Source organism: Kocuria arenosa, assembly GCF_042879215.1.
In the GTDB taxonomy this organism is placed as follows: domain Bacteria; phylum Actinomycetota; class Actinomycetes; order Actinomycetales; family Micrococcaceae; genus Kocuria; species Kocuria arenosa.
Window position 1 is genome coordinate 340833 of sequence record NZ_JBHZTA010000002.1, and the last position, 52375, is coordinate 393207.

Annotated in this window: 64 protein-coding genes and 1 pseudogene (2 of these 65 only partly in view); 22 read left to right on the plus strand and 43 right to left on the minus strand. The window is 72.6% G+C overall.

The window, feature by feature from the left end; translation table 11 throughout:
• From ACFYE3_RS04975 to ACFYE3_RS05040, 14 genes are all read right to left on the minus strand, one after another.
• Nucleotides 1–2151: the 5' portion of a DEAD/DEAH box helicase gene (locus ACFYE3_RS04975; protein WP_387606627.1), read on the minus strand. The gene continues 687 nt to the left of window position 1, outside the view; 2151 of the gene's 2838 nt are visible here — the first part of the coding sequence; the start codon lies at nt 2149–2151; its stop codon lies off the left edge, out of view.
• A 73-nt stretch (nt 2152–2224) separates the two neighbouring features.
• Nucleotides 2225–3118: a twin-arginine translocase subunit TatC gene (tatC, locus tag ACFYE3_RS04980; RefSeq protein WP_387606629.1), complete on the minus strand. Its 894-nt coding sequence runs from the start codon at nt 3116–3118 to the stop codon at nt 2225–2227.
• Between the two features lie 136 nt (nt 3119–3254).
• Nucleotides 3255–3554, minus strand: coding sequence for a Sec-independent protein translocase subunit TatA (gene tatA / locus ACFYE3_RS04985; RefSeq protein ID WP_387606630.1), 300 nt, complete (start codon nt 3552–3554; stop codon nt 3255–3257).
• Nucleotides 3544–3915, minus strand: a complete 372-nt coding sequence (locus ACFYE3_RS04990) for a hypothetical protein (RefSeq protein ID WP_387606632.1) — start codon at nt 3913–3915, stop codon at nt 3544–3546. The genes tatA and ACFYE3_RS04990 overlap by 11 nt, the downstream gene beginning before the upstream one ends.
• Nucleotides 3916–3938: 23 nt before the next feature.
• Complete coding sequence (locus ACFYE3_RS04995) at nt 3939–6014, minus strand: WYL domain-containing transcriptional regulator (protein WP_387606635.1); 2076 nt, start codon at nt 6012–6014, stop codon at nt 3939–3941.
• An 11-nt stretch (nt 6015–6025) separates the two neighbouring features.
• Nucleotides 6026–6421, minus strand: a complete 396-nt coding sequence (locus ACFYE3_RS05000) for an FKBP-type peptidyl-prolyl cis-trans isomerase (RefSeq protein WP_368800690.1) — start codon at nt 6419–6421, stop codon at nt 6026–6028.
• Nucleotides 6422–6510: 89 nt separating this feature from the next.
• Nucleotides 6511–7470: an FKBP-type peptidyl-prolyl cis-trans isomerase gene (locus tag ACFYE3_RS05005; RefSeq protein WP_387606637.1), complete on the minus strand. Its 960-nt coding sequence runs from the start codon at nt 7468–7470 to the stop codon at nt 6511–6513.
• 132 nt (nt 7471–7602) lie between these two features.
• Nucleotides 7603–9048 (minus strand): Pup--protein ligase, encoded by a 1446-nt coding sequence (gene pafA / locus ACFYE3_RS05010; RefSeq protein WP_387606640.1) that lies wholly within the window; start codon nt 9046–9048, stop codon nt 7603–7605.
• Nucleotides 9049–9053: 5 nt separating this feature from the next.
• The gene (locus ACFYE3_RS05015; protein WP_387606643.1) at nt 9054–9263 is read right to left on the minus strand and encodes a ubiquitin-like protein Pup; all 210 of its coding nucleotides are present in this window, start codon (nt 9261–9263) and stop codon (nt 9054–9056) included.
• Between the two features lie 32 nt (nt 9264–9295).
• Entirely contained in the window at nt 9296–10933 is a 1638-nt protein-coding gene (gene dop / locus ACFYE3_RS05020; protein ID WP_387606644.1) for a depupylase/deamidase Dop, read from the minus strand.
• Nucleotides 10930–12756: a proteasome ATPase gene (gene arc / locus ACFYE3_RS05025; RefSeq protein ID WP_387606646.1), complete on the minus strand. Its 1827-nt coding sequence runs from the start codon at nt 12754–12756 to the stop codon at nt 10930–10932. The genes dop and arc overlap by 4 nt, the downstream gene beginning before the upstream one ends.
• Nucleotides 12753–13874 (minus strand): tRNA (adenine-N1)-methyltransferase, encoded by a 1122-nt coding sequence (locus tag ACFYE3_RS05030; RefSeq protein ID WP_387606649.1) that lies wholly within the window; start codon nt 13872–13874, stop codon nt 12753–12755. Before ACFYE3_RS05030 ends, arc begins: the two co-directional genes overlap by 4 nt.
• Nucleotides 13875–14007: 133 nt before the next feature.
• Nucleotides 14008–15141 (minus strand): site-2 protease family protein, encoded by a 1134-nt coding sequence (locus ACFYE3_RS05035; RefSeq protein ID WP_387606652.1) that lies wholly within the window; start codon nt 15139–15141, stop codon nt 14008–14010.
• Nucleotides 15138–15848, minus strand: a complete 711-nt coding sequence (locus ACFYE3_RS05040; protein ID WP_387606653.1) for an HAD family hydrolase — start codon at nt 15846–15848, stop codon at nt 15138–15140. Before ACFYE3_RS05040 ends, ACFYE3_RS05035 begins: the two co-directional genes overlap by 4 nt.
• Nucleotides 15849–15923: 75 nt before the next feature.
• Between ACFYE3_RS05040 and ACFYE3_RS05045 the strand changes: the two genes are divergently transcribed.
• Complete coding sequence (locus tag ACFYE3_RS05045; protein ID WP_368831064.1) at nt 15924–16832, plus strand: PAC2 family protein; 909 nt, start codon at nt 15924–15926, stop codon at nt 16830–16832.
• A gap of 95 nt (nt 16833–16927) precedes the next feature.
• Here the strand turns inward: ACFYE3_RS05045 and mshC are convergent, their stop codons facing one another.
• The 3 genes from mshC to ACFYE3_RS05060 form a co-directional block, all read right to left on the minus strand.
• Entirely contained in the window at nt 16928–18211 is a 1284-nt protein-coding gene (gene mshC, locus ACFYE3_RS05050; protein ID WP_387606655.1) for a cysteine--1-D-myo-inosityl 2-amino-2-deoxy-alpha-D-glucopyranoside ligase, read from the minus strand.
• 97 nt (nt 18212–18308) lie between these two features.
• Nucleotides 18309–19139 (minus strand): undecaprenyl-diphosphate phosphatase, encoded by an 831-nt coding sequence (locus tag ACFYE3_RS05055; RefSeq protein ID WP_017833502.1) that lies wholly within the window; start codon nt 19137–19139, stop codon nt 18309–18311.
• Nucleotides 19140–19250: 111 nt separating this feature from the next.
• Nucleotides 19251–19616 (minus strand): primosomal protein, encoded by a 366-nt coding sequence (locus tag ACFYE3_RS05060; RefSeq protein WP_387606657.1) that lies wholly within the window; start codon nt 19614–19616, stop codon nt 19251–19253.
• A 40-nt stretch (nt 19617–19656) separates the two neighbouring features.
• Between ACFYE3_RS05060 and ACFYE3_RS05065 the strand changes: the two genes are divergently transcribed.
• Nucleotides 19657–19890, plus strand: a complete 234-nt coding sequence (locus ACFYE3_RS05065) for a DUF5703 family protein (protein ID WP_387606659.1) — start codon at nt 19657–19659, stop codon at nt 19888–19890.
• Between the two features lie 29 nt (nt 19891–19919).
• Here the strand turns inward: ACFYE3_RS05065 and ACFYE3_RS05070 are convergent, their stop codons facing one another.
• From ACFYE3_RS05070 to ACFYE3_RS05080, 3 genes are all read right to left on the minus strand, one after another.
• Nucleotides 19920–21131, minus strand: coding sequence for an acyl-CoA dehydrogenase family protein (locus ACFYE3_RS05070; protein ID WP_387606661.1), 1212 nt, complete (start codon nt 21129–21131; stop codon nt 19920–19922).
• A gap of 99 nt (nt 21132–21230) precedes the next feature.
• Nucleotides 21231–22568 carry a M20/M25/M40 family metallo-hydrolase gene (locus ACFYE3_RS05075; protein ID WP_387606663.1) on the minus strand — a complete coding sequence of 446 codons (1338 nt, stop codon included), beginning with the start codon at nt 22566–22568 and terminating at the stop codon, nt 21231–21233.
• A 38-nt stretch (nt 22569–22606) separates the two neighbouring features.
• On the minus strand, nt 22607–23041 hold the full coding sequence (locus ACFYE3_RS05080) for a hypothetical protein (protein ID WP_387606665.1): 435 nt from the start codon (nt 23039–23041) through the stop codon (nt 22607–22609).
• 446 nt (nt 23042–23487) lie between these two features.
• On the opposite strand from ACFYE3_RS05080, the gene ACFYE3_RS05085 reads away from it, so the two are divergent.
• Nucleotides 23488–24663, plus strand: a complete 1176-nt coding sequence (locus tag ACFYE3_RS05085; protein ID WP_387606667.1) for a CAP domain-containing protein — start codon at nt 23488–23490, stop codon at nt 24661–24663.
• A 42-nt stretch (nt 24664–24705) separates the two neighbouring features.
• Here ACFYE3_RS05085 and ACFYE3_RS05090 read toward each other — a convergent pair whose 3' ends face one another.
• Both ACFYE3_RS05090 and ACFYE3_RS05095 read right to left on the minus strand, forming a co-directional pair.
• Nucleotides 24706–25713, minus strand: coding sequence for a zinc-dependent alcohol dehydrogenase family protein (locus ACFYE3_RS05090; protein ID WP_387606668.1), 1008 nt, complete (start codon nt 25711–25713; stop codon nt 24706–24708).
• Nucleotides 25714–25838: 125 nt separating this feature from the next.
• Nucleotides 25839–26582, minus strand: coding sequence for an MBL fold metallo-hydrolase (locus ACFYE3_RS05095; RefSeq protein WP_387606671.1), 744 nt, complete (start codon nt 26580–26582; stop codon nt 25839–25841).
• A gap of 185 nt (nt 26583–26767) precedes the next feature.
• Here ACFYE3_RS05095 and ACFYE3_RS05100 point away from each other — a divergent pair, with 185 nt between their 5' ends.
• The gene (locus ACFYE3_RS05100; RefSeq protein ID WP_387606673.1) at nt 26768–26971 is read left to right on the plus strand and encodes a hypothetical protein; all 204 of its coding nucleotides are present in this window, start codon (nt 26768–26770) and stop codon (nt 26969–26971) included.
• A gap of 139 nt (nt 26972–27110) precedes the next feature.
• Here the strand turns inward: ACFYE3_RS05100 and ACFYE3_RS05105 are convergent, their stop codons facing one another.
• Together ACFYE3_RS05105 and ACFYE3_RS05110 are read right to left on the minus strand one after the other, a co-directional pair.
• Nucleotides 27111–27809: a type 1 glutamine amidotransferase domain-containing protein gene (locus tag ACFYE3_RS05105; protein WP_387606675.1), complete on the minus strand. Its 699-nt coding sequence runs from the start codon at nt 27807–27809 to the stop codon at nt 27111–27113.
• Nucleotides 27810–27877: 68 nt separating this feature from the next.
• Nucleotides 27878–28750, minus strand: a complete 873-nt coding sequence (locus ACFYE3_RS05110) for an aldo/keto reductase (RefSeq protein WP_387606677.1) — start codon at nt 28748–28750, stop codon at nt 27878–27880.
• A gap of 98 nt (nt 28751–28848) precedes the next feature.
• Here ACFYE3_RS05110 and ACFYE3_RS05115 point away from each other — a divergent pair, with 98 nt between their 5' ends.
• A complete protein-coding gene (locus tag ACFYE3_RS05115; RefSeq protein ID WP_387606679.1) occupies nt 28849–29754 on the plus strand; it encodes an SDR family NAD(P)-dependent oxidoreductase in 906 nt (301 codons plus the stop codon).
• Here the strand turns inward: ACFYE3_RS05115 and ACFYE3_RS05120 are convergent.
• Nucleotides 29729–30340, minus strand: a complete 612-nt coding sequence (locus ACFYE3_RS05120) for a deoxynucleotide monophosphate kinase family protein (RefSeq protein ID WP_387606682.1) — start codon at nt 30338–30340, stop codon at nt 29729–29731. The genes ACFYE3_RS05115 and ACFYE3_RS05120 overlap by 26 nt on opposite strands.
• A 163-nt stretch (nt 30341–30503) precedes the next feature.
• On the opposite strand from ACFYE3_RS05120, the gene ACFYE3_RS05125 reads away from it, so the two are divergent.
• The 3 genes from ACFYE3_RS05125 (at nt 30504) to ACFYE3_RS05135 (ending at nt 33749) form a co-directional block, all read left to right on the plus strand.
• Nucleotides 30504–31184 carry a TetR/AcrR family transcriptional regulator gene (locus ACFYE3_RS05125; RefSeq protein ID WP_387606683.1) on the plus strand — a complete coding sequence of 227 codons (681 nt, stop codon included), beginning with the start codon at nt 30504–30506 and terminating at the stop codon, nt 31182–31184.
• Nucleotides 31181–32845, plus strand: a complete 1665-nt coding sequence (locus tag ACFYE3_RS05130; protein WP_387606685.1) for an MDR family MFS transporter — start codon at nt 31181–31183, stop codon at nt 32843–32845. Before ACFYE3_RS05125 ends, ACFYE3_RS05130 begins: the two co-directional genes overlap by 4 nt.
• Nucleotides 32846–33248: 403 nt before the next feature.
• The gene (locus ACFYE3_RS05135; RefSeq protein ID WP_387606687.1) at nt 33249–33749 is read left to right on the plus strand and encodes a hypothetical protein; all 501 of its coding nucleotides are present in this window, start codon (nt 33249–33251) and stop codon (nt 33747–33749) included.
• A 33-nt stretch (nt 33750–33782) separates the two neighbouring features.
• On the opposite strand, the gene ACFYE3_RS05140 is transcribed toward ACFYE3_RS05135, so the two are convergent.
• A complete protein-coding gene (locus ACFYE3_RS05140; RefSeq protein WP_368831082.1) occupies nt 33783–34373 on the minus strand; it encodes a thymidine kinase in 591 nt (196 codons plus the stop codon).
• A 186-nt stretch (nt 34374–34559) separates the two neighbouring features.
• On the opposite strand from ACFYE3_RS05140, the gene ACFYE3_RS05145 reads away from it, so the two are divergent.
• Together ACFYE3_RS05145 and ACFYE3_RS05150 are read left to right on the plus strand one after the other, a co-directional pair.
• Nucleotides 34560–35291, plus strand: a complete 732-nt coding sequence (locus tag ACFYE3_RS05145; RefSeq protein WP_387606690.1) for a DUF72 domain-containing protein — start codon at nt 34560–34562, stop codon at nt 35289–35291.
• 56 nt (nt 35292–35347) lie between these two features.
• Nucleotides 35348–35557 (plus strand): hypothetical protein, encoded by a 210-nt coding sequence (locus ACFYE3_RS05150; protein ID WP_387606692.1) that lies wholly within the window; start codon nt 35348–35350, stop codon nt 35555–35557.
• Nucleotides 35558–35619: 62 nt separating this feature from the next.
• Here ACFYE3_RS05150 and ACFYE3_RS05155 read toward each other — a convergent pair whose 3' ends face one another.
• From ACFYE3_RS05155 to ACFYE3_RS05180, 6 genes are all read right to left on the minus strand, one after another.
• Nucleotides 35620–36192 (minus strand): mycothiol transferase, encoded by a 573-nt coding sequence (locus ACFYE3_RS05155; protein WP_387606694.1) that lies wholly within the window; start codon nt 36190–36192, stop codon nt 35620–35622.
• Between the two features lie 65 nt (nt 36193–36257).
• Nucleotides 36258–36821 carry a DinB family protein gene (locus tag ACFYE3_RS05160; RefSeq protein WP_387606697.1) on the minus strand — a complete coding sequence of 188 codons (564 nt, stop codon included), beginning with the start codon at nt 36819–36821 and terminating at the stop codon, nt 36258–36260.
• Nucleotides 36818–37117, minus strand: a complete 300-nt coding sequence (locus ACFYE3_RS05165) for a hypothetical protein (RefSeq protein ID WP_387606699.1) — start codon at nt 37115–37117, stop codon at nt 36818–36820. The genes ACFYE3_RS05160 and ACFYE3_RS05165 overlap by 4 nt, the downstream gene beginning before the upstream one ends.
• A gap of 103 nt (nt 37118–37220) precedes the next feature.
• Complete coding sequence (locus ACFYE3_RS05170) at nt 37221–37547, minus strand: helix-turn-helix transcriptional regulator (protein ID WP_387606701.1); 327 nt, start codon at nt 37545–37547, stop codon at nt 37221–37223.
• Between the two features lie 247 nt (nt 37548–37794).
• The gene (locus ACFYE3_RS05175; protein WP_387606702.1) at nt 37795–38283 is read right to left on the minus strand and encodes a hypothetical protein; all 489 of its coding nucleotides are present in this window, start codon (nt 38281–38283) and stop codon (nt 37795–37797) included.
• Complete coding sequence (locus tag ACFYE3_RS05180; RefSeq protein ID WP_387606703.1) at nt 38280–39365, minus strand: TerC family protein; 1086 nt, start codon at nt 39363–39365, stop codon at nt 38280–38282. The genes ACFYE3_RS05175 and ACFYE3_RS05180 overlap by 4 nt, the downstream gene beginning before the upstream one ends.
• Before the next feature lie 1027 nt (nt 39366–40392).
• On the opposite strand from ACFYE3_RS05180, the gene ACFYE3_RS05185 reads away from it, so the two are divergent.
• The 3 genes from ACFYE3_RS05185 (at nt 40393) to ACFYE3_RS05195 (ending at nt 42035) form a co-directional block, all read left to right on the plus strand.
• Complete coding sequence (locus ACFYE3_RS05185; protein WP_387606704.1) at nt 40393–40860, plus strand: hypothetical protein; 468 nt, start codon at nt 40393–40395, stop codon at nt 40858–40860.
• 111 nt (nt 40861–40971) lie between these two features.
• Entirely contained in the window at nt 40972–41226 is a 255-nt protein-coding gene (locus tag ACFYE3_RS05190; protein ID WP_387606705.1) for a hypothetical protein, read from the plus strand.
• 17 nt (nt 41227–41243) lie between these two features.
• Entirely contained in the window at nt 41244–42035 is a 792-nt protein-coding gene (locus ACFYE3_RS05195; protein ID WP_387606706.1) for a hypothetical protein, read from the plus strand.
• 92 nt (nt 42036–42127) lie between these two features.
• Here the strand turns inward: ACFYE3_RS05195 and ACFYE3_RS05200 are convergent, their stop codons facing one another.
• Both ACFYE3_RS05200 and ACFYE3_RS05205 read right to left on the minus strand, forming a co-directional pair.
• A complete protein-coding gene (locus ACFYE3_RS05200) occupies nt 42128–42322 on the minus strand; it encodes a hypothetical protein (RefSeq protein ID WP_387606708.1) in 195 nt (64 codons plus the stop codon).
• A gap of 28 nt (nt 42323–42350) precedes the next feature.
• A complete protein-coding gene (locus ACFYE3_RS05205; RefSeq protein WP_387606709.1) occupies nt 42351–42545 on the minus strand; it encodes a hypothetical protein in 195 nt (64 codons plus the stop codon).
• A 243-nt stretch (nt 42546–42788) separates the two neighbouring features.
• Between ACFYE3_RS05205 and ACFYE3_RS05210 the strand changes: the two genes are divergently transcribed.
• Nucleotides 42789–42932, plus strand: coding sequence for a hypothetical protein (locus ACFYE3_RS05210; protein ID WP_387606712.1), 144 nt, complete (start codon nt 42789–42791; stop codon nt 42930–42932).
• A gap of 186 nt (nt 42933–43118) precedes the next feature.
• Complete coding sequence (locus ACFYE3_RS05215) at nt 43119–43625, plus strand: hypothetical protein (RefSeq protein ID WP_387606714.1); 507 nt, start codon at nt 43119–43121, stop codon at nt 43623–43625.
• Between the two features lie 3 nt (nt 43626–43628).
• On the opposite strand, the gene ACFYE3_RS05220 is transcribed toward ACFYE3_RS05215, so the two are convergent.
• On the minus strand, nt 43629–43826 hold the full coding sequence (locus tag ACFYE3_RS05220) for a hypothetical protein (protein ID WP_387606717.1): 198 nt from the start codon (nt 43824–43826) through the stop codon (nt 43629–43631).
• Nucleotides 43823–44077: a hypothetical protein gene (locus tag ACFYE3_RS05225; RefSeq protein WP_387606719.1), complete on the minus strand. Its 255-nt coding sequence runs from the start codon at nt 44075–44077 to the stop codon at nt 43823–43825. The genes ACFYE3_RS05220 and ACFYE3_RS05225 overlap by 4 nt, the downstream gene beginning before the upstream one ends.
• Before the next feature lie 370 nt (nt 44078–44447).
• Here ACFYE3_RS05225 and ACFYE3_RS05230 point away from each other — a divergent pair, with 370 nt between their 5' ends.
• Nucleotides 44448–44579 (plus strand): hypothetical protein, encoded by a 132-nt coding sequence (locus ACFYE3_RS05230; RefSeq protein WP_387606721.1) that lies wholly within the window; start codon nt 44448–44450, stop codon nt 44577–44579.
• A 70-nt stretch (nt 44580–44649) separates the two neighbouring features.
• On the opposite strand, the gene ACFYE3_RS05235 is transcribed toward ACFYE3_RS05230, so the two are convergent.
• The 3 genes from ACFYE3_RS05235 to ACFYE3_RS05245 all read right to left on the minus strand — a co-directional run bounded on the left by ACFYE3_RS05235 (nt 44650) and on the right by ACFYE3_RS05245 (nt 46058).
• Nucleotides 44650–45114: an ester cyclase gene (locus ACFYE3_RS05235; protein WP_387606723.1), complete on the minus strand. Its 465-nt coding sequence runs from the start codon at nt 45112–45114 to the stop codon at nt 44650–44652.
• Nucleotides 45115–45365: 251 nt separating this feature from the next.
• A complete protein-coding gene (locus tag ACFYE3_RS05240; RefSeq protein WP_387606725.1) occupies nt 45366–45533 on the minus strand; it encodes a hypothetical protein in 168 nt (55 codons plus the stop codon).
• Nucleotides 45534–45602: 69 nt separating this feature from the next.
• Nucleotides 45603–46058, minus strand: coding sequence for a hypothetical protein (locus ACFYE3_RS05245; RefSeq protein ID WP_387606727.1), 456 nt, complete (start codon nt 46056–46058; stop codon nt 45603–45605).
• Nucleotides 46059–46700: 642 nt separating this feature from the next.
• Between ACFYE3_RS05245 and ACFYE3_RS05250 the strand changes: the two genes are divergently transcribed.
• The 3 genes from ACFYE3_RS05250 to ACFYE3_RS05260 all read left to right on the plus strand — a co-directional run bounded on the left by ACFYE3_RS05250 (nt 46701) and on the right by ACFYE3_RS05260 (nt 48846).
• Complete coding sequence (locus ACFYE3_RS05250) at nt 46701–46865, plus strand: hypothetical protein (protein ID WP_387606729.1); 165 nt, start codon at nt 46701–46703, stop codon at nt 46863–46865.
• Nucleotides 46866–47539: 674 nt separating this feature from the next.
• Entirely contained in the window at nt 47540–48373 is an 834-nt protein-coding gene (locus ACFYE3_RS05255; RefSeq protein ID WP_387606730.1) for a hypothetical protein, read from the plus strand.
• A 275-nt stretch (nt 48374–48648) separates the two neighbouring features.
• A complete protein-coding gene (locus tag ACFYE3_RS05260) occupies nt 48649–48846 on the plus strand; it encodes a hypothetical protein (protein WP_387606732.1) in 198 nt (65 codons plus the stop codon).
• Nucleotides 48847–49014: 168 nt separating this feature from the next.
• Here ACFYE3_RS05260 and ACFYE3_RS05265 read toward each other — a convergent pair whose 3' ends face one another.
• Nucleotides 49015–49188, minus strand: a complete 174-nt coding sequence (locus tag ACFYE3_RS05265; RefSeq protein WP_387606734.1) for a hypothetical protein — start codon at nt 49186–49188, stop codon at nt 49015–49017.
• A 214-nt stretch (nt 49189–49402) separates the two neighbouring features.
• Between ACFYE3_RS05265 and ACFYE3_RS05270 the strand changes: the two genes are divergently transcribed.
• From ACFYE3_RS05270 to ACFYE3_RS05280, 3 genes are read left to right on the plus strand one after another with little or no spacing between them, the layout of a single operon-like run.
• Nucleotides 49403–50005, plus strand: coding sequence for a hypothetical protein (locus ACFYE3_RS05270; RefSeq protein ID WP_387606735.1), 603 nt, complete (start codon nt 49403–49405; stop codon nt 50003–50005).
• Nucleotides 49936–50322: a hypothetical protein gene (locus tag ACFYE3_RS05275; RefSeq protein ID WP_387606738.1), complete on the plus strand. Its 387-nt coding sequence runs from the start codon at nt 49936–49938 to the stop codon at nt 50320–50322. The genes ACFYE3_RS05270 and ACFYE3_RS05275 overlap by 70 nt, the downstream gene beginning before the upstream one ends.
• Before the next feature lie 47 nt (nt 50323–50369).
• A complete protein-coding gene (locus tag ACFYE3_RS05280) occupies nt 50370–50846 on the plus strand; it encodes a hypothetical protein (RefSeq protein WP_387606739.1) in 477 nt (158 codons plus the stop codon).
• A gap of 71 nt (nt 50847–50917) precedes the next feature.
• Here ACFYE3_RS05280 and ACFYE3_RS05285 read toward each other — a convergent pair.
• From ACFYE3_RS05285 to ACFYE3_RS05295, 3 genes and pseudogenes are all read right to left on the minus strand, one after another.
• Nucleotides 50918–51289, minus strand: a pseudogene (locus ACFYE3_RS05285) (hypothetical protein); the annotation flags it as partial.
• An 82-nt stretch (nt 51290–51371) separates the two neighbouring features.
• A complete protein-coding gene (locus ACFYE3_RS05290; RefSeq protein WP_387606742.1) occupies nt 51372–51866 on the minus strand; it encodes a hypothetical protein in 495 nt (164 codons plus the stop codon).
• Nucleotides 51867–52310: 444 nt separating this feature from the next.
• On the minus strand, nt 52311–52375 hold the 3' end of the coding sequence (locus tag ACFYE3_RS05295) for a DUF805 domain-containing protein (protein ID WP_387606744.1). 538 nt of this gene lie beyond the right edge of the window; only the last 65 of its 603 coding nucleotides appear in the window; its start codon lies off the right edge, out of view; it ends in the stop codon at nt 52311–52313.

Here is a 52375-nt window from a genome sequence, read left to right on the forward strand (position 1 = left end):
GTCCGAGCAGCCGTGGCAGGGGTGGCCGCGCAGGGCCTTGCGGACTTCCGTGATGCGACGTTCGGCCGCGCTGGTGCCGCGGTCGAACTGGATGGTGTGCCCGCGCCCGCCGCCGCGCGGGGGCCGGTGCTCGTGCAGGGCGTTGCGCGCGGACGAGGCGAGGTCGCGCCGCTCCTTGGGCGTCCGGCCCGTGAACTGCTTGGGGATCCGGATCCGCGAGACCGGCTCGAGGGGCCCGTCCAGGTCCTGGGCTCCCACCCGGCGCAGCTGGTGGTCCAGGGTGAGGATCGAGGGGCGGGGGTCGTCCCGGTTGGGGTCGGTGGCCAGGATCACGGCGTAGCCGGCGTTGCGCCCCCGCGGGATCTCCACGACGTCCCCGGGCAGCAGGTCGTGCAGGGACGCGACGGCGTCCGAGCGGCGCCGCCGGGAGCCGGCCTTCTCCTCGGCGCGCTCGAGGTCCTTGAGCTCCCGGCGCAGGGCGGCGTACTCGGAGAAGTCCCCCAGGTGGCAGGTCATGGCCTCCTCGTAGCCCTTGAGGGACTCCTCCTGGGAGCGGACCCGGCGGGCGAGGCCCACCACGGAGCGATCGGCCTGGAACTGGGCGAAGGAGGACTCGAGGATCTTGCGGGAGCGGTGGGCGCCGAACTGGGCCACCAGGTTCACGGACATGTTGTAGGTGGGCCGGAAGCTCGAGTTCAGGGGGTAGGTGCGCTTGGAGGCGAGACCGGCCACGGCGTGCGGGTCCATCCCGGGCTGCCACAGCACCACGGCGTGGCCCTCGACGTCGATCCCCCGGCGCCCGGCGCGCCCGGTGAGCTGGGTGTACTCCCCCGGCGTGATGTCCACCCGGGACTCGCCGTTGAACTTGTCGAGCTTCTCGAGCACCACGGAGCGGGCCGGCATGTTGATGCCCAGCGCCAGGGTCTCCGTGGCGAAGACGGCCTTGACGAGCCCGTCGGCGAACAGTTCCTCCACGAGCTCCTTGAACGCGGGCAGCATCCCGGCGTGGTGGGCGGCCACGCCGCGCAGCAGGCCGTCGCGCCACTCGTAGAAGCCGAGGACGTTGAGGTCGGCGGCCTCGAGCGAGGCGGCGGTCTCGGCCACCCGGGCGCGGATCGTCTGCTGCTCCTTCTCGCCGGTCAGCCGGATGTCCGCGGTGACGCACTGCTGCACGGCGGCGTCGCACCCGGCGCGGGAGAAGATGAAGGTGATGACGGGCAGGAGGCCCTCCGCGTCGAGGCGGCGGATCAGCTGCGGGCGGGACACCCGGCGCGTCTCGGGGCTCGGCCGGTAGGCCTCGCCGCCATTGCGGCGGGAGAACCGGTCGCGGGACCGGCCCCCGGGGCCGCGGCCTCCCCTGCGGCCCCCGCGCGGCTGCTCGGCGCGGGCGAGCTGGAGCAGCTCGGGGTTGACGTCCGGTTCGTCGCTGCCGGGCCCCTCGAGCCGCTCGGCGGCCTCCTCGACCGTGGTGTCGTCCAGGAACAGGTCGAGCAGCCGCCCGCCCACCTGCACGTGCTGCCACAGCGGGACGGGCCGGTGCTCGGAGACGACCACGTCCGTGTCGCCGCGCACCGTGTCCAGCCAGGCCCCGAACTCCTCGGCGTTGGAGACGGTCGCGGACAGGGAGACCAGCTGGACGCTGTCCGGCAGGTGGATGATGACCTCCTCCCACACCGCGCCCCGGAAGCGGTCGGCGAGGTAGTGCACCTCGTCCATGATCACGAAGCCCAGGTTCAGCAGGGTGGGCGAGTCGGCGTACAGCATGTTCCGCAGGACCTCGGTGGTCATCACCACGACGTCCGCCTCGGAGTTCACGGAGGTGTCCCCGGTGAGCAGGCCGACCCGCTCGGCGCCGAAGGCCCGGGAGAACTCGTGGAATTTCTGGTTGCTGAGCGCCTTGATGGGCGTCGTGTAGAAGGCCTTCTGCCCCCGGGACAGGGCCAGGTGGACGGCGAACTCCCCCACCACGGTCTTGCCGGCGCCCGTCGGCGCGGCCACGAGCACCCCCCGGCCCTCCTCGAGAGCCCCGCAGGCGGTCACCTGGAAGTCGTCCATCTCGAACTCGAGCCGGTGCTGGAACACGGCGAGCTCGGTCCTCGCGTGAGCGGCCCGCTGCTTGGCGGCCAGGTATCGGTCGGCGTAGGAGGACATGGGTCCACCCTACTGCTCGGCCCGGACGGCAAGGGGCCCGCCGGAGCCCCCGGAACCGTCCGGGCCGGGCGGATCAGGCGCGGGCGTCCTCCTCGGGCTCGCGGCCCAGGCGCTCGAGCTCGTCGGCGGAGGTCGCGACGACGGCCGCCGCACCCGTGCCCGCGGCGAGGCGGGCCTCCTTCCGGGCCCGCCGGCGGTCGAGGAGCAGGCACAGCCCGACCGCCACGAAGAACAGCGTGAGCAGCGGCACCGCGAGGTAGAACATCGTCATCGGGTCGGGCCCCGGGGCGGCCATCGCGGAGACGACCATGACGAGGACGACGACGATCCGCCAGCTCTTCAGCACCGTGCGTCCCGACAGGACGCCGAGCATGTTCAGGCCCACCAGGAACACCGGCAGCACGAAGGCCACCCCGAAGGTCAGGATCAGCTGGAGGAAGAACCGCAGGTACACGTCCGCCGAGATGAAGTTGGTCCCGCCCGCCGGGGTGAACGCGGTGAGGGCGTAGACGGCGGTGGGCAGGGTGAGGACGGCGACCGCGATCCCGCCCAGGAAGAGCGGGACGGCCGCGGCCAGGAAGCCGACCGCGTAGCGGCGCTCGCTCCGGTGCAGGGCCGGGGTCACGAACGCCCAGAGCTGGTAGAGCCACACGGGGCTGGCCAGGACCAGGCCGAGCACCAGGGAGACCTCCACCATGATGTTGAAGGAGGAGCCCACGGCCGAGTAGTTGATGGAGGCCTCGCTGCCCTCCGCCTGGGCCAGCCGTTGCAGGGGCTCCGTGATGTAGGCCATGAACGGGATGTACAGGAAGAAGCCGCCGACCATGCCGACCACGGTGGCCAGCGCGGACTTGATCAGCCGGTTGCGCAGCTCCCGCAGGTGCTCGGCCAGGGCCATCTGCGCCTGCGGATTGGCCTTGCGCGCCGTCCGGCGCTTCCGGGGGCCGCGGGGGGACTGCGAGGACATGAGGACCTTCGGGACGTCGGGGCCGCACGGTGCGCCGGGGCCGGTCGGGTGGTCCGTTCCCCCGGCCGGGGACGCGGACCGCCCGGTGGCGGCACGGAGGATCAGGACGGAGGACCGGGGCGGAGGGCTGCGGGGGTCAGGCCGGAGGCCGGCCGGGGCGCTGCTCGGGGTCGCGCGGGGCGTCCGTGCCGGAGGCGCCGGGGGTCCGGTCCGGGGTCGCGTCCTGGCCGCGCTCCACCGGTTTGCCGTCGATGACCACGTCCGAGCCGTCCGGCTGGTCGTCCTTCTTCATCTCCTTGACCTCGGACTTGAAGATGCGCAGCGACTGGCCGAGGCTGCGGGCCATGCCCGGGAGCTTGGGGGCGCCGAACAGCAGCACGATCACCAGCAGGATGATCAGGATCATGAAGGGGCTGTCGAAGAGCCTACCGAACATTGGACGTTCCTTTCCGTTCAGCCCGGCGGATGTCGCTGATCCGCTGCGGCTGGCCCATGCGGTCCTTGCGCTCCATGCGGCGTCTCAGACGGGCGGTTTCTCGTTGGTCGCGGCCGATCCGGTAGTCGGCCAGGGCCTGCCCCACCGGGGTGAAGAGGGCCGGATCCGGCGCGGCCCGGACGGGACGCTGCACCCCGGCGGCCGCGTCGTCCCAGCGCCGGGCGAACTCCCCGGCCACCTCCTCGGTGTCCCGGAGCAGGACGAAGAAGGTCTTCACCAGCCGCCACAGCATCAGTCCGAGGAATGCCACGCCGAGCAGGACGAGGACCGTCCACAGCAGGACCCAGGACCACCAGAGCATGCCCTCCAGTATAGGCGGGCGGATCAGGCCGGCTCGGACGCCCCGTAGGCGCCGAGCGCAGAGTTCACCCAGAGTTCCACCTGCGCCACGACGTCGTCGGGCCCGATGACCGCGAGCTGGCCGCCGTAGCGGGTGATGAGCGCGCACACGGCCTCGGCCGTCTGGAACCCGATGAGCGCGGCCTCGTGGTCTGCCGCCGGCCCGGTGCGGGCCCCGCCGGGGACCCGGACCACGGCCGTGCGGGTGGCGTGGTACTGGTCGGCGATCCACCGGCTGCGCCGGTCGGTGACGAGCACGACCTCCACGGTGTCCGGGGTGCCGGGGGCGGGCGGGGACGCGGCGGCGGCCTCCTGAGCGGCGGGGCGCGCGCCCGCCGGCCCGGCGTCCTCGACGGCGGAGATCCGGTCCAGCCGGAAGTTGCGCATCCCCTCGGAGCCGAGGCACCAGGCGCGCACGTACCAGTGGGTGTTGGAGGAGAACACCTGGACGGGGTCCACGACCCGCTCCGTGAGCTCGTCGCGGGACGGGACCACGTAGCGGATCCGGATCCGGCGGCGCTGCTCCACGGCGCGGCGCACCGCGGACATGACATCGGCGAGGGCGGGCGCGGGGGTGTCCGTGATGGGGCGGGCACCCACCGCGTTGGCGAGCACCCCGGCGTCCCCCGCCGCGCCGGCGACCTTCGCGATCGTGGACGCGACCGCCTCGGAGTCCCCCCCGGGCACGGTGCGCAGCGTCTGCAGGCCCACGAGCAACGCGGAGGCCTCCGGCTGGGTGAGGCGCACGGGGTCGGAGAGCTCGTCCGCGTTGGACAGGTAGACGTGGCCGTCGTCCCAGGACGCGTCGATCAGCTGGTCCGGCATGTGCCCGGGCTTGCCGCACACGAACAGGGTGTTGAGGTCCGCGATCAGCTCCTGGTCGGTGATCCCGAACCGGCGGGCGGTCTCCTCGAGCTCCGCGCCCTGGTGGGCGTAGACCCAGCGGACGATCTCGAGCAGCCGCGAGAGGTGGTCCGCGGTGGAGAGCTTGTTGCGCGTGCCCTTGCGGGACTTGTTGTTCCAGTCGACCTGCACGCCGCGGAACCTTGCCACGGCGGACGCGGCGCTCCGCAGCCGGCGCACCACCGCGGTGCGCACCTCGGCCTGCATGGTGGGGGCGGTGCCGTCCCCGTCCCGGGGCACGACGACGCCGGGGCCCGCCGCGGCGATCTCCTCGGCGAGGATCTCGGTCTCCGCGAAGGGGATGTGCAGCCGGTCCCACCGGTCCACGCCGTCCCCGGCGCCGACGCCGGGCTCCTGCCGGGCGGCCATCCGGCGCAGCATGTGCGCGTGGCCGGGCCGGGCCAGCACCTCCACGGTGCGCGCGGGGGCGTGGGAGACCATCTGGGACAGGGACTCGTTCATGGAGAAGCCCTCGGGCGGGTCGAACTCCTTGCGGGTGACCGTGACGTCGGACATGATCCGCGACAGCCGGAACGTGCGGGAGTCCTTGCGGTCCAGGTCCCAGCCGACCACGTACCAGTTGCCGTAGCGGGAGCCGATCCCCCACGGCCTCAGCCGCCGGGTCGTGAGCTGGTCGGTGCTGCGGGCCAGGTAGTCGAAGCGCACCTCGCGGTGGCGCACCACGGCCGAGAGCAGCGGCTCGAAGGACGGCTCGTGGGCCGTGAGGGTGGGCTGCAGCAGCGGCGGGGCGTCGTCCTCCGGCAGGCCACCGATGGCGGGCTCGAGCTTGCGCAGGGCCCGGCGGGCGAGCTCCCCCAGGGAGGCGTCCGTCCAGGCGTTGGCCGCCAGGGCGAGCACCGCGGACTCCTCCGCCGTGAACTGCAGCGGCGGCAGCGTGAAGGACCCGCGCGGGATCCGGTAGCGGTGACCGTGCGTGTCGTCGGGGAAGAGCGGGTCCTCGGAGACCTCCTCGATGGGGTAGCCGAGGTCGCGCAGCTCCGCCTTGTCGCGCTCGAACATGCGCTCGAACGCCTCGTCGGACGCGGACTCCGCGTACGACGGAACGGCCTCTCTGAGCTCGGCGCGGGTGTACCCGCGTTCGCGGGAGACCAGGGCGATGAGCAGGTTGAGAAGCCGCTCCGTCGATCGGGCTGCCATCCGGTGGGTCCTCAGCGCACGTCCAGGAGGTCCACCACGAAGATCAGGGCCTCGTCCGGACCGATGACCCCGCCGGCGCCCCTGGAGCCGTAGGCCTGGTCCGAGGGGATCTCCAGCCGGCGGCGGCCTCCGACCTTCATGCCCAGCAGGCCCTTGTCCCAGCCCTCGATGACCTGGCCGACGCCCACCGTGAAGTCGAGGGGCTGGCCGCGGTTCCAGGAGGCGTCGAACTCCTCGCCGGCGGAGAACGTCACGCCCACGTAGTGGCAGGAGATCTGCTTGCCGGGAGTCGCCTCGGCGCCGGTGCCCTCCACGAGGTCCGTGATGACGAGCTCGGTCGGGGCCTCCCCCTCGGGGAAGTCGATCTCGGGCTTGCTGCGGTCGAGCTTGCGCTCTCCGAAGGACATGGGTGCTCCTGTTCGTCGGGTCGTCGACGGGTGGTCGTCGGGAACGGCGGGGCCTCTGGCCCCACCGGGCCACCATAGCCGACCGGGGGCTACTCCTCGGTCGCGGAGGGGGACGGCGAGGCCGAGGGCTCCTCCTCGGCGGGCGCCTCCGGGGTGTCCACGGCCGCCAGGATGTCGACGACGAAGAGCAGGCTGCCGGCCGGGTAGTCGGAGTCCTTGCCCAGTTCCTTCTCCGTGCCGTAGGCCTGGCCGACGGGCACGGAGAGGACCACCCGGGAGCCCTCCTTCTTGCCCTCGAGCCCCTTCTGCCAGCCCTCGATGACGTTGTCGAGCGGGAAGGACGCCGGAGCGCCGTTCTCGTAGGAGGAGTCGAAGGTCTCGCCGTCGGACCACTTCACGCCCACGTAGTTCGCAATGACGGTGTCGCCCTCGGCGACCTCCTCGCCGTCGCCCTCGATGAGGTACTCGGAGACGAGCTTCTTCGGCGCGTCGCCCTCGGGCTTCGCCACGGCGGGCACGCCCTCGTCGTTCTCGGTGATCTCCGGCAGGCCCCGCGGGCTGTCCTGCATGTCGCCCTCGATGTCGGTGGGGATCTTCCGGACGACCTCGTAGACCTCCACGGAGGTCGACTCGTCGCCGGCGGCCCCGGCGGTCTCCGGGGAGGAGTACGCGATGATCGCGCCCTCCTTGGCGCCCACGAGGGCGTCGTACATCTCCGGGATGGAGTCCTTCAGGCCCTGCTCGAGCTTCAGCACCTGCCCGGCGCCGCGGGAGTAGGTCTCACCGATGGAGGTGCCGTCGGAGCCCTTGTAGAGTGCGGCCTGCAGGAGGATGGTGTCGCCCTCGGCGAGCTCCTCCCCGTCGCCTTCGCGCAGCTCCTTCGCGCCGGCCTCCTCGGCGTTGAGCGGGGTCTCGAACGTGACCGACGGGGCCGTGCCCGGAGCCGGATCGTCGTTGAGCTCCACGGAGTCGACGCCGGGCCCGGAGCAGCCCGTGAGGACGAGCGCCAGGGACAGGGCGGCACCGGAGGTGGTCAGGGTCTTTCGCACAGGGTTCTTCCTCAGGGGTCGGGCCGGGTGGGGTCGGTGGGGTCGGACGGCTCGGGCCGGGACGGCGGCAAGCCTAGTGCAGGGCGCTGGGCGTTGACTGGACGGACGGCGCCCGGGGGAACCCGGAGCGGATCAGACCACGGGGGCGTCCCCGTGGGCCCGTCCCGTGCCGTCGCGCTCGCCGAGGGCGGCCACCAGGGCGTCGGCCTCGGCGTTCTGCACGGCGAAGGGGTCCTTGCACAGCACCGTGCGCTGGCCGCGGTCGTTGACCTTCAGGTGCACCCAGTCGACGGTGTAGTTGTGCCCGGACGCGAGCACCGCGTCGATGAACCGGCCGCGCAGGGCGGCCCGCGTGGCGGGCGGGGTCCGGGCGGCCTCCTCGACCCGCTCGCCGGGCACGAACGTCGCCGCCCGTCCCCGGCGCTGCAGGAGGTTGAACAGCCCCCGCTCCGGGGCGGTGTCGTGGTAGGCGAGGTCGAGCTGCGCCATCCGGGGCGAGGAGAGGTCCAGGCCGTCGCGGGCGGCGTAGCCGTCGAGGAGCTTCTTCTTGATCGCCCAGTCGATCTCGGTGTCGATCGCGGAGGCGTCCTTGCGGGCCACGGCGTCCAGGGCCCGCTCCCACAGGTCGAGCACCCAGGGCACCCGGTCGTGGTGGGCGCCCTCGCGGTCCACGAACCGGCGCACGGCCTCCAGGTGCTCGTGCTGCAGGTCCAGGGCGGAGCGGCGGGTGCCGTCGGCCAGCAGGACGGGGCGGGTGCCGGTGAGGTCGTGGGAGACCTCCCGCAGCGACCGGACCGGGTCCACCATGGTGCGGTCGGGCAGGATCTGCCCGGCCTCGATCATCCGCAGCACGAGGTCGGTGGTCCCGATCCGCAGCGCGGTGGTGGTCTGGGACATCGTCGAGTCGCCCACGATGACGTGCAACCGGCGGTAGTGCTCGGCGTCCGCGTGCGGTTCGTCGCGGGTGTTGATGAGGGGCCGGGAGCGCGTCGTGGCCGAGGAGGAGCCCTCCCAGATGTGGTCGGCGCGCTGGGAGAAGGAGTAGCTGGGCGTCCCGGCGTCGTCCCCCATCGGCACGGCGCCGAAGTCCTCGGGCCCGGCGGGGTGCACCTTGCCGGCGCCGACGAGCAGCTGGCGGGTGACGAGGAACGGGATGAGGATCTGCACGAGCCGGGCGAACTCGGTGCGCCGGGCGATCAGGTAGTTCTCGTGGGAGCCGTAGGAGTTGCCGCGCGAGTCGACGTTGTTCTTGAACAGGTACAGCTGCCCGGCGATCCCCTGCTCCCCCAGGGCGTCCTGGGCCTGCCGCCGGAGGTCGTCGACGATCAGCTCGCCGGCCTTGTCCTGCGCGACGAGGTCCTCGAGCGTGGCGCACTCCGCGGTGGCGTACTCCGGGTGGGAGCCGACGTCCAGGTAGAGGCGTCCGCCGTTGGGCAGGAACACGTTCGAGGACCGGCCCCAGGCCACGACGGGGCGGAAGAGGGTGCGCGCGGCCTCCTCCGGGCTGAGCGGGCGGGCGCCCGGGGCGCTGTGGGTGAGGCCGAACTCGGTCTCGACCCCGTAGATCCTGCGGTCCATGGGGGCTACTGGCCGCCCTTCTGGACGAAGCCCTTCACGAACTCCTCGGCGTTGGACTCGAGGACGCCGTCGATCTCGGCGAGCAGGTCGTCGGCGCTGACGGCGCTGGTGCGGGAATGGGCGGTGGCGGCCGTGGGGGCGGGGGTGCCGGGCTCGGGGAGCTCGGTCTCCTCGCGGCGCTGGGCGCCGGTGCCGAAGATGCGTTCCTGGGCCATGTCGGGTCCTCCTGGTGTGGTGGTCGGGGTGCTCAGCCGAGGGAGCCGGTGTGCACGAGGGCGGGTCGGGCCGTGGCGAGGGCACGGACGAGGTGCTCGGCGTCGGGCGCCGCGGACAGCAGGGGGTCGACGTCCTCGCGGGTCAGCTCGAGCGGCTCGGGCATCGTGATCCGCGCGCCGCGGCGGTCGCCGGGCAGGGTCAGCGAGACCGAGTCCCAGTTGGCCGTGAGGACGTCGTCGGGGAAGCGGGTCACCAGCCGGCCCCGGAACCACGCCCGGGTGTCGGCGGGGGGCAGGCCCGCCGCGCGCTCCACCTCCTCCGCGGTGAAGAGGGTGTGCATCCGGCCGGCCGCGACCAGCCGGTGGTGCAGCCCTTTCTCCGGGCGCACGTCCGCGTACTGCAGGTCGATCAGCGTCAGGCGCGGGTCGTCCCAGGCGAGACCGTCGCGCTGCCGGTAGCCCAGCAGCAGGGCGTGCTTGGCGACCCAGTCCAGGCGGTCCGCGAGGGACAGGGGGTCGGTCTCGAGGGCGTCGAGGACCTCCTCCCACAGCTCGAGCACCTCGCGGGTGTCCGGGTCGGGGCCCCCGGTCGCGTCCTCGTGCGCCCGGGCCGCGTCGAGGTAGAGGCGCTGCAGCTGGACGCCCGTGAGCCGCCGGCCGTCCCGCAGCGGGACGGTGGTGGTCAGTCCCGGGTCGTGGCTGATCGCCTGCAGGGCGGCCACCGGGTCCGCGAGGGCGACGTCCGGGGCGGCACCGGCCTCGATCAGGCCCAGGACCAGGGAGGTGGCGCCGAACTTCAGCAGGTTCGAGGTGTGGGAGAGGTTGGCGTCGCCGATGATGACGTGCAGGCGCCGGTGGCGGGTGCGCTCGGCGTGGGGCTCGTCGCGGGTGTTGACGATGGGCCGGTGGATGGTGGTCTCGAGGCCGACCTCGCGCTCGAAGAAGTCGGCGCGCTGGCTGATCTGGAAGCCCGGGCGCCCGCCGCGCTCGCCGAGGCCGACGCGACCGGCGCCGCACACGACCTGGCGGGAGGCGAAGAAGGGCAGCAGGCCGGCGGCGAGGGCGGCGAAGGGCACGGCGCGGGGCACGAGGTAGTTCTCGTGGGCGCCGTAGGAGACGGACTTGTTGTCGGTGTTGTTCTTGTAGAGGTTCACGACGTCGAGGCCGGTCGTGGCGGCACTGGCCGCGATCGCCCGGACCGCGTCGAGGGCGACGCGGTCCCCGGCGGCGTCCCAGAGGACGGCGTCGCGGGGGGTGGTGACCTCCGGGGAGGAGTACTCGGGGTGCGAGTGGTCCACGTAGAGCCGGGCGCCGTTGGGCAGGACGGTGTTCATCACGACCTGCCGCCAGTCCAGGGACTCGGCGTGGGCCCCGGTCTCCCGCAGGGCCTCGGCGGCGACCTCCTCGGCCGTGAGCACGGGCGCGACGTCGGTGAGCTGCGAGGGGTCGGCCTGCTCGCGGGGGACGGTGAAGCCGCGGGCGTCCTGGAGGGGGGTCTCGCCGTGGTAGTCCCAGCCGGCGGCGGCGCGCGACGCGCCGAGGCGCCGCCGCACGAGGGCGGCGTAGGTGGTGACCACCTGGCTGGAGAGCACGGTGGCGTTGGCACCGGGGTTGCCGGCGGCGAGCACGCCGAACTCGGTCTCGGCGCCCATGACGCGGCGGACGCTCACGCGGGCCCCTCCCCCGGTGCGGCCCGGTCCGGTCCGGGCGGCGTCGATCCGGTCAGGGCCCGGTCGGCCGGTGCGGAGGCCTGGCGCTCGCCGGGCCCGGCCGGGTGCGGGTCGCGGTGCAGGACCACGCGCAGGTCCGTGATGGTGTCGCCGCGGCGCCCCGAGATCCGGGCCCAGTCCTCCGGATTGGAGGTGTTGGGCAGGTCCTGCTGCTCGTGGAACTCCTCGTCCACCGCGCGGACCAGGTGATCGCGGCCCAGGCCGCGGATCCCGGTGGTGAGCAGGTCCTTGATGGCCTGCTTCTTGGCGCGGTCCACCACGTTGCGGATGACCGCCCCGGAGGTGAAGTCGCTGAAGTAGAGGGTCTCCTCGGTGCCGTCCCGGTAGCTCAGGTGCAGGAACCGGGTGCCGGGGCTCTTCTCGTACATCCGGGCGACGGCGGCGTCCACGAGCGCGGCGACGGCCCCGGTGCGGGAGCCGGCGGCGTCGACCTCGTCCTGGCGCAGGGGTAGGTCCTCGGTGACGTAGAGCCGGAGGATCTCGGCGGCGCCCTCGGCGTCCGGGCGGTCGATGCGGATCTTCACGTCCAGCCGGCCCGGGCGCAGCACGGCGGGGTCGATCATGTCCTCGCGGTTGGTGGCGCCGATGACGATGACGTTGTCGAGGCGCTCCACGCCGTCGATCTCGGTGAGCAGCTGCGGGACGATGGTGGTCTCCACGTCCGACGACAGACCGGAGCCGCGGGTGCGGAACAGGGAGTCCATCTCGTCGAAGAACACGACCACGGGGATGCCGCGGGCCGCCTGCTCGCGGGCGCGCAGGAAGATGGAGCGGATCTGCCGCTCGGTCTCGCCCACGTACTTGTCCAGCAGCTCGGGGCCCTTGATGTTGAGGAAGTAGCCCAGGGCCCTCCCGCGCCCGGCGCGGTCCGCGGCGCGCTCGGCGAGGGAGCGGGCCACGGCCTTCGCGATGAGCGTCTTGCCGTTGCCGGGGGGCCCGTAGAGCAGGATGCCCTTGGGCGGGGTGAGCCCGTGCTCGCGGTAGAGCTCGGGGTGGACGAAGGGCAGCTCGACGGCGTCGCGGATCTGCTCGATCTGGGGGCCGAGGCCGCCGATGTCGCCGTAGGAGACGTCGGGGACCTCCTCGAGGACGAGCTGCTCGACGTCGGAGCGCTCGATGGGCTCGAGGGCGAAACCGATGCGGTGGTCGATGGACACGGCGTCGCCGATCTCCGGGCGGCTGCGGCGCAGGAGCCCGGAGAGCAGCAGGACCCGCTCCTCGTCGGAGCGCCCCACGGTGAGGACGCGGTCGTGGTCGACGATCTCCTTGACGGTGGCGATCTCGCCGGTCTGCTCGTAGTCGAGGACCGCGCCGACGGTGTAGTTCTGGTCGAGGAGGACCTGGCGGCCGGGCTCGCAGGCGGCGAAGCTCACGAGCGGGCTGAGGGCCACGCGCATGCGGCGGCCGGCGACGAGGACGTCGAGGGTGCGGTCGGTGACGGCGGGCCCGGTGCCCGTCTGCTCGCCGACGGGGGCGCGGCCGGGGTTGGCCTGCAGGACGGTGCCCTGGCTCAGGGGCGGGACGAGGTCGTTCTCCAGGGCGCGCTTGAGCTGGGCGATCTCGGTGCGGGTGGCGTCGAGGAGCCGGACGAGCTTCTGGTTCTGGGTCCCTGCGGCGGCGAGCTGCTTGTCGAGGGCGCGCTTCTGGTCGCGCAGGATGTTGACCTGCCGCTGGGCGTTGGCCAGGGCGCGGCGGGTCTGCTCCGCGTCCGTCGGTCCGGCGCCGGCCGTTCCGGTGCTCGGCTGCGGTGAGGTCTCGTTCACGGGCGCTCCTCGCGGGGATCCTCGGGCCCGGGAGCCGGTGCCGGGTCCGGTGCGAAGGCCGGCGGGGGCGTCGTGCCGGGAGCGGCCGGTGCGGTCGCGCGGGCGGCGCGCTCGGCCAGGCCGAGGGCCTCGCGGCCGGCGCGGCGCAGCTTCTTGTCGGTGACGTCCCGCTCGCCGAGGGCCACGGGGGTCCAGGCCTGGAGGTCCTCCTCGCTGTACTCGGACTTGGAGGCCCGCCGCTTGGGGGCCAGCCGCTCGGAGCCGTCGGCGAGCCGGCGGGCGGAGAGCAGGAAACCGGTGTGGGCGACCATGCGGTGGTCGGGGCGCACGGCCAGGCCCTCGACGTGCCAGCCGCGGACCATGGTCTCTGAGGCGTCGGGCTCGGTGAAGCGGCCGTCGGCGCGCATCGCCTCGGCGGTGCGCGAGAGCTGGGTGACGGTCGCGACGTAGCACATGACCACCCCGCCGGGGGTGAGGGCCGTGGCCACGGCGTCGAGGCACTCCCAGGGGGCGAGCATGTCGAGGACCACGCGGTCCACGGAGCCGGGTTCCTCGTGCTCGCCGAGCTCCTCCGCGAGGTCCCCGATGCTGATCTGCCACGCGGGGTGGGGACCGCCGAACATGGTCTCCACGTTGCCGCGGGCGATGTCGGCGAACTCCGCCCGCCGCTCGAAGGAGTGCAGGCGGCCCTCGTCGCCCACCGCGCGCAGCAGCGAGATGGACAGGGCGCCGGAGCCGACGCCGGCCTCGACCACGCGGGCGCCCGGGAAGATGTCGGCCATCGTGACGATCTGGCCGGCGTCCTTGGGGTAGACCACCGCGGCGCCGCGCGGCATGGACAGCACGAAGTCCTTGAGCAGCGGGCGCAGGGCCTGGTAGCGGAACCCGGCGGAGTTCTCGACCACGGTGCCCTCCGGGCGGCCGATGAGCTCACCGTGGCTGAGCACCCCGCGGTGGGAGTGGAACTCGCCGTCGTCCGCGAGCGTGACCGTGTTCATCCGCCCGCGCTCGTCGGTGAGCTGCACGCGCTCCCCGGCCCGGAAGGGACCGCGCCGGTTGGCGGCGCCCCGCGGGGACGCGGGCGAGGGGGCGGCGGTCTGGTCAGCGGTTCCGGTCATCGGCTCACTCTCGGGGCAGGACGTGGTCTGGTCGGGTCGTGCGGCGGCCGGCGGATGCTCCGCCGGCCCGGGGGTCCTCCCCCATTGTGTCATCGTGGCGCGGGGTGCCGCCCCCGGGGCGGGGCGTCCCGGGTCAGCCGGCCAGCAGGTGCTCGAGGGCGGCGATGCGCAGCACGCCCACGAGGGCGCCGTCGGGTCCCGTCACCACGTAGTGGGGGTACTCCCGGGCGGCGACGGCCCGCAGCAGCGACTCCTCGCGCAGCCCGGCGTCGAGTACGGCGTCGGCGGGCAGGTGCTGCAGCACGGACGTCAGCGGGGTGTCCGCCCGCCGGTCCGCGGGGACGGCGTCGGCCGCGGCCGGCAGGAGCAGGCCCACCGCCTGGCGGTCCGCGGAGACCGCCAGCACGTGCAGGACCGTGCCGCCCGGGCCGGCGGCGCGGGCGAGGTGGTCGGTGATCACCCGGTCGGTGTGGGCCAGGGAGGAGCTCGCGGGCACCGCCACGGCGGGTTCGGCCAGCGCGGCGGCGCTGACGCCGTGCACGCGGGACAGCACGGCCGCCCCGCGCAGGGAGGCGCCGGCGCCCTGCCACATGAAGCCGGCGATGAGGACGACGAGCACCAGGGCCACGGGCTGGCGCCACAGCCCGGTGAGCGCGGCCCCGGCGACGAGGCCCACGGCGAGCAGCCGGCCCGTCCAGGCCGCCACCACCGTGCCGTGGTGCTCCCGGCCGGTGGCCGCCCAGACCAGGGCCTCGACCACGCGGCCGCCGTCCAGGGGCAGGCCGGGCAGCACGTTGAAGACGCCCACGATGAGGTTCGCCCACGTGGTGAGGTCGAGCAGCACCCAGCCGAGCGTGGGGGACGGCTCGCCGGTGCGCAGCAGCGTCCAGCCGGCGAGGCCGAGCGCGAGGTTCACGGCGGGTCCGGCCAGCGAGACCGCGGCGGAGGCCAGCGGGGTGCTGCGCACGTCCCCGAAGTGCGTGTGGCCGCCGAGCAGGCTGAGCACGATCTGGCCCGTGGGCCAGCCGAAGGCCCGGCCCGTCCAGGCGTGGGCCAGTTCGTGCAGGAGCACGGACAGGGCCAGGGTCAGGGCGAAGCCGAGGGCCGCGGCGTAGTTGAGCGCGCCCAGCCGGGGGTAGGCCTCCATGAGCACCGGGGTGTAGAGGAGCACGGTGACGGCGGCGATCACGAACCACGACCAGGAGAGGGTGACGGGGACCCCGCCGATCCTGCCCAGGGGGATGCCCTCGGTGCGGGTCCGGCTCACGCGAGGGCCCCGGCCACGAGGCGTCCGAGGTCCTCGGGGCCCACGCCGGCGAGGCTCGGCAGCACGAGGTCGGCGCCGGCGTCGTCGAGCGGGACCATGTTGGGCACGCCCACGGTGAAAATCCCGGCGGCGGTGGCCGAGCGGATGCCCGTGCGGGAGTCCTCGACGGCGACCATGCCGGCGCGCGCCAGCGGCCGGCCGGCCCGCTCGGCAAGGCCGGCGGCGCCGATCCGGTACGGGTCTGGGGCCGGCTTCGCCGGGTGGCCGAGGTCGCCGGTGACGACGACGTCGAAGACGCCCGGGCCGCCGAAGGCGTCGAGGACGACCTCGGCCAGGGGCGCCTCGCTGCTGGTGACCAGGGCGAGGGGCACGCCGCGGGCGCGCAGGGCGGCGACCAGCTCCGGCGCCCCCTCCTTGTAGACGACCCGTTCCCGGGTGCGGGCCGCGACCCGGGTGATGAGCCGGTTCACGATCTCGCGGATCCCCAGGCGCACCCCCTGGCGCTGGAACACGGCGGCGGCGTCCTCGAGTCCGGTGCCGACCATGGCCAGGGCGTCGGCCTCGGTCCAGGTCCCCCCGTGCGAGCGGACCAGCTCGATCTCGGCCTCGATCCAGTACGGCTCGGTGTCCACGAGGGTCCCGTCCATGTCGAACAGCACGGCGGTGGGCAGGAGGTCGCCGGGGGGCGCGGAGGGGAGGCGGGACATGGGCTCCATCGTAGTGTCCGCAACACGGGGCTCCCGGTGCCGGAGCCTCTTGCCGTCGATGCCCCGGCGCGTAGTGTGGGTTCCGTGAGCAACAACTTCGACGAGACGTTCCCCCGCCCCCAGGCGGGGCCGTTCGGCGTGGTCCGCGAGGACGGTGACCAGGAGCGCGTGACCGTCCTGGTGGCCGCGTTCGAGGGGTGGAACGACGCCGGGGACGCCGCCACGGACGCCGTGCAGTTCCTGGCCGGCCACTACGGGGCGAAGGACGTCTTCGAGGTGACGTCGGACGACTACTACGACTACCAGTTCTCCCGGCCGATCGTGCGCCGCGGCGCGACCGGCGAGGTGAAGATCGTGTGGCCCACCACCCGGCTCTCCACGGCCACGGTGCCCGGCACCAACCTGGACCTCGTGCTCCTGCACGGGTGGGAGCCCTCCTACCGGTGGCGCTCCTTCACCGCGGAGCTGCTCGCGCAGGCGACCCTGCTCGACGTCGACTTCGTGGTGATGGTCGGGGCGCTGCTCGCGGACGTGCCGCACACCCGGCCCATCCCGGTGACCAAGACCTCCGACACCGCCGAGCTCCAGGAGGAGCTGGGCATCGACTCCTCCCAGTACGAGGGACCCACCGGGATCGTGGGGCTGCTCTCCCACATGGCCTCCCTGGGCGGGTTCCCCACGGTCAGCCTGTGGGCGGCGGTGCCCCACTACGTGGCGCAGTCCCCCTCCCCGAAGGCCGAGCTGGCCCTGCTGCGCGAGCTCGAGGAGCTGCTCAGCATCACGCTGCCGCTGGACTCCATCGCCGAGGACGCCGAGGCGTGGGAGCGCGGGGTCAACGAGCTCGCCTCCGACGACCCCGAGATCGCCGCCTACGTCCAGCAGCTCGAGGAGGCCAAGGACACCACGGACCTGCCCGAGGCCACCGGGGACGCGATCGCCAAGGAGTTCGAGCGCTACCTGCGCCGCCGCCGCGACGAGAAGTGAGCGCCGCCGGCCCCCGGGCAACGGGAGCCGAGGGGCGGCACCCGGGACCGGGTGCCGCCCCTCGGCGTCGCACGGGACCGGGCCCGCCGGCGGGGTCAGAGCTCGATGCCGAGCCGGGCGTCCACCAGGTCCCGGACCAGCCGGGCGTCCGCCCCGCAGGGCCCCGGGGTGCCGCCGGTCAGGGCGTCGGCGGCCCACGCGTCCAGGGCCGCCAGCGCCGTGGGGGCGTCCAGGTCGTCGCTCAGGGCGGTGCGCACGGCCTCCAGCAGCGGGGCCGCGCTCCCCTCGGGGGCCACGGCCAGGGCGCGGCGCCACGCGTCGACGCGGGCCACGGCGCCGGCCAGCACGAGGTCGGTCCAGTACCAGTCGTCGGTGTAGCGGTGGGCGAGGATCGCGGTGCGGATCACGGCGGGGTCCACGCCCTGGGCCCGCAGGGCGGACACGAGCACGAGGTTGCCCTTGGACTTGGACATCTTCTCCCCGTCCAGCCCGACCATCCCGGTGTGCAGGAAGTGCCGGGCCATGGGCCGGCCCGTCAGCGCCCAGCAGTGGCCTGCTCCCATCTCGTGGTGCGGGAAGACGAGGTCCGAGCCGCCGCCCTGGACGGTGAACGGCGCGGGCAGGTGCTCGAGGGCGATGAGCGAGCACTCGATGTGCCAGCCCGGGCGCCCCGCGCCCAGCGACGCGCCGTCCCAGGCGGGCTCGCCGGGGCGCTCCGCGCGCCACAGGAGCGGATCCAGCCGGTGCCGCTTGCCCGGGCGCTCGGGGTCCCCGCCGCGCTCGGCGAACAGCGGCAGCATCTGCTCGGGAGTCAGGTGGGAGACGTCGCCGAGCACCCAGGCGTCGTCGTCGTCGGTGGGCAGGGCGCCCGCCGCCTCCACGTCGAAGTAGACGTCCCCGTCCGGCTCGCCGTCCCGGCCCTCCACCCGGTAGGCGAGGTCGCGCGCCACGAGGCGTTCGACGGCGGGCACGATCCAGTCGACGGCCTCGGTCGCGCCCACGTAGTGCTGGGGCGGGAGGACGTTGAGCGCGCTCATGTCGGTGCGGAACAGCTCGGTCTGCTCGGCGGCCAGCTCCCGCCAGTCCACGCCGGTGGCCTGGGCCCGCTCGAGCAGGGGGTCGTCCACGTCGGTGACGTTCTGCACGTAGTCCACGGGGGTGCCCGCGTCCAGCCAGGCGCGGTGCAGCAGGTCGAAGGCCACGTACGTGGCGGCGTGGCCCATGTGGGTGGCGTCGTACGGGGTGATCCCGCACACGTAGAGGCTCGCTCGCTCCTGCCGGGGCAGCTCCACCCGCCGCCGCAGCCGGGTGTCCTGCACGACGGGCAGGGCCGCCTCGCCGGGGAGGTCGGGGACGGGTCGGGCGGACCAGGCTTTCATGCTCACCTCGGGTGGTTCGGGGATCGGACGACGGCCGCGGGGCCTCACCCAACCTACCGGACCGGTCGGCGCCCCCGATCCCGGGGTGACGAACGGCTCAGGCGCTGATGACCCCCAGGCCCAGGAGCACGAAGATGGCCAGGCCCAGCGCGATGCGGTACCACACGAAGATCGTGTAGCTGCGGTTGGAGATGTAGTGCATGAACCAGCCGATGATCACGTACGCCACCACGAACGCGATGCCGGTCGCCACGAGCGTCTCCGTCATGCCGTAGGGCCCCGCCTGCGGCTGGCCCACGGACTGCGCCAGCTTGTACAGCCCCGAGGCGAACACCGCCGGGATGGCCAGCAGGAACGCGTAGCGGGCGGCGGCCTCGCGCGTGTAGCCCATGAGCAGCCCCGCCGTGATCGTGCCGCCGGAGCGCGAGACCCCCGGGATCAGGGCCAGCGCCTGGGCCAGCCCGAAGAGCACGCCGTGCTTGACGGTGAGGTCGTCCAGGTGGCGGGCCTGCCGGCCCACCCGGTCCGCCACCGCCAGGATCACGCCGAAGACCACCAGCATCGTGGCCGTGATCCACAGGGAGCGGAACTCCGTGTCGATGTAGTCCTCCAGGAGCAGTCCCAGCACGCCGATGGGCAGGGAGCCCAGGATGATCAGCCACCCCATCCGGGCGTCGGGGTCCGAGCGCTCCACCCGGCCGACCAGGGACAGGGTCCACTGCTTGAGGATCCGGACGATGTCCCGCCAGAAGTAGATGATCACGGCGGTCTCGGTGCCCAGCTGCGTGATGGCCGTGAACGCGGCGCCGGGGTCGGCGCTGTTGGGCAGGAGCTCGCCTACGATGCGCAGGTGCGCCGAGGAGGACACCGGGAGGAACTCGGTCAGGCCCTGGACGAGGCCGAGAATGATGGTTTCGATCCAATTCACCCGGCCACCCTACGGCACCGTCCGCGCCGTGGGCGGCGGGACAGGCCCGGACGCGGCAGGAACGGCCCGCCGTGCGGGCCGTTCCTGGGGACGTGCTGAGGGGGTCGGGGATCAGCGGGTGGAGCGCGCCTCGTCCGTGTCGTCGAGGTCCTCGTAGTCCTCCTCGTCGACGAGGTCCTCGTCGAGCATCTCGTTGTCCTCCAGGAGCTCCTCGTCGTTGTCGTCGTCCGAGTCGTCCTCGTCGTCGTCCGAGTCGTCCTCGTCGGAGTCGTCCTCCTCCGCGAACACGGTCAGCGGGGTGACCTCGTCGTAGGCGTCGTAGAGCGCCTCCTCGTAGGCGTCGAAGGCGTCGGCGATGGCGATGTAGGCGCCGTCGACGGCGGGGTCGTCGTCGCTGCGCCGGTTGGACGCGGCGACGAGGTGTTCTTCGAAGGCGCTCACGAGGGCCTGCAACGCGGCACGAGGGTCATTGCTCATGGAGTAGACGTTAGCGCTATTCCGTGCAGAATGGGGACCGATGAGAGAACATGTCCGGACCAGCTCGGAGACCCTCACGAGGGACGCCGACCAGCGCTACGAGTACCTCCTGCTGACCGTGGCGCCGCACGAGGCGCTCGGCGACGCACGGGCCCGGCTCAGCGAGCACGCCGAGTACGGCAAGTGGGAACTGACCCGTTCCGTCCTGCTCTACGGCGGCACCCGCAAGTACTGGATGCGCCGCCGGGTGATGCGCGTGGAGCGCACCGTCTGAGCCCGGAGGCTCTCCCCCATCGGCCGGGCTCAGCCCCCGATCGGGCCCAGCAGCGCCTTGGCCACGGCCGCGTGCACGGACTCGTCGTCGGAGGGGTGGTAGATCCCGGCGAGCACGTCCCGGTACAGCCGTTCCAGCTCCCGGCCCCGGGAGTACTGCGCCCCGCCGGAGGTGCGCATCGCGAGGTCGACGACCTGACGGGCCGCCTCGGTGGCCCGGTGCTTGACCCCGGAGAACAGCAGGAACCAGCGGGGACCGTGGTCCTGGGCGCCGGCGGTGCCGAGGGCGTCGACGTCCGCGGTGAGCCGGAGCAGCTGCAGCTCCACGCCGTCGCGCAGGAGCGCGGCCTCGGCGATCTGCCGGCGGACGTCGGGATGCTCGGACCGCGGAGGCCCCCCGCCGCGGGACCGCCGGGTGCTCGCGATCTCCACGGCCAGCTCCACCGCACGGTCCGCGATCCCGGTGTAGACGGCGGCCAGGAGGAGCTCGAAGCAGCCGAAGACGCCCCACACCACCGGGTCCGGGTTCGGCCCCACGGGAGTGCGCGTGAGCACCTGCTCCGCGGGCATCGGCACCGAGCGCAGCACCGTGGTGCGGGACTGGGAGGCCCGCATGCCCATGGTGTCCCAGTCGTCGAGGACCTCGATGCCCTCCGCCGCCCGGTCGAGGAGGCCGAACACCAGTGCAGGACCGTCCTGGGCGTCGTCGCGGGCGTGGACGATCAGCCGGGTCCACACGGGGGAGAGCGAGGTGAAGATCTTCGTGCCCGTGATCCGGTAGCCGTCCTCGGCGGCCACGGCGGTGGTGTCGGCGTCGAAGAGCACGGAGTCGTTGCCGGTCTCCGAGATGCCGAAGGCGAAGATCTCCCCGGCCGCGGCCTGCTCGAAGATCCGGTCGGCGCGGGCGTCCCCGCGCAGGCGCAGGGTGTGCGCCACGCCCACCAGGACGTGGTGCATGTTGATGCCCAGCGCCGTGGCGGGGGCGGCCGCGGCGAGGCGCCGCTGCGCGGCGACCGCCTGCTGCAGCGTGAACCCGAGGCCGCCCCGGTCCCGCGGCACCAGCATGAGCGGATAGCCGACGCGCACCAGGTCCGCGAAGTCCTCGTCGAAGAACCGGTTCTCCCGGTCGTAGCCGGCGGCGCGCTCGCGGAACGTCGCCAGCAGGTCGTCCGGGAGCAGGGTCTCGGGCACCAGGTCCTCGGGCCGCGCGGGCTCGGGCTCCGGCTTGGTCGCGTGGGGCATCTCGCTCCTGTCGGCGGCCCTCGGGGTGGAGGGCGCTCCGGTGGTCGTGGGCGCTTCGGTGGTCGTGCGGCGCTGGGCCGGTGCGACGTCCGTACCGGGTCAGTACCGGGTCAGCAGCCGGTGCAGCACCCGGGAGCCGAACTCCAGGGAGTCCGTGGGCACGCGCTCGTCCACGCCGTGGAACATGGACGGGAAGTCGAGCTCGTCGGGCAGCCGCAGCGGCACGAACCCGTAGCCGGTGATGCCGAGCGGGTCCAGGGACTTGTTGTCCGTCCCGCCGGAGAGCATGTACGGCAGCACGATCGCCTCCGGGTCCTCGGCGTGCAGCGCGTCGACCATGGCGTCGACCACGGTGCCGGAGAACGGCACCTCGAGGGCGATGTCGTCCGACTCGAACTCGAAGGACACCCCGTCCCCGGCGAGCTCCGCGAGCTTCTCCAGCACGACCTCGCGCTGGCCCGGCAGGTAGCGCACGTCCAGCCCCGCCTGGGCCGAGCCGGGAATGACGTTGACCTTGTAGCCCGCCTCGAGCATCGTCGGGTTGGCGGTGGTCTGCAGGGTCGCGCCCACGAACCGGGCGACGGAGCCGAGCTCGGCGAGCAGCCGCTGGGGGTTCTGGGGGTCGAACTCCACGCCCGTGAGCTCGGTGACCGAGTCGAGGAACGCCCGGGTGGTCTTGGTGAGCTCGATCGGCCACTGGTGCTCGCCGATGTTCGCCAGCGCCCTCGACAGCCGGGTGACCGGGTTGTCGCCGTTGATCTGGGAGCCGTGCCCGGCCGTCCCCTGCGCGTTGAGGCGCAGCCACATGAGACCCTTCTCCGCGGTCTGCAGCAGGTAGGCGCGCCGGCCGCCGATGGTGGCCGAGTACCCGCCGACCTCGCTGATGGCGTCGGTCACCCCGTCGAAGAGCCCGCGGTGGTGCTCCGCGATCCAGTGGGAGCCGTACACCATGCCGGCCTCCTCGTCGGCGAAGAAGCCGAAGACGATGTCCCGCCGCGGCCGGTCCCCGGTGCGCACCATGTGGCGCAGCACCGAGATCATCATGGCGTCCATGTCCTTCATGTCCACGGCGCCGCGGCCCCAGATCATGCCGTCCCTGATCTCGCCCCCGAACGGGTCCACGGACCAGTCGGCGCCGATCGCGGGCACCACGTCGAGGTGGCCGTGCACCAGCAGGGCGTCGGCGGAGGGGTCGGTGCCCTCGATCCGGGCGAAGACGTTGGCCCGGCCGGGCGCGGACTCCAGGACGGTCGTCGAGAGACCGACCTCCTCGATCAGCCCGGCCACGTACTCGGCGGCCCGCCGCTCCCCCTTGGCGTCGCCGCTGCCGTAGTTGGAGGTGTCGATGCGGATGAGGTTGCGGCAGATCTCGACGGTCTCGCCCTCGGGCGACGACGACGCGGCCGCCGCGGCGGGAACGGTCTGAGGATCGGTCATGGCGGTCCTTCCTGGGGTTCCTGGGGGGCGGGTGGGGCTCAGCGGACGGCGGTGTCGCGGCCGGGATAGCTCAGCAGCACGAGGCGCCCGGACTCCTCGACCACGACGACCCCCTCCGTCTCCTCGGGGGCGTCCTCGGGGGCGACCTCGAGCCGGTACCCGTCGGCGGCCTCGGCGGCCTCGCCCTGGACGGCGAGCGTCTCGTAGCGGAAGGTGTCCGGGTGCCGGCGCTCGAGGTAGACGCTGCAGTACTGCGAGCTGCCCTCCGTGGCCCGGTGCACGACGTCGTGGGACAGCAGCCCGCAGGCCTCGTCCCAGTCGCGCTCGGCCATCGCGTCGACGAAGGCCCGGGTGGTGCCCTCGGGCGTGCCGAGATCGGGACCGCACCCGGTCAGACCCACGGCGGCGGCGACGGCGAGGCACAGCCGCAACGGACCCCGGACGCCGGTGGCGCGGGTGGCGTGGACGGTCATCGGGCTCCTCTCCGGGCGTGCGCTCCCAGCCTATCGTCACCCGCCACGGACCGTTCGCCGCTCGGACGGCACCACGATGCCCCTCCGCGGCGGAGGCGGCTCTCCTCTCGGCGGCCTCGCGGCCACGCCGCGGGCGGCGGGATCGGAGCCCCGGCGCGGGGCGTCCCGGGGTCCCGGAGCGTGCTGATCGACGGAGCGAGAACCGCTCACTATAACCACGGAAATACGGGCCTGTCGGTACATTCCGTGATGTCGCCGTTATTGTTCCGTGATAGACGAAACAATTTCACACATTTCCTATTTGCAATGGTGATTCCTTAGCCTTTCCGTGGGCGCCTTCCCCAGCCCAATCTGTCTCGTCGTCCGGCCGGACGACGATAGCCCCCCGCCGCGCGGAACCCCCAATTTTTCCGTGCGTGCAGACAGACCAGGAAGCAGAAGCACCCATGGCGAAACATCGCTGCGCCCCCGCGCGCCGTCACGGCCGCATGGCCGCTCTGGCCCTCTCCGCCGGCATCGGCGTCACCACCCTCGCCGGCACCTCCCTGCTGGCCGGTCCGGCCCACGCCGCCGTGCAGGACATCGTCGCGGTGGACGCAGCCACCCGTCAGGCCGACGCCCAGCTGATCCTCGACGAGATCAACCGCTACCGCGAGTCCCTCGGCGTGAGGCCGCTCAAGTACTCCGCCACGCTGTCCCAGGTGGTGCAGAAGGAGTCCGACCGGCAGATCGTCGAGGAGAAGTTCTCCCACAGCACCGCCTTCCTCACCGACCCGCGGACCGGGCCCTGGACCAGTGCCAACGAGGTCATCGCCCTGGAGCACCACCGGGACGTGCGCGCGCTGGTGAAGTGGTGGAAGTCCTCGGCCGCCCACGACAAGGCGATCAAGGACCCGCGCCACGAGGTGATCGGCATCGGCCTCACCTACGCGGACGGCCGGCTCGAGAACACCGGGCAGCCCTGGCAGGTGCTCTCCACCGTCAACCTCTACGGGTACGCCAACGGGGGCGCCCCCGCGGACGCCTCGACGCGGGTGAACGGGGTCCCGGCCTACACCTACGAGACGTCGACGCCCGTCCAGACCCCGGCGGGCCACGGCGTGGCCGGCGCCATCGGCGCGAAGTACCACGCCCTGGGCGGCGCCCCGGTCCTCGGTCCTCCCGTGACGGCGGAGCGCGGCGGCCTGCGCGCCGGAGGCGCCTATCAGGAGTTCTCCCTGAACGGGCGCAAGTCCACCCTGTACTGGAGCCCCGCCACGGGCGCCCACCGGGTCGAGAACGCCACGGTCATCGGCCAGAAGTTCGTGGCCGCGGGCCGTGAGAACGGCTACGGCTTCCCGACCACGGAGGAGCGCCGACTGGCCGACGGGTCCTCCTACCAGGTCTTCTCCCGGGACGGCGTCCTCACCAAGGTGCTGTGGACGCGCGCCCACGGGGCCCGCGCCGTGAACGAGACCGCTCCCATCGGCCGCGCCTGGAAGGCTGCCGGCTTCGAGCGGGGCTACGGCTACCCGGTCACCGACGAGATCCGCTCCGGGACCACCGTCTACCAGCGCTTCTCCAACGGGTACAAGGTGAACTGGTCGCCGGCCACCGGACAGGTGTGGGTCACCGGCTGGTGACCCCGGCGCCCCGGGACGAGTTCCCCGGGGCGCCGGCCGGGCTCAGTGCTCGAGCACGATCTTGCCGAAGTGGCGGGCCGACTCCATCTCCCGGAACGCGTCGGCCGCCTCGGCCAGGTGGTGGCGACGGTCGATCACCGGGCGCAGGCCGGTCGCCTCGAGCGCGCGGACGAAGTCGGCCTGGTCCCGCCGGCTGCCCACCAGCAGCCCCTGGAGCCGCGCCTGGCGCGCCATGAGCAGCGCCGTGGGCACGTCGCCCGCCGCTCCGGTGAGCACGCCGATCAAGGAGATGTGACCGCCGATCCGCACGGCCCGGAGGGACTGCGCCAATGTGCCCGGCCCGCCGACCTCGATCACGTGGTCCGCGCCGCGTCCGTCCGTGAGCTCCTGGACGGCGCGCCCCCACTCGGGGGTCCCGCGATAGTTGATCACGTGGTCCGCGCCGAGCCGGCGGACGCGGTCGAGCTTCTCGTCGGACGAGGACGTGACCACGACGGTGGCGCCCATGGCCTTGGCGAGCTGTGCGGCGAAGACCGAGACGCCGCCGGTGCCCAGGGCCAGGACCACGTCCCCGGCCCGGAGCCCGCCGTCCACCACGAGCGCCCGCCAGGCGGTGACACCGGCCGTGGTGATGGTCGCGGCCTCGGCGTGCGACCACCCCGCCGGGGCGCGCGTGAACCACGTGGCGGGACGCACCACCGCCTCGCGGGCGTAGCCGTCGAGCCCGTCCCCGGGGACCCGCCGGAAGTTGCCGTCCACGGGAGGGCCGTCCTGCCACAGCGGGAAGAAGCAGGAGACCACGGCGTCGCCCTGCGCGAAGTCGTCGACGCCCTCCCCCACGGCCTCGACGACGCCCGCGCCGTCCGCCAGCGGGATCCGTCCGTCCTCGGTCCGCGTCCCGCCGGAGACCACGAGGTAGTCGTGGTAGTTCAGGGAGCTGGCGTGCACGCGGACGCGGATCTCGCCGGGGCCCGGCGCCCCGGGGTCGGGCGCGTCGCCGAGCTCGAGCCGATCCAGGCCACCGGGGGCGGAGACGGTCAGTTGCTTCACGGGTGGTCCTCCTGAAGGTGCGGGGTCGTCGGTCGCCGCCCACGATAGCCGCCGCAGCCCAGCGAGTCATCAGCACGCTTCCCATTTCCCGGGGTGCCGATCGGGGTGGCCTCCTCGGGTCCTGCTCAGTGGGCGCCCACCGCGCGGGCGTGCCGGACCGCGGCCTCGGCGCCCTGGGTCCAGCGCTCCCCGTGGCCGGGCAGCACGGTGCGCGCCCCGGTGGCGGCCACCGCGTCGAGGGAGTCGAGGGCCACGGCGGAGTCGTTGGTCGCGGCCGCGGCGACGATCTGCGGGCCCCGCCGGCCGGTGTAGGGGTCCAGCGTCACGAGCGCGTCCCCGCTGAGCACGGTCCCCCGGTCGGGCAGGTCCAGGACGCAGTGCCCGTCCGTGTGACCCGGCGTGTGCACCACCACCGGCCGGCCCGGGACCGGCAGGACGGAACCGGCCTCGAGGAGGCGCAACTCCCGCACGCCCTTGACCGTCAGGGCCCCGGCCGCCGCCATGCGGCCGAGCAGCGGCAGGGACCGCGGGTGGGTGAAGGGGTAGAGGAACCGGTTGCGCTCGGGCCGGTAGCGGTACGGGTGCGCCGCCAGCCGCGCGTCGTCCGGGTGCCCGTACACGGGAAGCTGCCACTCCTCCTGCGCGCGCCGGGCGAAGCCGACGTGGTCGAAGTGTGCGTGCGTGAGCACCAGCGCCCTGACCTCGTCGGGGCGCCGCCCGCGCTCCTCGAGTCCCGCCAGCAGCATGGGCCACATGCTCGGCAGGCCGGCGTCCACGAGCGTGACGCCGTCCTCGTCCTCGATCAGGTAGCAGTTGACGTGGGCGTGGGTGATGCGGTGGATGCCGTCGGCCACTTCGGGGGTGAACATGGGTCTCCTCACTCGATCAGTGTGCTGATCATACCTGCCGTCTCCCGACACCGGCCCGGTGACCGCCCAGCCGCACGGGAGGCCCGGTACCATGGGCTCAAAACGCGGCCCCGGCCCACGGATCCCCCGGTCCGACCCGACCAGGCCCTGCGCTCCCCCGACCTGACCCCCCGAAAGGTCCCGCTGTGATCGATCAGCGTCCCGAGACCCTGCCCTCCGTCGAGATCGTCGCCGTCCCCTTCCACCGGTTCCGCCGGCACCGGTGGGCCCTGACCTTCGTCCCGGCCGACGGCGGCAGCCCCGTCCGCCGGACGTTCCCGGACTTCCGGGACGCCGTGGTCGCCGCCCGCGCCCTCGCGCTGGCCCGGCGGGCGTCCGTCGGCGCCTGAGACCGCCCGGGTCCGGTCGGGCAGCCGCCGCCGAGGCCTCCGAGAGTTCCTCCGGGCGCGCCGGACGGTCGATGCTCCCGTCCGGCACTTCCCGGGAGACTCCTCCGGAGGTCACTCGGTGGAAGTCACTCGGTGGAGGTCACTCGGCGAGCGCCTCCACGAGGACGTCGGCGACGGCCTGGCTCGACTGGGGGTTCTGTCCGGTGATCAGGTTGGCGTCGCGGATGACGTGGCTGGACCACGCGGGCCCGGTCTCCACGACGGCTCCCTTCTCCCGCAGCACGGTCTCCAGGAACCAGGGGGTGTTCTCCCCGGTGCCGCCGCCGAGCTCCTCCTCGTTGGTGAAGGCGGTCAGCCTCCGTCCCGCGAAGAGGAACGTCCCGTCGTCCTGGGCGCTGAGCAGGGCGGCGGGGCCGTGGCAGAACGGGGCGATGAGCCGCCCGGCCCGGTCGGAGGAGGACAGGATCCGGCCGAGCGAGGGGTCGTGGACGAGGTCCGCCATGGGGCCGTGGCCACCGGGCAGGACCACGGCGTCGTAGTCGTGCTCGTCGACGTCGGCCAGGACGCGGGGGGCGGAGAGCTCCGCGTCGATCTCCTCCAGGTACGCGCGGAACTCGTCGGCCCGCTCCCGGCCCCCGGTCATGTCCGGGGAGAAGCTGGCCTGGTCCGCGGTGGGCCGGCGTCCTCCGGGGGTGGCGACGTCGACGGTGTGCCCGGCCCGGCGCAGCGCCCGGTGGGCGACGACGAGCTCCTCCGCCCAGAAGCCGGTGGGGTGCTCGGTGCCGTCCCGCATGGTGAGGGAGTCGGCCGCCGAGACGATCATCAGAACACGGGCCATGATGGGTAGCTCCTCGACTGTGGTGTCTGTCCGGGTGGTGTCTGTCCGGGTGGGCGGGGTCGGGCGGATCAACCCGCGGCGGTGAGCTCCTCGTACGTGGCGTCGTCGAGCTCGAGGTCCGCGGCGCCCATGTTCTCCTCCAGGTGCTCGAGTGACGCGGTGCCGGGGATGGGCATGAGCACCGGGGAGTGCCGGAGCAGCCAGGCCAGGGCGATCTGGGCGGTGGTGGCGCCGAGCCGCTGGGCGGCCCGATCGACGGGCCCGCCCGGGCGGGCCAGCTCTCCCGCGGAGATCGGGGCCCAGGGGATGAACCCGATGCCGTGCTCCGTGGCGTGGTCCAGGACGTCCTGGGAGGTGCGGTCGGTGAGGTTGTAGCGGTTCTGCACCGTGGAGACGGTGAAGTGCCGTCCCGCGGTCACGAGCTGCTCGACCGTCACCTCCGACAGGCCCAGGGCCCTGACCTTGCCCTCCTGCTGGAGCTCCCGCAGGACGCCGAACTGCTCCTCGGCGGGGACGGACGGGTCCACGCGGTGGAGCTGGAGCAGGTCGAGGGTGTCCACCCGGAGCTTGCGCAGGCTCAGCTCGGTCTGCTGGCGGAGGTACTCGGGCCGGCCCAGCGGGATCCACTTCCGAGGTCCGGTGCGGGCGAAGCCCACCTTGGTGGCGACGCGCACGCGCTCGGGGTACGGGTGGAGGGCCTCGGCGATGATCTGCTCGCTGACGTCGGGGCCGTAGGCGTCGGCGGTGTCGATGAAGTCGACGCCGAGCTCGACGGCCCGGCGCACCACGCGCAGGGCGTTCGCGCGGTCGGCGGGCTCTCCCCACACGCCCTCGCCCACGATGCGCATGGCGCCGAACCCGAGCCGGTGGACGGTGCCGAGATCGCGGAGGTCGATGGTGCCGGGAACGGCTCGGGCGGTGGTCCGGGTGTTATCCGTCATGCGTGCCGCAACGAGTCCGACCGCGCGCTTATTCCGCCCAGCGGCCCAGGAGGCGCCGCTATGCTGACCGGGATTCCGGCACGACCGAGGAGGTCACCATGGCCCAGCACGACGACGACCGGCACGACGACCCGAACGAGGACCGGCACGACGAGCGGCGGGACCGACGGCGCACGGTCGTGATCACGGGCGCGAGCGACGGCATCGGCGCCGCTGCCGCCCGCGAGCTGACGGCACGGGGCCACGACGTCGTCGTCGTCGGCCGTTCGGCCGAGAAGACCGCGGCGGTGGCCGGTCCGCTCGGGGCACGGCACTTCACCGCGGACTTCGCACGGCTCGACGACGTACGACGGCTCGCCCGCGACCTCCAGGAGACGGTCCCGCGGATCGACGTCCTGGTCAACAACGCCGGCGGGATCTTCGACCGCCGCGAACTCACCCCCGACGGGCACGAGAGGACGTGGCAGGTCAACCACCTGGCGCCCTTCCTGCTCACCCACCTGCTGCTCGACGGGCTCCTGGCGGAGGGGGCGGCGGTGCTCAACACGTCGAGCATCGCGTCCCACATCGGCCGGCTCTCCCCGGAGACCCTCGTCGACGACCGGCGCTGGTCCCCGCAGCGCGCCTACGGGGACACGAAGCTCGCCAACATCCTCTTCACCCGCGGACTCGAGCGCCGGTACGGGCCGCACGGCCTGAGCGCCGCGGCCTTCCACCCCGGGGGCGTCGCGACGAACTTCGCCTCCGGCACCACCACCGCCCTGCGCTACCTGTACCGCACGCGCCTGGGCCGCCGGCTCATGATCACCCCGGAGCAGGGCGCGGAGACCCTGGTGTGGCTGGCCGAGGGCGCCGCCGGCCGGGACTGGCGCTCCGGGGGCTACTACGAGAAGAAGAAGCCCGCCCGCGCCCCGTCCCGCGCGGCCGACGACGCGCTCGAGGACGCCCTGTGGCAGCGCAGCGCCGAGCTCGCCGGGCTCACCCCGGGACACCCGGCCGGCTGAGCACCAGGGCGTCGACCTTCGCCCACAGCTGCTCGACCGTCCCCTCGTTGACGAGGACGGCGCTGATCCAGCGCGGGTCGATGCCGGCCTCGGAGGGGTGCGGATCGTCCGGAGCGGACGTCCCGGGGCGCACCACGTGCACCACCCGGCCCCCGGCGGCCGTGATGGCCTCGGCCTCGACGTCGAAGCGCACGTCCGTGAGCACGACCGGCCCGCCCAGCCTGCGGGCCGTCTCCAGACCGCGGTCCGCCCACACCGTCTCCCCGAAGACGGCCTTGCCGGCCTCGTTGCCGACCTTCTGCAGCAGCGTCCGGATCTCCCGGTGCACCGGGTCCCGCGCCTCGTCCTTGAGCCGGCCCCAGTCCCCGTCCACCTCCGCCAGGACCGTGGCGAGCCGCAGCGGTCTGCCGTCCCGGACCCCCACGAGGGGGTCCAGCTCGGTGAGGAACAGTCTCAGCGGGTCCGCGAAGGCCACCCGGGTGTAGCCGTGCGCGAGCACGAGGCGGTCGCCGCACGTGTCCTTGCCCGACTGCTTGCGCCCGTGCAGCCCGATCAGCCGCGGGCGGGGGTCCGGTTCCTGCGCCATGACGGGGCTCCTCCGGTCGTTCGCCGACGCGTTCCAGCGTACGGACCGGGGCGCGGAGGCGCACTCGGGGCACGTCGAGTGAAAATTGCACTATGATGTCGTAAGTGCAACATCAACTCGTCCTGCGGCTCCTCCGGTGACGGAGGGAGCGCGGGAGCAGCGCATGCGGCGGACACGCCGCGCCCTCGTCGCCGGCGCGCGCCGGCTGACCGCCGAGCGCGGGCTGGCCGGGTTCACGGTGGACGAGCTCTGCGCCGGGGTCGGGATCTCCCGCCGGAGCTTCTTCAACTACTTCGCCTCCAAGGACGACGCCGTGCTGGGCACCCCGGCCCGGGACCCGCTCGAGGCCTTCGGCGAGGAGTTCGTCGCCGGTGGCTCCGCGCCGGACGGGCCGCCGCTGCTCACGGCCCTGCAGGAGCTGGTCGTGCGGTCCTTCGCCCTCCTGGAGGGCCCCCCCGACCGGACCCTGCTGCTGGACGTGCTGCGGCGCGAGCCCGTGCTGCTCCAGCGGCTCACCGAGACCATGGAACGCCGGCTGGCCGGTCTGACGGAGCTCATCGCGCGCCGGCAGGGCTGCGGGGACCGCGATCCGTTCCCCGGCGTGGCCGCCGCCGTCCTCGCCCACCTCGCGGGGCACACCGTCCAGGAACTCCTCGAGACCCGGCCGGCCGGCGCCGACCCGGACGAGGCCCCGCCGCTGGAGGAGTTCGCCGAGCTGCTGGCCCGCAACGTCCGCCTCGCCGGGACCCTGTTCTCCCCCGCCGTGACCACCCCGGCGGCGGGGACGGACGCCCCCTCGGGCAGGCCCTCGAACACCTCCCCCGACACCGAAGGAAGCCCATGACCACCACTCCGCCCGCGGCCGCGCAGGACGCCCCTCTGCTGGTGCTGACCCAGAAGCGGATCTGGATCATCTTCTCCGCCCTCATCGCCGGGATGATGCTCGCCAGTCTCGACCAGACGATCGTCTCCACCGCCATGCCGACCATCGTCGGCGAGCTGGGCGGCGTGGAGCACCAGGCCTGGATCACCACCGCCTACCTGCTGGCCACCACCATCGTGATGCCCGTCTACGGCAAGTTCGGTGACGTCCTGGGCCGGCGCAACCTCTTCCTGATCGCGATCGCGCTGTTCACGCTCGCGTCGGTGGGCTGCGCCGTGGCCACCGGGTTCTGGCAGTTCGTGACCTTCCGCGCGATGCAGGGCCTCGGCGGCGGAGGGCTGATGATCCTCTCCCAGGCGATCATCGCGGACGTCGTCCCGGCCTCCGAGCGCGGCAAGTACATGGGGCCGCTCGGCGGCATCTTCGGGCTCTCCGCCGTGGCGGGGCCGCTGCTCGGCGGCTACTTCGTGGACCACCTCACCTGGCAGTGGGCGTTCTACATCAACATCCCCATCGGCATCGCCGCCTTCGCCATCGCGTGGTTCACCCTCACGCTCCCGCACCAGCGCGCGACCCGCAGGATCGACGTCGCCGGTGTCCTGCTGCTGTCCGTGGCGACGACCTGCCTCATCTTCTTCACCGAGTTCGGCGGCAACGCCGAGCACGGCTGGGGCGCGACGGCCACCTGGGCCTGGGCGGGCGGCATGCTCGTGGCCACGGCGCTGTTCGTGTGGAACGAGACCCGGGCCGAGGACCCGATCGTCCCCCTGGGCCTGTTCCGCAACCCGGTGTTCGTCAACGCCACCGCCATCGGTCTCACGCTGGGACTGGGGATGTTCGCCGCCATCGCGTTCGTGCCCACGTTCCTGCAGATGTCCTCCGGGACCTCGGCCGCGGAGTCCGGGCTGCTCATGGTCCCCATGATGGTCGGGCTGATGGGCACCTCCATCTGGTCCGGCCTCAGGATCTCCCGCACGGGCCGGTACAAGGGCTACCCGCTGGCGGGCACGCTCGTCACGGCCTCGGCCATGCTCGCCATGACCACGCTGGCGGCCGACACGCCGATCTGGTTGATCTGCGTCTACCTCTTCGTGCTCGGCGCGGGCCTGGGCCTGATCATGCAGGTCATCGTCCTCGTGGTGCAGAACGCCGTGGACCCGTCCCTGGTGGGCACGGCCACGAGCACCAACAACTACTTCCGCGAGGTCGGTGCGGCCCTCGGCGTGGCGATATTCGGGGCGATCTTCACCAACAACCTCTCCGAGAAGCTCACGGCGGTCTTCACCGGCGCCGGCGCCTCCTCCGCCCAGGCCGGGGAGGCGACCGCGACCCTGGACCCGCAGACTCTGGTGCAGCTGCCCGAGCCCGTCCGCAAGAGCATCGTCACCGCGTACGCCGATTCCCTCGCCCCGGTGTTCTGGTACCTCATCCCCTTCATGCTGCTGGCCTTCCTGCTCGCGGTGTTCCTCAAGCAGATCCCCCTGTCGGACACGGCCGGCATGGTGGCTCGCGGTGAGGCGATCGGTGGCGCGGAGGCGGTGGCCCACGAGGCCGCGGCGAGAGCGGCCGCGGCGAACGACGTCGCCCGCCGTGCGTCGTCGGCCGGACCCCCCGCTCCCTGACGGGTCCCCGCGTCCGGCCGTGCCGGGTCGGGAACTGGCCGAAAGGCCATGTGCGAACGGGAACTCCCGCGGTAGATTGAGGCCCGGGCCGGCTCCACGTCCGGCCCGGGCACCCCTCACCCCCCGGAAGGAACTGTCATGATCAGACTGGTCGGCGAGTTCGACGCGTTCTTCAACCCCAACTTCACGGCCATCCTCGGCATGTTCTTCGACCTGGTCCGCGCGGTGCTGCTCGGCGGCTGAGCCCCGGTCCACCCCGCGCCGTCGGCGCCGCCGGAGCTCCTCCGGCGGCGCCGACGGCGTTCCCGGCGGCTTTCGGCAGTCTGTGCCGACTGCTACGTTCTGCCCATCAGGCGCGCGGCGGACCGGCCGCCACCGCTGCGCAGGCCCCGAGGAGGACTCCGTGAGCCAGCACCACCACCACGCCGGCGGTGCCACCGGCGTCGGCACCCGCGCCGTGGTGGTCCGCGGTGGTCCCGTCCTGCGCACCGAGCGTCGCACCGTCGTCGACGAGACCGACCGGACCGTCACGGTCGACGACGGCACCCGGTTCGCCAAGGCCACCGGGCTGGTGTGGGACGCCCCGGCGGTCCATCCCGCCGAGCCCGACGGCGCGCACGCCCCGACCCGGCTCGTCACCGAGGGACACCCGGCGTTCGAGAAGCTGTGGGCCGACGCGGTGCTCAGCACCTTCACCGACTCCGACCACGCCGCCTACGTCGAGGGGCTGATCGCCTCGAACCGGCTGGCACGGCGCGGCGACGTGCACGCCCGCTATGACGTGGCCGCCATCATCGACGAGCTCGCCGCCCTGCACCCCGACCTCGAGGCGATCCCCGAGGACCTGTTCTGGGCGGTCGTCGACCGGCACGGCCGCGAGGACGACCGGGACGTCACCTCCTGACGCCGGTCCCGGTCCGGCCCGCCGGGTACCGGGTCAGCGCAGGCGCCCGCCGGAGTGCCGGAGGTAGCAGCCGGCGCACATCGACTCGTAGGACACGGCCACGCCGTCGATGGCCACCTGGTCGCCCTCGAAGACCGGCTCCCCGTCCACCGTGCGGGCGTTGAACATCGCCTTGGACCCGCAGCGGCAGATCGTGCGCAGCTCCTCGACCGTGTGGGCCACGGCCAGCAGGCGCGCCGCGCCCGGGAACGCCTCCGTGCGGAAGTCGGTGCGCAGCCCGTAGGCGAGCACCGGGACGCCGTCCAGCACCGCGATGCGCAGCAGGTCGTCGACCTGGGCCGGAGCGAGGAACTGCGCCTCGTCGACCAGCAGGCAGTGCACCGGTCCGTGCTCCTGGACGGCGGCCCGGAAGCGCTCGCGCGCCCCGTCCTCCGGGGCCAGCAGCAGGTCGACCCGCCGGGACTCCCCCAGGCGCGAGACCACGGTGTCCGCACCCTTCGAGTCGATCGAGGGCTTCGCGACGAGAACCTTCTGGTCGCGCTCCTCGTAGTTGTGCGCGGCCTGGATCAGCACCGTGGACTTGCCGGAGTTCATCGCCCCGTGGCGGAAGTAGAGCTTCGCCATCAGGGCGTCCTGACGGGCCGGGAGGCGGGCGTGGTCATGCTGGTTCTCCTGGGTTCGTGCCGGGTGGTCGGCGGACGGCAGGGCGGACGCCGTGGGTGCCGGTGAACACCCTACGTCCGCGGCGAGGCCGACCGGCGCCCGGCACGACGACCGGAGCCGGCGCCCACCACCGCTAACCTGGAGCCCATGGGCTGGCACATCGGCACCTCCGGGTGGAGCTACGACCACTGGGAGCACGTCCTCTATCCCCCGGGCACGGCACCGGCGAGACGCCTGGAGATCTACACCCGGGCCTTCTCCACCGTGGAGCTCAACGCCAGCTTCTACCGCTGGCCGCGGAGCAGCACGTTCGCCGGCTGGAACCGGCGCCTGCCGGAGGGCTTCCGGATGACGGTGAAGGCCCCCCGCGGGCTGACGCACGCGAAGAAGCTCTACGCCCCCGAGACCTGGAGCCGGCGGATCGCCGAGTCCTGGCACGAGCTGCGGGACCGGCGCGGGGTGCTGCTCGTCCAGCTCCCACCGGCGCAGGCCCGCGACGACGCGCGCCTCGACTGGTTCCTGGCCGGGCTGCCCGACTGGCTGCCGGTCGCCGTGGAGTTCCGCCACGACAGCTGGGTGCACCCGGAGGTGTTCGAGCTGCTCCGGCGCCACGGCGCCGCGTACTGCGTGATGAGCGGGGCCGGGCTGCCCTGCGTCCTGGAGGCCACCGCCCCGTTCGTCTACGTCCGCTTCCACGGCCCCGACCACGACCACCTCTACGCAGGCTCCTACTCGGACACGGACCTGGCCTGGTGGGCGGACCGGATCCGGGAGTGGCACCACGGCGGCCGCGAGGTCTACGCGTACTTCAACAACGACGGCGAGGGCCACGCCGTGCGCAACGCCCTGACGCTGCGCCGGCTCCTCGACGGCGGCTGAGGAGGGTCACGGGCATAGGATCGGGCCATCATCGTCGAGCAGGACAGGAGCCGGAGATGGACCGCTACCCCGAGCCCGCGGACCGCAACGAGGCCTACGCGGAGACGAGCCAGGAAGGTCTGGGCGTCCGCGACGAGACCTGGCTGACCGCCGCCACCGACGAGAACAACCGGCGTTCGGACGCCCTCCCCGAGGAGGCGGAGGACGACGTCCTGCCCCCGGAGGACCTGGAGTCGGGGACCGGGCGCCCCGCGGACGACGGGTAGACGCGACGCCCGGCAACGGTTCCGACGGCGGTGCCGGCGGGTGCCGGCACCACCCCCGCCGGTCAGCTCCCCGGGCTCCGCTGGTCCCCGTCCGCCATGGCGTTGAGCTCGTAGGCGGTCCTGCCGTCGAGGGACTCGCGGAGGATGTCCGCGTGCCCGGCGTGCCGGGCGTTCTCCTCGACCATGTGCAGCGCCACCCACCGGGCGGGCCACGTCCCCAGGTCCGGCGGGAACCACGGGGCGTCCGGGACGGGGACGCGGGCCTCCGGGTCCCCGGTGCGCAGCCCGGCCTCGACGCGGTCGGCCAGCGCGTGCAGGGCGGCGCGCAGGGAATCGGCGGTGTCCTCCGGGCGCACGGCCTCCGGCAGGATCGCGCCGGCCGCCCAGCCGGCGTCGTCCAGCGGTTCTGCCGGCGACCGGCCGGGGTCCGTGAGCGCGGCGAACGGACCGTGCCCCCCGATGAACAGGACGTGCCGGGCCAGCGCGCCCAGGCTCATGGCGCTCGCCGAGGGGGTCGCCCGCAGCTGCTCGGCGTCGAGGCCCTGGAGGGTGGTGGCGACCTGGCGGATCTGCTGGCTCGCGAAGGCCGCCAGGGCGTCGCGCTCGTCGGTGACGGTGGGAGTGAGGAAGGGCATGGTGGGCTCCTGCGGTGTCGTGGGGCTCGGATCGGGGACGGAGCAGGGCGTGCCCGCCGGGCGGCTCAGCGGGTGTGGGCGTACAGGTCGCGCAGCAGGGCGAGCTCCGCGCCGTGGTGGATCAGCTCGCGGTTGATGTGCAGCACGAGGGCGAGCACGGGCAGGTCCGCGTACGGGCCCTCCACCGGGCCGCACGGGCGCGCCAGGTCCGTCTCCGTCAGCGAGTGCACCCCGGCAATCCAGCGGGCGAACTCGCGATCCAGCTGGGCCAGCGCCTCCTCGGCGGTACCGGCGTACGCCCAGCGCTCGTAGGAGGCCTCCGGACCGGCGAAGTGCCCGTGGCTGCGGACGGCCAGCACGCCGACGACGACGTGCGCCATCCGCCACGCGATGGTCGTGAACGGCGCCGGCACCGGTTCGGGCAACGCGAAGTCCACCACGAACTCCCCGCTGCCCGTCTGCATCGAGGTGCGGTCCTCCGTCCGGGGATGGACCGTCCACGCGGATCCGCCGGTGGGGTCGAAGAGGTACTCGTCGTCGGTCAGGCCGGCGAGCCGGGGCCGCAGCTGGTGGGCCCAGTGCCGGTCGATCTGGTCGGCGGCACAGCCGGCGACGTCGAGGTCGGTCATGACGGTTCCTTCCTGTTCGGGGGCCTCAAGCGCAATTCCGGGAACGAGAACAGTGTCCGCCCGGTGGCGGACAGATCCTGTCCGCCACCGGGCAGGCACTGCTGTTGTGACGGATTCTGCGCGTCGCGTGCTGCTCCCGCTCCGCAGCCGAGATCGACGATCCGCGGTGCGGGCGGCAGCTGCTCGCACATCCCCAGTGCCCGCGCGGTGCACTCCCGGCTGCCCGGGCCCTGCCGGGGCAGCGACTCGAAGAGAGCGACGAAGCAGTCCGTCCCGGACCGGTTCGGCGTGGTCATGCAGGCCACTGCAGGCCCGCCGCGGCAGACCTCCTCGCGCGCCGCGGGGACGGGCGGATGCCGCAGAGGCTGTCGCTCGCCCGGGGTCGGGGCCGGGGCCGAGTCAGGTGGCCTCCGGTGCCCGGCCGGGGGTTCCGGGGGCGAAGATGGCCAGGAGCTCCCCCACCTCGTGGGAGGCGGTGGCCGGATGGCGGAAGTGCTGGTGGGCGTCGACGGTGTAGTGGCTGCGCCGCCCCACCCGTTCCCGGCGGAGGTACCCGGCGTCCTCGAGATCCTTGAGGATGGTCAGGGTCGCCCGGGCGGTGATGCCCACCTCGGCGGCGATCTCAGCCACCCGGGCGTCCTGGGACCGTGCCACGACCAGCAGGACGTGGCCGTGGTTGGTGAGGAACGTCCACGGCGGGCGCCGGGACGGACCTGGATGCTCCACCCCCGCTCCGCCGGAGTGGCCCGGGCCTGGGGGCGGAGCCGCACCGGGGTGGGAGCTGGAGGGCACAGTCGTGGGTCCTTCCCGTCGGGGATGCCGATTCTACGACCCGATCGGTCCGTGGGAGCGAGCCGGCCGGCGCACGGGGACCGAGGTGGTGCCCGCGGAGGGTCCACTCCGGCGGGACGGCCCGCAGCCGCCTCGGCGGTGTCACCGGGACCTGGGCCCTGATCCAGCATCCGGACCGGCATCACAGGTCGGCCAGCCGGTGCGAGCGGGCCGGGCGGCGCACGGTGATCAGGGACCCCGATCCGGCCACGACGAGCAGGACCTCGGCCCCGTGCCGGACGGTGGGCACCGGGATCTCGGCCGGGGTGACGATCACCGCCGCTCCGACCCGGCCGGCCGCGTGGGCCACGGCGATGGCCCGCCCCTGACGGGCGCGGCGGAGGCAACAGCTCCGGTGCCACACCACCTGCACTCGCGCGGTGAGACCGGCCGCCTCCAGGGCCGGGCGGGTGCGGGCGGCGACGGCCTCGGCCTCGAGCAGCGCTTCCCGGTGGACCCGGGCGGCGATGACGGCGTCGGCCGTGAAGGCCGAGCGCAGCATCGGCACCAGCAGCAGCAGCGGGCGACCCTGGTCGGCGGCGATCCGTGCCGCGCAGCGGGCTGCGGTGACGGCCTCGGGGCCGTCGGTGATCACAGCGGCCACGGGGCGTCGGGGGGCGAGGGCGGTCATCGGAGGTCCCCTTCGTGGTGGGCGTGCTCGGGGTCGTCCCGGTGGGCGTCCCGGTGCAGGGCGGCGGTCTCCGGGCGGCGGCGGGACCACACCGGCTCCAGGGCCGCGTCCTCGGCCTCGGTGGCGACCCGGAACGGGGGCTCGGCCGGGGTCGGCAGCACTCGGCGGCCCTGCCCCCGGGTGGCCCGCAGGCTCATCACGATCGAGACGGTGATGATCGTGGCCACCACCGCCAAGGAGATCGGGGTCGGGATGTAGAAGAGATCGATCTTGAGCACCATCTTGACCCCGACCCAGATCAGCACCAGGGCCAGGCCGACCTTGAGGTACACGAAGCGGTGGATCAGGTCGGCCAGCAGGAAGTACATGGCCCGCAGCCCCAGGATCGCGAAGGCGTTGGCCGTGAAGACCAGGAACACCTCGTCGGTGACGGCGAAGATCGCCGGGATGGAATCGACGGCGAAGACGACGTCGGTGGCCTCGATCAGCACCAGCACCGCCAGCAGCGGGGTGGCCAGCAGCACCCCGTTCCGGCGGACCAGCAGCTTCTGGCCGTGGTAGGCCTCGGTCATCGGCACGAAGCGGCGGAAGCCGCGCAGCACCATCGACTGCTCGGGGTCCAGGTGCTCGTTGCGCTGCCGGATCATCCGCCACCCGGTGCAGAGCAGGAACGCGGCGAAGACGTAGAGGACCCACGAGAAGTTCTGGATCAGCACCGCCCCGGCGGCGATGAAGATCCCGCGGAACACCAGCGCGCCGAGCACCCCCAGGAACAGCACCCGGTGCTGGAACTCACGGGGAACGGCGAAATAGCTGAAGATGATCGCCCAGACGAAGACGTTGTCCACGGCCAGGGACTTCTCGATCAGGTAGCCGGCGAAGTACTGCTGCCCGAACTCGGCTCCCCACGCCTGCCAGACCAGAACCCCGAAGGCGACGCCGAAGACCACCCACACCCCCGACCACACCGCCGCCTCACGCACTCCGATGACGTGGGCACGGCGGTGGGCGAACAGGTCCGCGGCCAGCATCACCACGATGAAGCCCAGCACCGCGAGCCAGATCCAGAACGGGACATCCATGACGAAACCTTCCGATCGATGCGATCGGAGGTCTCTCCCGGCCCGTGCGCGGGCCCGCCCGCCGGACCCTTCTCGGGGTCGTAGTGACGACGGAACGCTGGTGGGATACTCCCCTCCTGGTGCCAACAAGTGAAACACACTTCACCTTTTCGCTCAAGACCCGATCCTGTGCTCCTGGCCGGACGACGTCGGCGAGCCGTCCACCGGTCCGTCCGCCGCCCGGCCCGGTGCCGGGAAGCATGCCCCCCGCAGCGGTGCCCTCCGGAGGGCCGCGGTCCTACGCTCAGCAGGAGGGAAGGCTGATGGGCCTGCGATCGGGCAGGACCGTGGGCGCCGTGCTCGGCGCGCTGCTGTTGGCCGCCGGGACCCAGCGGCTGCTGATGCCGGTCGACGAGGCCGGGGTGCTCGTCCCACGGCCCGCCGGAGCAGGAACGAGCCCCCGCGATGGGGGCCAGGGACCACGGGCCGACGCGCGAGAGGACCGGCATGACCAGGGGGCTCCTGCGGCCGGTGATGGTCGCCGAAGTGGACGGGATGATCCACCACGACCTCGTCGGCTTCGGGGCCGGCCGCACGATCGTGACGCGGTCCTGAGCTCTGGACGCCACGGGGACTCGAGAGCGGCCGGGAGGGCACAGGGACGGTCCTCCGGAAACCGCGAGCACACCCGAGGTCCGTCTCCCACCGGTCGAGGATTCCGCGCAGCGTGTCCTCCAGGCACTGTGCGACCCCGGTGTGGGCGTGCACGGCGGCGCGTTCCTCGACCGCGCGGACTGGTTGACCGGTGCTCTTCCCGTCGACCCCGACGTGGCGCACCGGCGTGCGCAGGCGCCGGTTCCCGGTCGTCGAAGGTCACCGGACAACGATCCGGTCAGCTCCATCGCCCGGACCGGTTCGTGGCCCCTGCGGTGATCGTGACACGGTGCCGGAGCGGGCACCGGCAGGAAGGCGGTCACCATGGACGGATCCGCGGCCGACGCCGGCCGCACCGGGTGACGACCCGGGATGCGGCACGTAGCGTAGAACCATGAACAATCTCGTACTGTCCCTGTCCAGCTCCGCGGCCGCCGGAGCGTTGACGCTCATCTCTCCGTCCGACTGGTCGCCCCGGGTGCGTGCCGCCTACGTCGTGGTGCCAGGAGTCCTGGTCGCCGCCGCAGGCGCGTGGGCGCTCTCCCACAACACCGGCGAGAACGAGTCCTGCGTCGCCGGCGCCGAGCTCGAGGCCCCGACCGGCGAGGTCCCCGTCTCTGCTCAGCGGTTGCCCGTGGCGGCGCGGGCGGCGCTGCTGCTGAGCCTCGGCGCGGCGACGTGCGGCATCCAGGCCGCATCGCTGCGGATCGACGCGGTGCTCGAGCGCTGGTTGGTCGGACGCGGAGTGACTCATCCGCGCCGCTGGATGGCCGCGCTCGCGGTGCTCGCCTCGCTGGGCATGGACGCCGCCGGGGACCGCGTGAGCACTCTCGTCAAGGAAGACCGCCGGCCCGCGTCCTGACGGGCTCGGCGGCCACGACGCACGTCTCGTTCCCGGAGGCTGTTACCGTTCCACCAGCAGGCACCGGGCGAACACGTCGCTCGCCGCCTCCGACTCCACGAGGAGCACCCCATGGCCGCGGAGCCAGTCGCCCAGCAGACCGGGCCGGTCGTCGTGCTGATCACCGCTGACAGCATGGAGCGGGTGGTCCCCCACGTCGATTCCGAGCCGAACACCCTGCAGACCGACCACCAGTTGCTCTCGCACAGCGCGGGGACGACCATCGAGACCTCGTGCGGCACCCCCGTCCTGGGCCGCGACCGGGGCGACACCGAACACCGCCGTGCCGTCCGGCTCGGGGGCCGGCCGCGCCGGCCGACCCGCTGAGCCGGGGACACCGGTCGATGGACGAGCGGCGGAGGCTGAACCAGGGCGGGGCCGTGTACGCCGGGGCCCGCGCCGTGGTCATTCCCGCCCGCACCGGAGCCACCGGTGCACCCACCACCCGCCGTGTGGTCGTGGCCGCCGACCGGAGGAGCTTCACCCTGGACGACGGGCAGGTCTACGAGCGTCTCTCCGGGGCGCTCTGGTCCCAGCGCTTCTCCCCGGACATCGGCACGCTGCTGGTCCGTCAGGCCTGCACCGAGGGCGCGGCCCTGTTCGACAGCCTCTGGCGCTCAGCCGCAGACACCACGCCGCGCACCGCGGCCGAGATCGCCGACGCCCAGGAACAGGCTGTCCTCGAGGCGCTGCACGCCCAGCACAGGGTCCCGCCCTGGTCGAGGCCGGACTTCTACTACGACGTGACTCGGGCGCGGAAGTCGCTGGCCGGTCTGAGCTCGGACTTCACCCGCATCCCCGACGAGAAGTTCTGGGCCGTGGTGGAGCACCACCGCCGGACTCCCGCCGAGATCGCCGGACTCAACCAGCAGGTCGGGCCAGACTGCCTCACCGCGGAGCACGGCACCTGCCGTCGGTGCCGGCCCGTGCACGTGTGGGCGTGGGTGGCCGAGCGTCGTTGGAGCCACCACGGTGGGGACCCGTCCGTGGTCTACGACGTCGGGGCGATCCTCGCCGCGCTCGAGCGCATCGACCCCGGCTATCAGCACACTCCGGGCCGGGTTCTGACCCGCGTCCTCGACGAGCACCACCGTTCGGAGCCGGAGCCGGAGCACGCCACGCGAGCGGGGCACTGACGGACCGGGCACGGTCCCACCAGCAGCCGATCACGGAGGAACAGGTGCCGGTGCAAGAGTGCACGGCTCCGGTCGAGTTCGAGGTCGCGCGCTCAGTCCCCGGACATCAGGAAGCCACCGGCGGCCAGGAAGAGCACCGCCGAGAGGAGGAACAGCACGGCGGTGGCACGGCGGTCCCGGCCCTTGGGCATCGTGCCCCTGCCCTCGACCAGGCCCCTGGCCAGGAACAGCAGCCCGACGGACAGGAGCACCAGGGCGACCAGGTGGATCCTCAGCGACGTCGGCAATGCACGTTCTCCTTCCGGCGGGCGCACATCAGCCGGTGCCACGACGGAGCACGACCTCGACAACGGTCACGACCAGCGAGGCGCCGATCAGCACGACGGCGATCCGCCGGTCCCTGCTGGACCGGTCCTCGCCGCGCGTCGCCACCCACCAGCGGACGATGCACAGGAACCCGGCGAACAGCAACGATGTGCCGGCCACCCGGAGGCTCCCGTCCGCGGTCATCAGCGCGCCCCGTGTCGGTCACGCCCGCCTCAGTCATGCCGCCAGCGTAACGACCCGCGGGCTGGAAGCCGCGCGGGCCCGCCGCGGTGGACCCACGCGCTGGCGCTGCGCGAAGCCGTCGTCGACGCCGGTGTCGAGTGCCCGGGCACGGATCAGCTGCAGGCCCCGGCCGATGCGGCGACCACTTTCCTCGACTGCACCAACGGCGTCATGGCGATGGCGGTCGCGGGATCGGCGGAGAGCATGGAGGAGCTCCTGCACCTCCTCAGCAGCGAGCAGAACGCCTCCATCCTGCACACGGCCGACTGGGTCGTCATCTCGAGGGACGAGGCTCCGCTCCGGCAGCTGCAGGACGAGCTCGGCGGGCAGATCACCGCGAACCCCTGAGTGGTCACGGCGCCGGCACCTGTCCGCACCCACGGGCGACGGGACCCCGGCGGAGATGCCCCCGAGCTGTGACGTCGGCTGGGACAGCCGATCCGCAACAGTGCGGACAGCCGTTGGCAGAAGCAACTCCTAGGCTGATGCGTGCCGGAGGCTCTCGCCGCCGGGCCGAGCAGGAAGGAGCGTGCCGTGGGCATCGCCGTCATGGTTCCGTTGTTCATCGTGGTGCTGGCCAACATCGTGCTCACGCTGGCGCGGAGACCGATCGCGGCACGGCTGGCGTCCGACCCGCAGGAGACACCGAAGGTAGCCGCCTCGCTGGCGGTGACGTCCTTCCACGTCGCGATCCTCGCGATGAGCGTGGTGTTCACCGTGATGCTGATGATGCAGGTGCTCTACGCCAATCCGTCGCGCGTGACGAGTGTCGGACCGGTCGTCGCGCTGGTCCTGTTCGCGGCCTTCTACGCCCAGGCGCGGTTCATGTCGGAGAAGATGGCCGATCAAGCGCACCGGGGTTGGCGGATCGGTGCGGCTCGCGGTGAGACCGCTGAGATCTACGCCGAGGTGTTCCGCGCCCGGTCCTGGATCCTGGCCCTGGGACTGGCCGGTCCGGTGCTGGTGCTGCTGGCCCGGGTGTTCTTCTTCGGGGCGCTGGGCGAGGTCGGTCAGATGCCGGCAGGGATGCTGCTGGACTGAGCACTACTCATCGTTCTGACGGTCCCGCTCATAGGTCCTCACGCGCCACTCGAGCCACTCGAAGACCGGGCGCCCGATGAGGACCGCTACGGCCGCCAGCACGATCCAGATCGGGAACACCCCGCGGAACATCCAGATGATCCACAGGCCCAGCGCCACCACGGCCGTCCCGGCGCAGATCCCGAGCACGACGCCCCTCACAGCGCGCCTTCATCGGCGTCCTCGTCGGCGGGCTCCTCGTCGGGCCCGGTGGTCATCATCGATGACAGGGCGATCGCCACCAGCGCCCACAGCAGGGTCACCACGAAGCTCGCCACCGACCGGGGCGCGGCCTGGCAGGGCCAGAGGATGAGCATGCCGACCGTCAGTGCGACCAGCACCACGGCCAGTCGACGCTGCACCTGCCGGAACCGTTGCGCGCCGGAGACGGTTCCGACGACCTCGACGACCATGCGCGCTCCCCCGACCCACCCGACACCGTCCGGGCATCGTGCCACGGGCCACGGCGCCGGCGGCAGACCCACTTCGGTTGACCATCTCGCGCAGCTGCACCGTCCGTACACATGGCAGGCGTGGACAACCCCGATCCCGCCATCGCCCCCGACACCCTCAGCACCCACGCCACAGCGCTCGGCCTCACGCCGCTGGACGAGCCGCTCACCGTCGAAGAGGCCATCGAGACTGCCGGCCCCGACGTGGTGCTCGTCGCCATCGTGGGGATCCCCCTGGCGGACCTGTTCACCGCCCGTGTCCGCGAGGAGGACGGTGAGAAGGGCATGATCGCCCGCCGCATCGTCAAGGACTGCCCCGGCGCCGGCGCAGATGGGCTACGAGGTCATCGGGGCGTCCTCGACCAATATGCGGACCCTGGTCGCCCGCTTCGACCTGCGCGAAGCCCTGGGGTTCAGCTACGACCCCGAGGAGCTCGACGAGATGTTCGGCGTCGTCGCCTGACCCACCGCCCGTGACGTGCGAACGCCCCGGTGCTCCACGAAGGGGTCCGGGGCGTTCGCCGGCCTCGGAGTCAGACCAGGCCGAGCTGCTGGGCCATGCTCATCATGTCGAGGTAACGGTGCTCCACCTCGGTCGTGCCGTCCTCGCCGTGCCGATTGAAGACGGCCATGGGCACGACCACCCGTCGACCGGTCGGCTCAACCACCCCCATGGGAGTCTCCAGCGGCCCGGTATGGGTTCCCACGAACAGCAACCGCATCGCTGTCGCTGCCCCGTCGACCAGCAGCTCTTCGATCTCCATGGTCATGTCCGGCATCGCGTCGATCCACCGTTGAGTGTCCTGCTGGATGGCTGCTTGCCCGCGCACCGGATCAGGCGAGGCAGCGGTGTAGACGATGGCATCCGGGGAGTAGGTCGCCGCGAATCCCGGGGCGTCGTGGGCGTTGAGAGCCGCGATGGCATGGTCGACGGCCGCCCGGCGATCCTCTTCCCCATCGGGGACCGGTCCGACGACGGACGTGTGGGTGTCGCTCATGGTGGCCTCCGCTTCTGGTGGGCTCCGGCCCCGCCCGCGCGGCAGGGCAACCACTCGACGGTAGGCACCGGCCGGCGGAGGGGCCAAGAGGTCTGGCCTGATCGTCGCAGGCCCGTGACCCACGGTGGTTTCATGACGCTGCTGCCACGAGAGGTAGATCGCTCCGGTGCTCCATGCCGGTACCTGGGGCGTTCACCATGACCGGTAGTGCCTCAGTCGTCGTGGCCGGCCTTACTGCCCCGCCGCCACTCTCAGACCGTCGGCGACACGACGATGAGGACCGCGGCCACGGTGAGTCCGGTCGGGGTTCGCTCGGGGCCAGTTCCCGACGGCCACGTGCCGAGCTGCCCGAGTACGAGGAATGCCGCGCCGATGAGCATCGCGATGAGGTGCCCGCGCAGTGGCTTGTCCTGGCCCATCGGTGTCTCCCCTGCTCGCCGTGCTGGTCCACGCTTCGTGTCACGGGCAGCAGGAACCATCTGACCCGGTCACGGTCGGTCCACGCTGCGGGGCACGAGCACCTGGAGCTCCGGCACCGGGCGGGACCAGCCCTCCAGCGGGGCGACGTCCTCGTCGAAGCCGTCGAGGTCCAGCTCTGCCCGCACCCCTGCGGGCCCGCTCATGCCGATCTTGTTGCTGGGCGAGCAGGCGGCAACCCACGACTGCGGCGTGTTCTGGTCGACGGTCACCAGGCAGTTGCCTTGCGCTGCCGAGCGCACCAGGAAGAACTTGTGCCCGTCGTGCGTGGCCAGCAGTCTCGAGCTCTCCTCGTCCCAGTCGCGGGCATCTGCGGCGCTGGCAACACGCGAGGGGAGGACATCGGCCGGCACCTGGTCCCGCTGGTAGATGTCGCCCTGGCTCTGGGCCAGCTCAGCTTCCGCGCAGCCAACCACCGTGACCGCCACCAGCAGCGCCATCCCCAGCGTGCGCATCCTCGGCTCCACGGCCCCTCCTCGCCCGGCGTCCCTGTCTCCGCATCGTGCCACGCCCTGGGCCCTGATGGCTGTCCGCACGCATGAAGATCACCACAGGCCCCGCGGCCGCCCCGCCGAGCGTGCGGGAGCACCGGCACGCTCAACGAGTTCCCGACCCCACGGAGGACACCCAGGGCAGATCCGCCCTCTCCCCGCGAGGCAGCTGCTCGCGAACGGAGGGACGAGGACAAGTCGCCGGCGGGCGGATGGCTCGACCGCCAGCTGAGCCGTCTGGAAGCAGCAGTGTGGCGAGCTCTCCGGGCCGTACCGCTGCGCTGGTGGATCCGAGTCGCCGCGCTGCTGCCCGTCCTCATCATCGCCACCTGAACGCTCGGCGATCTCGTCGGGTGGGCGGACGGGTACCGGAACTTCGTGGACCGGGCGTGGAACGTGTTCGACGACACCGCCGAGCGGGCCCGGACTCCCGCCATCAGCCCGACACTGGCAGGTTGGCTCCGGCGGGCGTCCTCAGGAATCGGCAGGGGTGGTCCCCGCTCGGCGAGCACCTGTTCGACCGTCCCGCGCGCGGTGGCCTCCGTTGAGGCCTTCGCCTCTTGCAGTCGGTCATCGTCTGCCACGTAGGTGCCGCCCTCATCCACTTCGACCGAGGTGTTGCCCACGACGGCAGTCACCGTGGCGCGGCGCAGCGGTACTGCAGGGCCGAGACTCGCTGCGGAGTCCGGCTCGTGGGCCGTCGTGCAGGCGATCACCTGCACGGCCTCCGGCGGCAGCTCCACGTCGATCGCCTCGTGCACGGTCCGGCTCGTGGAGGACTGATCGGTGAGGGTGTACCCAGCAGATCCGGTCCTGCTCGCTGGGGTGGATCTCCGCTGCCGCGCTGCGGGCTGAGGACTCGGTGGTCATCACCGAGACGGTAGGTCTTGGCGAACTGCTCCGGCTCCGCCGGCTTCTCGTGGTAGTTCGCCCCAGGGGTGGCGACCCGGCACTGCGTGCGGGCAGCGGCAATCCTCGCGAGAGTGGCCGGATCCTGCTGCTCCTTCGCCCACTCCCACAGCGCCTGCTCCCGCTCCACGCTGGTGCCCAGCATCGGGGCGCGCATGTGCTTGGTGCAGAACTTCAGGTAGTCCGCCAGGTCGGAGTCGGGCCCGGTCATCGTGCCGCTGCCCAGCAGCTCGCGCCCCGCGGCCCCGGTGGGGGTCCCGGCGTTCTCGTGCTCTGCGACCCACTCGCGCAGCGACCGCTCTTCCTGGTGACCGGTGCGGCGCGCCGGCGGCCGCTCATGTGCTGCGACGAAGTCCTTGAGCTGCTCGAGGCGCTCGGCAGCGCTCGGCGGTGCTCATGCGAAAGTTGCTCATGCACATCATGTGTGCGGACCTCGTCCATAGCCGGACACGCAGCCGGGCGCCTGGAACGGAAATCCTCAGCACGTTCCGCGGCGGCCGTCGGCGGCCCACAACCCGCGCCACCGGACCGGCAGTAGAGTCACCCCCATGGGGGATCTGCTGTACGAGTCGATGGACGCCCGCCAGGCCGCCGACGCACTCGATGACTACCTGGCGGAGCGGGCTCCGGCGCTGCAACGGCTGCGTGATGCGCTGGCCGGCCACGGCCTGGAACCCGACGAGATGCTCGACGGATCGGTCTACTCCGCGTCCCCGTTGTGGGCCTGGATCAGCACCCGGGCGACAGAGCTCGGCGTGGCCCCGCACTCGCTCGCCGAGGATCCGACCCGGGACTCTTGGCCCAGCTGGGCCCGGCGCTGCAAGCTCGTGGACCCGCACCCGTCGGCGGCCACGATCACTCTCGTCGACGGCTTCGCCTCCTACCTCGGGCTGGTCATCTCCGCCGCGGCACCCCGTGCTTCCTGGCGGATCGGCGAACACCTCATCGCCGACCACCCGCTGCACAACTACCCCGTACTGGCCACCGAGCACCACCAGATCTTCCTGCCGGCCATCCCGCTCTACAGCGTCTACCAGTCAGCCCACGGCCGCTCCCCGATGAGCGGGACCGAGATGCGCGTGCACACCCAGCGCACCATCAACGCCCTGCACGGGGAAGGCCCGGAGGCTGCGGCCATCGAGGAGCCGCCGGTCACAGTCGTCGCCGAGCTCGACTGCTTCGACGTCGGCCTGCGCGAGGACATCCCGGCCCAGCACCCGAAGGTCGTGGAGGAGCTGATCGAGCAGCTGTGCGACCGCGACGGCGTCGAATCGGTCCACCGCTATGGGGACGCCGCCCTGATCGTGAACGTCCAGGACTGGGACGAGCTGCGGCTGAAGCTCTGGTGCACGATGTGGCTCCAACGCCACCTGCCGCGCTGACGATCGGGTTCCCGGCGCTGGTCCAACGGGGTCTGGATGACAGCGGAACCCCACGCAACGGCTGGGTCACCTTCGGACCGGCTCCGCTCGTGGGCCTGGCCCTCCTCGTCCAACGCCGCGTCCGGGCTCCCCGTGCTCGGTTCGACGGCCACCAGGACAAGGGGTCGCTGCGCCGATCGATCGGGATCGCCTCATCCTCCGGTCGGCTCCCGGATGATCCACACACCCGTGTTGCCGCCGGGGTGCTGGCGTGCAGTCAGCTGGAGTCGGCGGCCATGATCGTGTCCGGGATCGCCGGCGTCGTCGCCATCTGGATCCTGCGCACCGAAACGTGGTGGGCGGGGACGGCCGTCCTGATGATGCTGATCGCAGTGGTCCTGGTCATCCGCGCCCGCCGTGGCTGGGCCTACCTGCGCGCCCTGCACTCCGCCGACTGCGCCGGCCCCGCCACCTTTCGATCCACATCCCGATGATCCCGCACAGGAGAATCCCGAGCGCGGTCGCGCCCCGGTCCCACACCGTGGAGAGCAGAACGAGGTACACCCCGGCGCCCACGAGGTAGATCGCCCAGAGCACGATCTCCCGCTCGCGTCTCCGCTGCTCCGAGGTTCGCTCCCCGCGATGCCGTGATCCACTCGTGCTCACCGGTTGTCCCTTCGTCTCTGCCGGACGACCAACGCCAGCATCACCACGAGTGACACCGATCCGGTCAGCATCACCCAGCCGCCCCAGCTGCCTCGGAGGGGAAACACGTTGCCGCCGAGCGGCGTGACCGCTGCCAGCACGACGAGCAGCCATTCGATCCGCTTCGGCACGGCAGGCTCCTCTCCCCGGTACTGCTGTGCTCGCATCCTGGCAGGCCTCCTTCTCCATCGACTCACGAAGGCGCCTCGGCCCGATCTGTCACCGGCCACCGAGCTGGAACCGCTGAAGTGGGACCTGGCAGTTGCCGCTGAGAGCGGTCGACTTCCACTGAGATCTCCTGCCCGAGCAGCCGCGGCCCTGGCCTGTTGGCAGGTCGAGAAGACCGTGCTGGTCGGCGCCGCCGCCGTCGGCGCGACGATCACCTGGACGACTCGTGCGGTGTGGCTGTGGTTGGTGCTCGCTGCCCTCTGCGCTGCGGCCACTGTGGTCGCGGGACACCAAGCCCGCCATGGCTGGGCCTACCTGCAGGCCGTGCACTCCACAGGCTGGCCGGCGCCATCCGGTGGCATCAGTGCCATGCGCCAAGCCGCCCCGCGGACCACAGAGGTGCACGTTCCCACTGCCGGCCGGGTTCTGGTGCACACTCTGCCCGTGGCGGCGGTGACGATCATCGGGCTGCCACTGGTCATCCGGTGGGTGCTGGACGAGTCCGGTGAGACGCGCACCGCCTGGTGGCCGGTGCCGCTTCTCGCGCTGTTCGGTCTGGCCATGCTGGTCCACCGCTACACCAAGGTTCCTCGCCCTCGATACGACAAGCGGATCGGTGACGCGCAGTGGAAGCCGGCGTTCGCGGAGGCTGCTAAGACAGGGTCCGTGCCCGAGCATCCCGATGTGCGGGTCGTCGTCGGTGAAGGTGAGTGCTCCGTGCCCACGGCACCTACGGAGCACTCACCTTCACCGACGACGACCTCACCGGGATGGGGCTGACGGACGTCGGCTTCACCGACTGCTCCCACTCCGCACTCAACGTCCACGAGCTGGAGCTCAGCAGCGCCCGCATCACCGACTCACGCCTGCACCACCTCGACATCCCCACCGTCTCGGCCGCCTACATCGAGCTGCGCGGCGTGGTGCTCGAGGACTCCCGGCTCGGGGTGCTGCAGTGCATCGAAGGCTCCTGGAACTGCGTCCACATCCGCAACGCCAAGATCGGGTACGTGAGCCTGCGCGGAGCGACGATCAACCAGTTCCAGCAGCTGGCGCCGGCGATGGCCGCGCGACTGGGCATCGATGTCGAGCGCTGAGCGAGACACCGGGCTGATCCGCCGGCACGCGCACTAGGGTGGCGGACATGACGAGCCGTACGCCCGCAGCCCGGGTTGCCACCGCCGTGCTGCTGGTGGTCACCGCCTGCGGCCAGTCACCGGAGTCCCCATCGGCCCCGGCCGACGGTCTCGCAGGTTGGGCCGCCGACACGCTTCCCCTTCCTGCCGAGGGAGGGTTCTCCATGGCCGGCAGCACCGGCGCCGACGGCGGTCGCTCCACCGGTTCGACCTCCGACGTGGAGCCCGGGTGGTACGCGGTCACCATGGCGTGCGCAGCCACCGACCCGGGGGCGGACCCCGGACACTCCTCCGGTCAGATCAGCGTGAGCGGCGAGCGTGGAACCTACGGCGAAGGGGACTGCGCGGGCTCACCGGTGACCACGACGCTGCGCTTCGGCACCTCCGAGGACGACCCGCCGGAGACGGTCACCGTGGCGGCTGAAGCGGATGGTCACGAGGTCTTCTGGGGTGTGTCCGCCTCCCCGACGACCGCACCCGAATAGCTCCGTGCGTCGCCACGCGGTGCCTGGCCGGCCGCCCCGGTCGACGACCCGATGATCGGCATGAGCCAGTCCTACTCGTCGCCGACGCAGGCCGGGAGCACCGCGTCCTCGGTGACCTCCATCTGCACCCGGTAGGCCAGCAGCTCGTGCTCCCGCGTGCACTCCGGCAGCTGCGTCCCGGCCCCGGGAACGGCGTCGAGCTCCACGGCCACTTCACGGCTCTGTCGCACGGTGAGCTCGCCCGGGATCGGTCCCTCGTCGAAGGCGTAGTGCAACGCCTGGGCGGAGCGCACGGCGCCGGTCACCGGCAGGTGCGGCACGTGCTCGGGAGTCTGGTCGTGGTGCTCCTCGCGGAACCTGGGAACCGGCCGGCCGCTGTCCTCGCCCGGGTCGCGGGCCACCAGCTTCCAGGTGACGGTCGGGCCGATCCGCAGCGGGTCACCGCAGCACTGCTGCTCCTACGCGCTGAGCTCCACCTCGATCATCATGACGCGAACCCAGCAGCTGCCTCTGATGAGTTGAGGCTCATCCAGCGCCTGCACTCGATTCCTCGGCGACGCGCGCGCAGTGTCGCTGGATCGCACCCACCACGCGGTAGGACTCCGCGGCCGAGACCACCACCGGCTCCACCCCGGTACTGATGCGCACGCTGGGCCCGCCCATCAGGTAACCGGTGGACCCGTCGTCCAGGCGGCGCCGACCGATGCGCCACCACGGTGTACGCAGCCCGACGGCCACCGCGGTGATCTGCTCGTACGGGATCTCGACGATGCGCCGACCCAGCCGGATGCACACGGCCTGCTCCTCCAACCGGAGGACGACCGACCGGTTCACCAGCAGGTTGAAGGCAACGACGCCGACCGCAACGACGAGTAACCGCCACAGAAGAACTGATTCCTGCGGCACGGACGCCAGCGCCACGGGCATCACCGCGAAGATCACGACGGCGATCGGGATACGGATGCGCCACGGCATGAACCGGACGAACTCCGGTGTCCCCTGCTCCGCGCGATCAACCATGACTCATGATTGCCGATCGCAACGCCAGGGAGAAGACCCGGTGCCCGGTAGGGCAGGTGTCACACCCCGGTGTTGGAGCACGAAGTGCTCCCCTGCGCGCGGTCTTCAGGTCGTGCGGGTCGCCGCGGTAGCGGAGGTGAGACGGACGAGGTGGAGGAGTGTCGAGGCGTGGTGGTGACGTCGAGGGGAGGCGGAGCTTGGGCGCGGGCGGGGCGCGATGAAGGAGGTGTTGGTGAGAGGAAAGAACGAGGTGATGGGCAACCCGTAGGGCATCCCCTTTCGAGCACCCCTCGACGAGGGTGGCGCTGAGCTCGCCGATGGACGCGCTGCAGCACTCAGATCGCCGCTGGACGCAGAGACTCCGTCTCACCCCGTCCCCGAGACGACTGCGGGCCGCCGGCCCGTCAAGGATCAGCGGCCCGCAGAGCCCGTGTCGCGTTCACGTCACCGGTCGAACCGAGCACCTTCAGGCTTCGGCGGCAGGACTGTGAGGACGATGAGGACGATCC

Coding starts and splice junctions, on each gene's coding strand:
- tatC (WP_387606629.1), bottom strand. CDS start 3,118: ATGTCCTCGCAGTCCCCCCGCGGCCCCCGGAAGCGCCGGACGGCGCGC.
- tatA (WP_387606630.1), bottom strand. CDS start 3,554: ATGTTCGGTAGGCTCTTCGACAGCCCCTTCATGATCCTGATCATCCTG.
- ACFYE3_RS04990 (WP_387606632.1), bottom strand. CDS start 3,915: ATGCTCTGGTGGTCCTGGGTCCTGCTGTGGACGGTCCTCGTCCTGCTC.
- ACFYE3_RS04995 (WP_387606635.1), bottom strand. CDS start 6,014: ATGGCAGCCCGATCGACGGAGCGGCTTCTCAACCTGCTCATCGCCCTG.
- ACFYE3_RS05000 (WP_368800690.1), bottom strand. CDS start 6,421: ATGTCCTTCGGAGAGCGCAAGCTCGACCGCAGCAAGCCCGAGATCGAC.
- pafA (WP_387606640.1), bottom strand. CDS start 9,048: ATGGACCGCAGGATCTACGGGGTCGAGACCGAGTTCGGCCTCACCCAC.
- ACFYE3_RS05015 (WP_387606643.1), bottom strand. CDS start 9,263: ATGGCCCAGGAACGCATCTTCGGCACCGGCGCCCAGCGCCGCGAGGAG.
- ACFYE3_RS05030 (WP_387606649.1), bottom strand. CDS start 13,874: ATGACCGGAACCGCTGACCAGACCGCCGCCCCCTCGCCCGCGTCCCCG.
- ACFYE3_RS05040 (WP_387606653.1), bottom strand. CDS start 15,848: ATGTCCCGCCTCCCCTCCGCGCCCCCCGGCGACCTCCTGCCCACCGCC.
- mshC (WP_387606655.1), bottom strand. CDS start 18,211: ATGAAAGCCTGGTCCGCCCGACCCGTCCCCGACCTCCCCGGCGAGGCG.
- ACFYE3_RS05060 (WP_387606657.1), bottom strand. CDS start 19,616: ATGAGCAATGACCCTCGTGCCGCGTTGCAGGCCCTCGTGAGCGCCTTC.
- ACFYE3_RS05065 (WP_387606659.1), top strand. CDS start 19,657: ATGAGAGAACATGTCCGGACCAGCTCGGAGACCCTCACGAGGGACGCC.
- ACFYE3_RS05070 (WP_387606661.1), bottom strand. CDS start 21,131: ATGCCCCACGCGACCAAGCCGGAGCCCGAGCCCGCGCGGCCCGAGGAC.
- ACFYE3_RS05075 (WP_387606663.1), bottom strand. CDS start 22,568: ATGACCGATCCTCAGACCGTTCCCGCCGCGGCGGCCGCGTCGTCGTCG.
- ACFYE3_RS05080 (WP_387606665.1), bottom strand. CDS start 23,041: ATGACCGTCCACGCCACCCGCGCCACCGGCGTCCGGGGTCCGTTGCGG.
- ACFYE3_RS05085 (WP_387606667.1), top strand. CDS start 23,488: ATGGCGAAACATCGCTGCGCCCCCGCGCGCCGTCACGGCCGCATGGCC.
- ACFYE3_RS05095 (WP_387606671.1), bottom strand. CDS start 26,582: ATGTTCACCCCCGAAGTGGCCGACGGCATCCACCGCATCACCCACGCC.
- ACFYE3_RS05105 (WP_387606675.1), bottom strand. CDS start 27,809: ATGGCCCGTGTTCTGATGATCGTCTCGGCGGCCGACTCCCTCACCATG.
- ACFYE3_RS05110 (WP_387606677.1), bottom strand. CDS start 28,750: ATGACGGATAACACCCGGACCACCGCCCGAGCCGTTCCCGGCACCATC.
- ACFYE3_RS05115 (WP_387606679.1), top strand. CDS start 28,849: ATGGCCCAGCACGACGACGACCGGCACGACGACCCGAACGAGGACCGG.
- ACFYE3_RS05120 (WP_387606682.1), bottom strand. CDS start 30,340: ATGGCGCAGGAACCGGACCCCCGCCCGCGGCTGATCGGGCTGCACGGG.
- ACFYE3_RS05125 (WP_387606683.1), top strand. CDS start 30,504: ATGCGGCGGACACGCCGCGCCCTCGTCGCCGGCGCGCGCCGGCTGACC.
- ACFYE3_RS05130 (WP_387606685.1), top strand. CDS start 31,181: ATGACCACCACTCCGCCCGCGGCCGCGCAGGACGCCCCTCTGCTGGTG.
- ACFYE3_RS05140 (WP_368831082.1), bottom strand. CDS start 34,373: ATGGCGAAGCTCTACTTCCGCCACGGGGCGATGAACTCCGGCAAGTCC.
- ACFYE3_RS05145 (WP_387606690.1), top strand. CDS start 34,560: ATGGGCTGGCACATCGGCACCTCCGGGTGGAGCTACGACCACTGGGAG.
- ACFYE3_RS05150 (WP_387606692.1), top strand. CDS start 35,348: ATGGACCGCTACCCCGAGCCCGCGGACCGCAACGAGGCCTACGCGGAG.
- ACFYE3_RS05155 (WP_387606694.1), bottom strand. CDS start 36,192: ATGCCCTTCCTCACTCCCACCGTCACCGACGAGCGCGACGCCCTGGCG.
- ACFYE3_RS05160 (WP_387606697.1), bottom strand. CDS start 36,821: ATGACCGACCTCGACGTCGCCGGCTGTGCCGCCGACCAGATCGACCGG.
- ACFYE3_RS05165 (WP_387606699.1), bottom strand. CDS start 37,117: ATGACCACGCCGAACCGGTCCGGGACGGACTGCTTCGTCGCTCTCTTC.
- ACFYE3_RS05175 (WP_387606702.1), bottom strand. CDS start 38,283: ATGACCGCCCTCGCCCCCCGACGCCCCGTGGCCGCTGTGATCACCGAC.
- ACFYE3_RS05180 (WP_387606703.1), bottom strand. CDS start 39,365: ATGGATGTCCCGTTCTGGATCTGGCTCGCGGTGCTGGGCTTCATCGTG.
- ACFYE3_RS05185 (WP_387606704.1), top strand. CDS start 40,393: ATGAACAATCTCGTACTGTCCCTGTCCAGCTCCGCGGCCGCCGGAGCG.
- ACFYE3_RS05190 (WP_387606705.1), top strand. CDS start 40,972: ATGGCCGCGGAGCCAGTCGCCCAGCAGACCGGGCCGGTCGTCGTGCTG.
- ACFYE3_RS05195 (WP_387606706.1), top strand. CDS start 41,244: ATGGACGAGCGGCGGAGGCTGAACCAGGGCGGGGCCGTGTACGCCGGG.
- ACFYE3_RS05205 (WP_387606709.1), bottom strand. CDS start 42,545: ATGACCGCGGACGGGAGCCTCCGGGTGGCCGGCACATCGTTGCTGTTC.
- ACFYE3_RS05210 (WP_387606712.1), top strand. CDS start 42,789: ATGGAGGAGCTCCTGCACCTCCTCAGCAGCGAGCAGAACGCCTCCATC.
- ACFYE3_RS05225 (WP_387606719.1), bottom strand. CDS start 44,077: ATGGTCGTCGAGGTCGTCGGAACCGTCTCCGGCGCGCAACGGTTCCGG.
- ACFYE3_RS05230 (WP_387606721.1), top strand. CDS start 44,448: ATGGGCTACGAGGTCATCGGGGCGTCCTCGACCAATATGCGGACCCTG.
- ACFYE3_RS05235 (WP_387606723.1), bottom strand. CDS start 45,114: ATGAGCGACACCCACACGTCCGTCGTCGGACCGGTCCCCGATGGGGAA.
- ACFYE3_RS05240 (WP_387606725.1), bottom strand. CDS start 45,533: ATGGGCCAGGACAAGCCACTGCGCGGGCACCTCATCGCGATGCTCATC.
- ACFYE3_RS05255 (WP_387606730.1), top strand. CDS start 47,540: ATGGGGGATCTGCTGTACGAGTCGATGGACGCCCGCCAGGCCGCCGAC.
- ACFYE3_RS05260 (WP_387606732.1), top strand. CDS start 48,649: ATGATCGTGTCCGGGATCGCCGGCGTCGTCGCCATCTGGATCCTGCGC.
- ACFYE3_RS05280 (WP_387606739.1), top strand. CDS start 50,370: ATGACGAGCCGTACGCCCGCAGCCCGGGTTGCCACCGCCGTGCTGCTG.
- ACFYE3_RS05290 (WP_387606742.1), bottom strand. CDS start 51,866: ATGGTTGATCGCGCGGAGCAGGGGACACCGGAGTTCGTCCGGTTCATG.